The sequence below is a fragment of the Anaerococcus rubeinfantis genome (assembly GCF_001487145.1).
GTDB lineage: Bacteria > Bacillota > Clostridia > Tissierellales > Peptoniphilaceae > Anaerococcus > Anaerococcus rubeinfantis.
This window is the reverse complement of the sequence record NZ_LN913016.1, coordinates 1,267,522-1,325,192: the sequence shown is the minus strand read 5'-3', so window position 1 is coordinate 1,325,192 and position 57,671 is coordinate 1,267,522. Positions and strand designations below refer to the sequence as shown.

48 protein-coding genes (2 of these 48 only partly in view) are annotated in these 57,671 nt (G+C 30.5%); 38 read left to right on the top strand and 10 right to left on the bottom strand.

Features of this window, described 5'->3' with window-relative positions:
- The 4 genes from BN3265_RS07290 to BN3265_RS07275 form a co-directional block, all read left to right on the top strand.
- On the top strand, positions 1-145 hold the end of the coding sequence (locus BN3265_RS07290; protein WP_058990935.1) for a DUF7601 domain-containing protein. Its footprint begins 1,037 nt before the window's first position; only the last 145 of its 1,182 coding nucleotides appear in the window; its start codon lies beyond the left edge, outside the window; its stop codon occupies positions 143-145.
- Between the two features lie 19 nt (positions 146-164).
- Positions 165-1,145: a class B sortase gene (srtB, locus tag BN3265_RS07285; RefSeq protein WP_058990934.1), complete on the top strand. Its 981-nt coding sequence runs from the start codon at positions 165-167 to the stop codon at positions 1,143-1,145.
- 5 nt (positions 1,146-1,150) lie between these two features.
- Positions 1,151-1,792, top strand: coding sequence for a Spy0128 family protein (locus BN3265_RS07280; protein ID WP_058990933.1), 642 nt, complete (start codon positions 1,151-1,153; stop codon positions 1,790-1,792).
- Positions 1,793-1,915: 123 nt separating this feature from the next.
- A complete protein-coding gene (locus tag BN3265_RS07275) occupies positions 1,916-2,197 on the top strand; it encodes a DUF6506 family protein (protein WP_058990932.1) in 282 nt (93 codons plus the stop codon).
- Positions 2,198-2,593: 396 nt separating this feature from the next.
- Here the strand turns inward: BN3265_RS07275 and BN3265_RS07270 are convergent, their stop codons facing one another.
- Together BN3265_RS07270 and BN3265_RS07265 are read right to left on the bottom strand one after the other, a co-directional pair.
- The gene (locus BN3265_RS07270; RefSeq protein ID WP_058990931.1) at positions 2,594-3,922 is read right to left on the bottom strand and encodes a radical SAM/SPASM domain-containing protein; all 1,329 of its coding nucleotides are present in this window, start codon (positions 3,920-3,922) and stop codon (positions 2,594-2,596) included.
- Positions 3,923-3,954: 32 nt separating this feature from the next.
- Positions 3,955-4,533, bottom strand: a complete 579-nt coding sequence (locus tag BN3265_RS07265) for a TetR/AcrR family transcriptional regulator (RefSeq protein ID WP_058990930.1) — start codon at positions 4,531-4,533, stop codon at positions 3,955-3,957.
- A gap of 297 nt (positions 4,534-4,830) precedes the next feature.
- Here BN3265_RS07265 and BN3265_RS07260 point away from each other — a divergent pair, with 297 nt between their 5' ends.
- The 3 genes from BN3265_RS07260 to BN3265_RS07250 all read left to right on the top strand — a co-directional run bounded on the left by BN3265_RS07260 (position 4,831) and on the right by BN3265_RS07250 (position 8,963).
- On the top strand, positions 4,831-6,522 hold the full coding sequence (locus BN3265_RS07260; protein WP_058990929.1) for a Na/Pi cotransporter family protein: 1,692 nt from the start codon (positions 4,831-4,833) through the stop codon (positions 6,520-6,522).
- Between the two features lie 91 nt (positions 6,523-6,613).
- A complete protein-coding gene (locus BN3265_RS07255; protein ID WP_058990928.1) occupies positions 6,614-7,339 on the top strand; it encodes an ABC transporter ATP-binding protein in 726 nt (241 codons plus the stop codon).
- Positions 7,329-8,963, top strand: a complete 1,635-nt coding sequence (locus BN3265_RS07250) for a hypothetical protein (protein WP_058990927.1) — start codon at positions 7,329-7,331, stop codon at positions 8,961-8,963. Before BN3265_RS07255 ends, BN3265_RS07250 begins: the two co-directional genes overlap by 11 nt.
- Positions 8,964-9,554: 591 nt before the next feature.
- Here BN3265_RS07250 and BN3265_RS07245 read toward each other — a convergent pair.
- The gene (locus BN3265_RS07245; RefSeq protein WP_058990926.1) at positions 9,555-10,406 is read right to left on the bottom strand and encodes an aggregation-promoting factor C-terminal-like domain-containing protein; all 852 of its coding nucleotides are present in this window, start codon (positions 10,404-10,406) and stop codon (positions 9,555-9,557) included.
- A 251-nt stretch (positions 10,407-10,657) separates the two neighbouring features.
- Between BN3265_RS07245 and hydE the strand changes: the two genes are divergently transcribed.
- Positions 10,658-11,692: a [FeFe] hydrogenase H-cluster radical SAM maturase HydE gene (gene hydE / locus BN3265_RS07240; RefSeq protein ID WP_058990924.1), complete on the top strand. Its 1,035-nt coding sequence runs from the start codon at positions 10,658-10,660 to the stop codon at positions 11,690-11,692.
- Between the two features lie 353 nt (positions 11,693-12,045).
- Here the strand turns inward: hydE and BN3265_RS07235 are convergent, their stop codons facing one another.
- Positions 12,046-12,840 carry a histidinol-phosphatase HisJ family protein gene (locus BN3265_RS07235; RefSeq protein ID WP_058990922.1) on the bottom strand — a complete coding sequence of 265 codons (795 nt, stop codon included), beginning with the start codon at positions 12,838-12,840 and terminating at the stop codon, positions 12,046-12,048.
- A gap of 134 nt (positions 12,841-12,974) precedes the next feature.
- Between BN3265_RS07235 and BN3265_RS07230 the strand changes: the two genes are divergently transcribed.
- Positions 12,975-14,240 carry a hypothetical protein gene (locus tag BN3265_RS07230; protein WP_058990920.1) on the top strand — a complete coding sequence of 422 codons (1,266 nt, stop codon included), beginning with the start codon at positions 12,975-12,977 and terminating at the stop codon, positions 14,238-14,240.
- 230 nt (positions 14,241-14,470) lie between these two features.
- Here BN3265_RS07230 and BN3265_RS07225 read toward each other — a convergent pair whose 3' ends face one another.
- Together BN3265_RS07225 and BN3265_RS09690 are read right to left on the bottom strand one after the other, a co-directional pair.
- Positions 14,471-16,399, bottom strand: a complete 1,929-nt coding sequence (locus tag BN3265_RS07225) for a fructose-bisphosphatase class III (RefSeq protein ID WP_058990918.1) — start codon at positions 16,397-16,399, stop codon at positions 14,471-14,473.
- Positions 16,400-16,442: 43 nt separating this feature from the next.
- Positions 16,443-17,120, bottom strand: coding sequence for a hypothetical protein (locus BN3265_RS09690; RefSeq protein ID WP_058990916.1), 678 nt, complete (start codon positions 17,118-17,120; stop codon positions 16,443-16,445).
- A 113-nt stretch (positions 17,121-17,233) separates the two neighbouring features.
- Here BN3265_RS09690 and BN3265_RS07215 point away from each other — a divergent pair, with 113 nt between their 5' ends.
- The 3 genes from BN3265_RS07215 to rpoC all read left to right on the top strand — a co-directional run bounded on the left by BN3265_RS07215 (position 17,234) and on the right by rpoC (position 25,285).
- A complete protein-coding gene (locus tag BN3265_RS07215) occupies positions 17,234-17,746 on the top strand; it encodes a nitroreductase family protein (protein WP_058990914.1) in 513 nt (170 codons plus the stop codon).
- Between the two features lie 257 nt (positions 17,747-18,003).
- Positions 18,004-21,714 (top strand): DNA-directed RNA polymerase subunit beta, encoded by a 3,711-nt coding sequence (gene rpoB, locus BN3265_RS07210; protein WP_058990912.1) that lies wholly within the window; start codon positions 18,004-18,006, stop codon positions 21,712-21,714.
- A gap of 10 nt (positions 21,715-21,724) precedes the next feature.
- The gene (gene rpoC, locus BN3265_RS07205) at positions 21,725-25,285 is read left to right on the top strand and encodes a DNA-directed RNA polymerase subunit beta' (RefSeq protein WP_058990910.1); all 3,561 of its coding nucleotides are present in this window, start codon (positions 21,725-21,727) and stop codon (positions 25,283-25,285) included.
- A 374-nt stretch (positions 25,286-25,659) separates the two neighbouring features.
- Here rpoC and BN3265_RS07200 read toward each other — a convergent pair whose 3' ends face one another.
- Positions 25,660-25,941 carry a hypothetical protein gene (locus tag BN3265_RS07200; protein WP_058990908.1) on the bottom strand — a complete coding sequence of 94 codons (282 nt, stop codon included), beginning with the start codon at positions 25,939-25,941 and terminating at the stop codon, positions 25,660-25,662.
- A 339-nt stretch (positions 25,942-26,280) separates the two neighbouring features.
- On the opposite strand from BN3265_RS07200, the gene BN3265_RS07195 reads away from it, so the two are divergent.
- From BN3265_RS07195 to BN3265_RS07135, 13 genes are read left to right on the top strand one after another with little or no spacing between them, the layout of a single operon-like run.
- Positions 26,281-27,114 carry a formate/nitrite transporter family protein gene (locus tag BN3265_RS07195; RefSeq protein WP_058990906.1) on the top strand — a complete coding sequence of 278 codons (834 nt, stop codon included), beginning with the start codon at positions 26,281-26,283 and terminating at the stop codon, positions 27,112-27,114.
- A 2-nt stretch (positions 27,115-27,116) separates the two neighbouring features.
- Complete coding sequence (nuoE, locus tag BN3265_RS07190; RefSeq protein WP_058990905.1) at positions 27,117-27,617, top strand: NADH-quinone oxidoreductase subunit NuoE; 501 nt, start codon at positions 27,117-27,119, stop codon at positions 27,615-27,617.
- A 7-nt stretch (positions 27,618-27,624) separates the two neighbouring features.
- On the top strand, positions 27,625-29,163 hold the full coding sequence (locus BN3265_RS07185) for an NADH-ubiquinone oxidoreductase-F iron-sulfur binding region domain-containing protein (RefSeq protein ID WP_058990902.1): 1,539 nt from the start codon (positions 27,625-27,627) through the stop codon (positions 29,161-29,163).
- 4 nt (positions 29,164-29,167) lie between these two features.
- Positions 29,168-30,112 carry a 2Fe-2S iron-sulfur cluster-binding protein gene (locus BN3265_RS07180; protein WP_058990900.1) on the top strand — a complete coding sequence of 315 codons (945 nt, stop codon included), beginning with the start codon at positions 29,168-29,170 and terminating at the stop codon, positions 30,110-30,112.
- Between the two features lies 1 nt (position 30,113).
- Positions 30,114-32,810 (top strand): formate dehydrogenase subunit alpha, encoded by a 2,697-nt coding sequence (fdhF, locus tag BN3265_RS07175; RefSeq protein WP_058990898.1) that lies wholly within the window; start codon positions 30,114-30,116, stop codon positions 32,808-32,810.
- Positions 32,803-33,303 (top strand): ferritin family protein, encoded by a 501-nt coding sequence (locus tag BN3265_RS07170; protein WP_058990896.1) that lies wholly within the window; start codon positions 32,803-32,805, stop codon positions 33,301-33,303. The genes fdhF and BN3265_RS07170 overlap by 8 nt, the downstream gene beginning before the upstream one ends.
- Positions 33,303-33,923: a molybdenum cofactor guanylyltransferase gene (mobA, locus tag BN3265_RS07165; RefSeq protein ID WP_058990895.1), complete on the top strand. Its 621-nt coding sequence runs from the start codon at positions 33,303-33,305 to the stop codon at positions 33,921-33,923. The genes BN3265_RS07170 and mobA overlap by 1 nt, the downstream gene beginning before the upstream one ends.
- Entirely contained in the window at positions 33,910-34,608 is a 699-nt protein-coding gene (locus tag BN3265_RS07160; protein ID WP_058990893.1) for a formate dehydrogenase accessory sulfurtransferase FdhD, read from the top strand. The genes mobA and BN3265_RS07160 overlap by 14 nt, the downstream gene beginning before the upstream one ends.
- 7 nt (positions 34,609-34,615) lie before the next feature.
- On the top strand, positions 34,616-35,833 hold the full coding sequence (locus tag BN3265_RS07155) for a molybdopterin molybdotransferase MoeA (RefSeq protein ID WP_058990891.1): 1,218 nt from the start codon (positions 34,616-34,618) through the stop codon (positions 35,831-35,833).
- Positions 35,830-37,725 (top strand): molybdopterin biosynthesis protein, encoded by a 1,896-nt coding sequence (locus tag BN3265_RS07150; protein ID WP_058990889.1) that lies wholly within the window; start codon positions 35,830-35,832, stop codon positions 37,723-37,725. Before BN3265_RS07155 ends, BN3265_RS07150 begins: the two co-directional genes overlap by 4 nt.
- Positions 37,726-37,734: 9 nt before the next feature.
- Positions 37,735-38,634: an ABC transporter substrate-binding protein gene (locus tag BN3265_RS07145; protein ID WP_058990888.1), complete on the top strand. Its 900-nt coding sequence runs from the start codon at positions 37,735-37,737 to the stop codon at positions 38,632-38,634.
- 1 nt (position 38,635) lies between these two features.
- Entirely contained in the window at positions 38,636-39,322 is a 687-nt protein-coding gene (locus BN3265_RS07140) for an ABC transporter permease (RefSeq protein ID WP_058990885.1), read from the top strand.
- Positions 39,270-39,851: an ATP-binding cassette domain-containing protein gene (locus BN3265_RS07135; protein ID WP_082664112.1), complete on the top strand. Its 582-nt coding sequence runs from the start codon at positions 39,270-39,272 to the stop codon at positions 39,849-39,851. Before BN3265_RS07140 ends, BN3265_RS07135 begins: the two co-directional genes overlap by 53 nt.
- A gap of 181 nt (positions 39,852-40,032) precedes the next feature.
- On the opposite strand, the gene BN3265_RS07130 is transcribed toward BN3265_RS07135, so the two are convergent.
- Positions 40,033-41,199 carry an aldehyde ferredoxin oxidoreductase N-terminal domain-containing protein gene (locus BN3265_RS07130; RefSeq protein WP_058990881.1) on the bottom strand — a complete coding sequence of 389 codons (1,167 nt, stop codon included), beginning with the start codon at positions 41,197-41,199 and terminating at the stop codon, positions 40,033-40,035.
- 197 nt (positions 41,200-41,396) lie between these two features.
- Here BN3265_RS07130 and BN3265_RS07125 point away from each other — a divergent pair, with 197 nt between their 5' ends.
- The 13 genes from BN3265_RS07125 to BN3265_RS07065 all read left to right on the top strand — a co-directional run bounded on the left by BN3265_RS07125 (position 41,397) and on the right by BN3265_RS07065 (position 56,273).
- Positions 41,397-42,992, top strand: coding sequence for an alpha-glucoside-specific PTS transporter subunit IIBC (locus BN3265_RS07125; RefSeq protein WP_058990879.1), 1,596 nt, complete (start codon positions 41,397-41,399; stop codon positions 42,990-42,992).
- Positions 42,993-43,054: 62 nt separating this feature from the next.
- Positions 43,055-44,380: a 6-phospho-alpha-glucosidase gene (locus BN3265_RS07120; protein WP_058990878.1), complete on the top strand. Its 1,326-nt coding sequence runs from the start codon at positions 43,055-43,057 to the stop codon at positions 44,378-44,380.
- Positions 44,381-44,444: 64 nt separating this feature from the next.
- Entirely contained in the window at positions 44,445-45,137 is a 693-nt protein-coding gene (locus BN3265_RS09355) for a MurR/RpiR family transcriptional regulator (RefSeq protein ID WP_082664111.1), read from the top strand.
- Positions 45,124-45,900: a MurR/RpiR family transcriptional regulator gene (locus tag BN3265_RS07110; RefSeq protein WP_058990874.1), complete on the top strand. Its 777-nt coding sequence runs from the start codon at positions 45,124-45,126 to the stop codon at positions 45,898-45,900. Before BN3265_RS09355 ends, BN3265_RS07110 begins: the two co-directional genes overlap by 14 nt.
- A gap of 98 nt (positions 45,901-45,998) precedes the next feature.
- A complete protein-coding gene (gene rpsL, locus BN3265_RS07105; protein ID WP_058990872.1) occupies positions 45,999-46,409 on the top strand; it encodes a 30S ribosomal protein S12 in 411 nt (136 codons plus the stop codon).
- A gap of 132 nt (positions 46,410-46,541) precedes the next feature.
- Entirely contained in the window at positions 46,542-47,012 is a 471-nt protein-coding gene (rpsG, locus tag BN3265_RS07100; protein WP_058990870.1) for a 30S ribosomal protein S7, read from the top strand.
- 8 nt (positions 47,013-47,020) lie between these two features.
- Positions 47,021-49,096 (top strand): elongation factor G, encoded by a 2,076-nt coding sequence (gene fusA / locus BN3265_RS07095; protein ID WP_058990868.1) that lies wholly within the window; start codon positions 47,021-47,023, stop codon positions 49,094-49,096.
- 9 nt (positions 49,097-49,105) lie between these two features.
- Positions 49,106-50,302: an elongation factor Tu gene (gene tuf / locus BN3265_RS07090; RefSeq protein ID WP_058990866.1), complete on the top strand. Its 1,197-nt coding sequence runs from the start codon at positions 49,106-49,108 to the stop codon at positions 50,300-50,302.
- 105 nt (positions 50,303-50,407) lie between these two features.
- A complete protein-coding gene (gene mprF / locus BN3265_RS07085) occupies positions 50,408-52,912 on the top strand; it encodes a bifunctional lysylphosphatidylglycerol flippase/synthetase MprF (RefSeq protein ID WP_058990865.1) in 2,505 nt (834 codons plus the stop codon).
- Positions 52,913-52,984: 72 nt separating this feature from the next.
- Positions 52,985-53,773 carry a hypothetical protein gene (locus BN3265_RS07080; RefSeq protein ID WP_058990863.1) on the top strand — a complete coding sequence of 263 codons (789 nt, stop codon included), beginning with the start codon at positions 52,985-52,987 and terminating at the stop codon, positions 53,771-53,773.
- 12 nt (positions 53,774-53,785) lie between these two features.
- The gene (locus BN3265_RS07075) at positions 53,786-54,304 is read left to right on the top strand and encodes a peptidylprolyl isomerase (RefSeq protein WP_058990861.1); all 519 of its coding nucleotides are present in this window, start codon (positions 53,786-53,788) and stop codon (positions 54,302-54,304) included.
- Between the two features lie 362 nt (positions 54,305-54,666).
- On the top strand, positions 54,667-55,728 hold the full coding sequence (locus tag BN3265_RS07070) for a hypothetical protein (RefSeq protein WP_058990860.1): 1,062 nt from the start codon (positions 54,667-54,669) through the stop codon (positions 55,726-55,728).
- Between the two features lie 8 nt (positions 55,729-55,736).
- On the top strand, positions 55,737-56,273 hold the full coding sequence (locus BN3265_RS07065; RefSeq protein ID WP_058990858.1) for a phosphoribosyltransferase family protein: 537 nt from the start codon (positions 55,737-55,739) through the stop codon (positions 56,271-56,273).
- Between the two features lie 76 nt (positions 56,274-56,349).
- Here BN3265_RS07065 and BN3265_RS07060 read toward each other — a convergent pair whose 3' ends face one another.
- Both BN3265_RS07060 and BN3265_RS07055 read right to left on the bottom strand, forming a co-directional pair.
- Complete coding sequence (locus BN3265_RS07060) at positions 56,350-56,907, bottom strand: manganese efflux pump MntP (RefSeq protein WP_058990856.1); 558 nt, start codon at positions 56,905-56,907, stop codon at positions 56,350-56,352.
- A gap of 76 nt (positions 56,908-56,983) precedes the next feature.
- Positions 56,984-57,671 carry the 3' portion of a S41 family peptidase gene (locus BN3265_RS07055; RefSeq protein ID WP_058990854.1) on the bottom strand. It continues 638 nt past the right edge of the window, so 688 of the gene's 1,326 nt are visible here — the last part of the coding sequence; its start codon lies off the right edge, out of view; the stop codon is at positions 56,984-56,986.

Genomic DNA, 57,671 nt, shown 5'->3' with positions numbered 1-57,671 from the left:
AAACTATGCAGAATTTACAAATAAAAATACACCTATAACAGGTATTTTAATTGACAACCTACCATATATTGCTTTAGTAGTAGTTGCAGGATTTGGTATATTCTTCTTTGTAAAAAATAGAAAAGAAGAGGAAATCTACGCATAATATTATTTAGTTACTATTAATGAAAGATAAGAGAAAAAAAGAAAGTATAGATAGTTCGCAAATAAAAAGTGATAAAAAAATAATTCTAAATGATGAGCAAAAAAAGAAAATAAGAAGGATTAGAAAAGCATCCAGAACCTTGGATTATTTTATCCTAATCCTTTCTCTTCTTGCTATGTTTATAGGAATTTATGCTTTTTGGGATACTCATAAAGTTATGGAAATTGCTGATAGCGATTATTATGAAGTTTATAAACCTAATAGTGAGGACAATCTAACTTTCAATGATTTGAAAAAAAATAATCCAGATTTGATAGCTTGGATTGATATTTATGGAACAAATATTGATTATCCAGTTGTTCAAGGAAAAGATAATGATGAATATTTAAATAAAACAGTTCTTGGAAAGTTTTCTACGGCTGGATCAATTTTTTTGGATTCGTCAAATAGCAAAGATTTTTCTGATTATCAAAATATTATCTATGGACATTTTATGGCAGATAGAAAAATGTTTGGAGATTTGGAGCTTTTTGATGACAAGAAATTTTTTGAAAGTCACAAATATGGAAAACTCGACAGACTTGGCAAAAAAACTAAGGGGATAGAATTTTTTGCTTTAATAAAAACTGTTGGAGATGATCAAAAGATTTTAAATACTGCAAAAACTATAAAAGAAAATCCTGAGCTTATTGACTATATCTATAAAAATAGTAAATATTCTAGAAAAATAAATTTAAGTGAAAAAGAAAATATTGTTATTCTAGATACTTGCGATTTTTCTGTGACAAATGGTAGGTCAATTCTTGTGGGTAGGCTTACTGATAAGCTAGAAAAAAATATCTACAAGGAAAAAGAAAAAAAAGAAAATAAATTTGCTAAGCTAATTTCAAAATTTTATAAATTGAATCTTTTGATTATTTTAATTATAATATGGATTATTTTAGTTTTAATATATTTAATTTACCAAAACATTAGCCGAAAAAAAAAGAGAGGAGTCTAAGACGAATGTACAATAAAATAAGTATTAAGTTAAAAGCACTTTTTTGCTTTTCCTTAACTTTAGCTTTTCTCTCTGTGTTTTTTCTCTTTCAAACAAAAGTTTATGCTAAAGGCGTGGATTATTCTTTTGAGGTTGGACAAAATGTAAGTATAAATTCACCATATTCGAAACCTCAAGATAGTTTTGAATATATTTTAGATCCGATTTCAAAAGATGCTCCTTTGCCAGAGGCGAAAAATGGGACTTATAATTTTAGTCTAAAGGCAGATGAGAAAAAACAAATAAATATAGAATATCAAAAACCAGGTGAATACAAGTACAAATTATATCAAAATAAAACAGATATAAAAAATGTCACCCAAGATAAAGAGTTATATACTTTATTTGTAAAAATTATAGAAAAAGATGGGCAACTTGTAAAAGATGAAATCATGATTATAAACTCTTCAAACAAGAAAGTTGAAGAAATGAATTTTCACAATATTTACAAAATAAGAAGTCAAGAAAAAGCAAAAAATAAGAAAAAAATCAGTGCTGTTGTAGCAACTGGTATAAAAGAAAATTTTATTTTGTTAATCTTGATTATTCTAGTTGCAAGAAGGCTATTTATTTTAATTAATAATAGCAGAGATAAAGAAAAAGTATAAAATTAATAAGAATTTTGATGGGCTCTTGCAAAGTGTGATTTTCATACTTTTGTAAGAGTCCATTTTTTATTGATAAGCTGGTATAATATTTTAAACTTATTTAAAAAGCATTAAGGAGAAAAAATGAAATTTGTTTATATGATTATGGGGCCTTTTGATTCAAAGGTTGATAGGAAGGCTATTGGGAAAAATAATAATGCTGAAATTATTGGTGTTAAAAATCTTGAAGAGGCGAAAGAAATTTCTAAATCTTTAATTGGATATGCCGATGTGATTGAGCTTTGTGGGGCTTTTGGAAAAGAAGGGGCAAGGGAAATTATTGATGCAACTGATGGAAAAGTTCCTGTTGGTTTTGTAACTCATTTTGATTTTCAGGATGATTTGTTTGATGAATTATTTTCTTAATTTGATTTTTTTCAAATTTAATCTTTTTGTAAAATTAGAAAAGATAATATAAAAAAAGTGCCTACTGGCACTCAGAGTGTAGATAAAGTATGAATGTAGATAATATTTTATTTTAAAATAAAAATTAAGCTACGTACCATCTCGACTAGATAAATATGCCTTGATTTGGCATATTTATCCCTAAAACTAAATGCGAAAGCACGAAGAAGTTTGCGTATCAAACATGTTTTAGTGTGAGTTAAACGAACGCACGGAGAAATCTCATGAGATTTCTCGACTCACTACGTTCGCTCGAAATGGGCAAATTTTTAGTTTATCAACAGTCTGAGTGCCTTCTGGCACTTTTTTTAATTCTTATTTTTCAATAAGTCTTTGCTATCGATTTATTTTTTAGTTTTAATTATTCCACAATTCTTCTGCTACTGGTTTCCAATCTTCTGCATAGTCTTCGCATTTATCGCATAAATCGTCTACGTTTTCTTTTTCTAGTATATCTGTAGATTTTGCCATTGATTTTTTTACCATATCTCTTAATAAATTTGGATTTTCTAGCATTGGACATGGTCTTAACATATTTTCGTTAAATGGTTGTCCGTCGTGGTAGGCCATAAATAATGGTGATTGTAGACTTTCTACTAGGGTTTTTTCTTTTATATTTGAGTCTGAATAATGGATGAATACGCATGGTTCTAAATCGCCGTTTGCGTTTATGTGAAGGTAATTTCTTCCTCCTGCAATACATCCTCCGATATATTCTGCGTCATTTTGAAAATCTAGGAAAAATAGTGGTTTTGTTTTTCTAAATTTTCTTAGTTGGTGGTAGACGTGTTTTCTTTGGTCAGGTTTTGGTAAGAGTTCTTTGCCTGTACCTTTTCCTACTGGCATAAAGTGGAAGTACCAAGCAAACAAGGCTCCTCTTTCTATCATTTCGTCTACAAATTCTTCGCTAATTATTGACTCATAGTTTTGGGAAGTATAGCAACATGATATTCCAAATGGAAGTTTACTTTCTTTTAATAAATTCATTTTTTCTATAACTTTATTATAAACTCCGTCGCCTCTTCTTGCATCTGTTGTAAATTCTTCTCCTTCTACTGAGATTGCTGGAACTATATTTTTAAGTCTGAGCATTTCTTCGATAAAATCTTGGTCAATTAGGGTTGAATTTGTAAAAATTAAAAATTCGCAGTCATTGTGTTTTTCGCAAATTTTTAATATATCTTTTTTTCTTACGAGTGGTTCTCCACCTGTAAAAATGTAAAAATAGATTCCTATTTCTTTTCCTTGACGGATAATATCATCGATTTGTTCATAGGATAAATTCAAACTGTTTCCGTATTCTGCTGCCCAGCAACCCTTACATTTTAAATTGCAGGCTGTTGTAGGATCTAGAAGTATTGTCCAAGGAATATTACACTTATATTTTTCTCTACTTTCTTTTTTCAAATCTTCACTGAACAAGACTGAATTTAATAGAAAATTTATAATTGTTTTGTCGAACACTTCTGGATCTATTGTGTTTAGCATATTTAATATGTATTTATGGTAAACATCTTCTGGATCTTTTATTACTTTATCTATTGTTTCTATTTGTGTTCTATAATCATTTGGTGAAATTTTCTTTGCTAAATCTATTGCTTTTTTTAGATTTTTTTCTGGGTCCTTGTGGACATATTTTAAAGTTTTTTCTACTCCATATGTTTTGACTTTTTGGTTTAAATTCATAATTTCCTCCTTTAACTTAATAGTAAAATTTTTTAGCTTATAATCTTTTCTAATTGTGCATAGGATTTTTTTAATAATTCTATAAGCTCATCTTCTTTTTTAGGATCTGCATCGTACAATTTCACAGCTAATAAAATTGGTGAATAGAAGATGGTAGATAGAACTTTTAGGTCAGAAAATTTGCTTAGACTATAATAGTCTATAATTTCTTGCTGTTTGGTCATGGGATTTTCTATAAATTTTTCCACGTAACATTGCATGGCTTGTGGATTTTTGTACATTTCTATAGATAACATTTTCCTAACTTTTGAAACAAAGGAATCATGGAGTAGGTATTTGAAAATATCTATAGATAATTTTTCTATATTTAATGATGGATGACCATTTTTTATAATTTTGTAGCTATCTACATCATCTAATTCATTGTCAATCCTGATTACGGCATCTTTTATAATTGTGTCAAAAATAATTTTTTTTGATTTAAAATGTTTGTAAATTGAAGGGGCTTTGATTCCGACTTCTTTTGCAATATTTTCCATAGACACATCTGAATAACCGTATTTAGAAAATAAATCCAAAGATTTTGACAAAATTTTCTCTTTTGTATTCATGTTGCCTCCCAAGAAATATTTCTTAATTCTATTATAGGCTAATGGTCATTAGCTGTCAATTATTTATTGAAATTTTGGTTTTTAAAATGAAAAAAATCAAAAAATATTTCAAATTTTATTTGAAATTTCCTAAAACTTTCTTAAAATTTTTTATTAATTTTATTCATTTTATTTTCTTTTTATTGTGACTTAAATATTTGTTTTTCAATTGTTGTTTTGTATTTTTTATGATAATATTATATTTAGGTGAGATTTTTGTAAAATCTTTTTATCTTAAATAAATTATTTGGAGGAATTATGCAATTATCGAATTTATCGTCTTTGCAATGGAACCTGATTGCAGGTGGGCTTGCGATATTTCTATTTGGTATTAATTTGATGGGGGAAGCTCTTACAAATTTTGCTGGACCAAAGCTTAGGGGCTATGTTGAAAAATATACATCAAATCCTATCAAGGGAGTTTTAGTTGGAGTTGTTATTACTGGACTTATTCAATCATCATCAGCAACAACAGTTATAGCTATTTCTTTTGTTAGGGCAGGAGTAATGAGTCTTGAGCAAGCCATTGGTGTAATTTTGGGTGCCAATATTGGTACAACTGTTACTGCAGTTTTAATTGGTTTTAATTTAGATTATTTATCTTATTTTATTTGCCTTATCGGTGTTGTTGTTTTTTTATTTGCCAAAAAAAGAAAAGGAAAATATATTGGTGAAATCCTAATTGGTTTTGGACTTTTATTTATTGGTCTAAAAATGATGGGTGATAGCCTTGCTGAACTTAAAAATATTCCGGGTTTTGAAAAAGTTGTTACAGATCTTGGTCAAAATCCAATAATTGCTGTTTTGGTTGGAGCCTTGTTGACAGCTCTTATCCAATCTTCATCAGCTTTTATAGGAATTGTTCAATCCTTGTTTGCATCTGGAGCTATTGGACTTGATCTTTCTTTAGGATTTTTATTCGGAGCAAATATTGGAACTTGTATAACTGGAATTCTTGCATCTTTGGGAGGATCCTTATCTGCAAAAAGAACAAGTTTGTTCCATGTTTTATTTAATGTAATTGTTTCAGGGATTTTCTTAATTTTATTGGTGCCTTATGAAGGATTTATTTCCTTTGTTTCTGATAAATTTTCATTAAATCCAATGATGACTATAGCACTTGGACACTTTACTTTTAACTTTGTGGGTATGGTTATTTTTGTTCCAATTATAAAATATGTTTCAAATATTCTTCACAAAATCATTCCTGGAAAAGATTCAATCTTCTCCGATGTTTCAGACATTGAACTTGAAGAAAGTTTGATAAATACTTTCCCAGCTGCAGCTCTTGATCAAGCAAAAACTGCAATTATAAAAGAAAGTAAGATTGCCCTTGAAACTATAAAATCAACACAAAAATTTTTAAATACAAGAGACAAAAACGACCTATCCACAGCCAACCAAGCGGAAGCTTTGGTAAATGAAATGGATACAAAAATTCAAAAATATATACTAGATATTTCTAAATCAAATCTAGTAAGTGAGCTTGAAGAAGATATTCATAACTATTTACAAGTGCAAATAAATGTTGAAAGAGTTTCAGACCTTGCTCAAAATCTTGGAGAATATTTTGACGAGATTGATGAGGCGGGAGAATTTTATAATGAAGAAGCCTTGGCAGATTTGAATAAAATCTATGACCTAGTTATCAATAACTATGTAAATGCAATAGAGGTTTTCGAATCCGAAGATTCTTCACTTTATCGTACCTTAAAAGAAGATGAAGCAAACCTAGATTTACTAGAACAAAATCTAAGAAGGTCTCACTACAGAAGATTTACAGAAGGAGAGAAATTATCTACAGTTGCAAGTTCTGTTTTTGTTGATGTAGCATCAACAATAGAAAGAATCGGAGACCACGCCTTTAATATTGCTCGTCTTACAGTCGATCCTGTTAAAGTTCACGATGAATACGAAAAACAAATTGTAACCATTGAGGGTTCAAATTAAAATTTATAATTAATCTCATGGAATTTTCCGTGAGATTTTTTTATTTATTTTTTGGGTAAATATAAAATGAGTTTTTATACAAGGGGGTTTCATGCTAGAAGTCAAAAATTTTACAAAAAAATATAAAAACGGCAAGCTTGCTGTTGATAATATATCATTTACTGTAAATAATGGAGAAATATTTGGATTTTTGGGACCAAATGGGGCTGGAAAATCTACAACAATAAAGGCTATTGTTGGATTGATTAAAAAAAGTAAGGGGGAGATAAGTATTGATGGAATAAAACTTGAAGATGACCCACTTTTATACAAAAATAAATTCTCATATCTTGCAGACAATCCCGATTTATTTGATAAATTTACGGGAGTTGAATACATAAATTTTGTGGCAGATATTTATGGAATTGACGAAAAAACAAGGGATGAAAGGCTCAATACATATCTTGATTATTTTGATATAAGAGAGGCTATGGCTGATTTGATTTCTTCATTTTCTCATGGAATGAAGCAAAAACTTGCTATAATTTCATCCCTTATCCATGATCCAGACCTTTTGATTTTGGATGAACCAATGGTAGGTCTTGATCCAAAATCTTCTTTTAATCTTAAAAAAATAATGAGGGAGAGAAGGGATGATGGAAAAATGGTTTTCTTTTCAACCCATATTATGGAAGTTGCTGAAAATATTTGCGATAGAATTGCTATAATTTCTAAGGGAAAAATTGTAGCCCAAGGAAGGCTTGATGAGATTAGGAAAAATCTTAATGAAGATAAGTCCTTGGAAGAATTATTCTTGGAGCTTACAGATGAAAAATAAAAGACTAAAAAGACTTTTTATGAAAAATTTCAAGGAAGAAATTTCACAATATCTTCCAGGAACAAAAGTTTACGGACTTCCAAATGACTATACTCTAAGAATTTTATACTTGCTTTTAATCTATGGCTTTTATACCGCTCTTGGTCTTGGAACTTTCGCTTTTTTGGCTTTTACCTACTTGACAAAAAATGATGAATTTTCATATTTTACATCAGCATCATTAATAATAAGTGTGTTTGTGGTTATAGGCTCTGCTGTTGATTTAGTTTCAGATTATTCCAAAAGCAAGGACATAAATATTTTGATGACCATGCCAATCAAGGATGAAGAAATTTATTTATCGAAATTTTTGGCAATAATTTTATCAAAATTTGAAATTTTTTATTTTTATATTTTGATGATTGGAGTCTATTTATTTAATATGGGCTTTTCTTTTATAAGAATTTTGGGACAAATAATAAACGTTTTTCCAATTTTTGTAACATCAGTTGCAATTATTTCAATTCCTATAATGTTAATTATGAGATTTTCAAATATAAGAAATTACAAAACAACATTTAAATTTATAGGCTATGGATTTGCTTTGTTTGCTCTTGGTTTTATATATTTTTCAGCCTTTGCAAAAGATGGTAGATCAAATGGAATAATTGCAGATTTAATGAAAATATTTGTAAAACATTCAGGCAAGGCTTCGTTTTTGTTTTTTCATACAAGACTATACGGGAAAAGTTTGAGTGGAAATACACTAGATTTTTTATTGTATAGTGTTTTCCTATATTTATATACTTTAATAATTTTATTTATTCTTGCAAAGCTTGCATCAAAAATCTATCTTGATTCACTTACAGGAAATGAGCAGGTTAAAACTCACAAGAAAAATAAAAATATTTCCTACAAAAAATCATCAACCATATTGGCAATTTACAAAAAAGATTTCAAAACTATTATAAAAAGTCCAGTTTATCTTTTTCCAGTCCTATCATCAATAATAATGCTTACAATTTTGTGGGGATTTGGGTCAAGTGGACTTTTTGAACTAATAAAAGAGGTAAATCTTAAAAACAAAGAAATATATTTATTTATAATTTTGGGATCATTTGTCTTTAGATTTTTTGTATCAGCAAACGATATTGGAATAAATTCATCCCTGTCAAGAGAAGGGGAGAGCTTGTACCAAACTTTGACCCTACCAATAAGTCCAAAAGAAAATGTACTAGCAAGGGCTCTTTCTATAAATACAATAAATTTAATTATAAATTTATCACTTACAATTGTTTTAAGCCTAATTACAAAAATAAATATTTTGGCAAGTATTTCTATTTTTATAGGATTTAGCCTATCAAGTCTTATATCATCCTTACAAGGTTTATTAATGGACGCAAACACAATAAATATCCACTGGGAAAAAGAAAGAGACCTTACAAAAGGATCTTCACAAAATATTGGATACTATTTAGTAGAAGGATTTGTTCTAATAATAGTAGGAGCCATAACCTTTATAATTTACCAATTTACAAATATTTATTTTGGATTTTTATTTGTAATAGGCTTAATTATTCTTACAATAATATTTTTGTACAAAAAAGTAATAAAAAAATACCAAGAAGGATTTTTTGACCTATAAAAACAAATAAAACAAATAAACCCATCTCAAGTACAGTCAAGAGAACTCTTACTACACTAAGAGTGTAATAAATAAAATTTGAAAAATAAAAAATAATTGCTGATTAATTAAATTAAAAAAATGAAAAACCAAACCGAAGTAAAACCCATCTCGAGCAGATAAATATGCCTTGATTTGGCATATTTATCCCTAAAAATAGTGCAGATTTATAACCGTTGATTTCGGTTATAAATCCTGAAAACTAGTGCGAGAGCACGGAAGAATTTATGTAGTAAATGAGTTTTCATAAGCACGAAAAAAATTTGCGAAGCAAACGGGTTTTAGTGTCGAGAAATCTCCTTATTACACTTAGTTTGTAATAAATAAAATTAGAAAAATAAAAAAAGATTAGTTCATTTATTAAATCAAAAACATAAATCAAACCGAAGCTAAACCCATCTCGAGCGAAGTCGAGAGATCTCATTATTACACTAGCCTGTGATTTAATAAAATCTTGAAATAAATTAAAAAATATTTCTTTTAAAATTATTTTCCAACAAAAAAACTTCAAGCAATTACGCTTGAAGTTTTAAATTTATAAATTATTTAATTTTAGTACCAACCATTGTTGTTCCAAAATGCAAGTGCATTGTCCCATGAACCATATCTTTGAGCTACATATTGATCAGCAACTCTTTCTTGGTTAGCTGGTGAATAATCTCCGTTTAAGTAAGCTGATGATAATTGATATTTTCCGATATATTGACCATTTCTAGCATTGTATGATCCACCAGATTCTCTTTGAGCTATAATTTGTTTAGCTGATGAATTATTAGCTGTGTATGATTGAGCTGGAGCTTGGTAAGTTTGTGCTGGTTGTTGGTAAGTTTGAGCAGGTGCTTGATAAGTTTGAGCTGGAGCTTGTGTTTGTGTATCTTGAGCAGGTGCTTGAGCTACTTGTTGATTAGTACTTGCAACTTGACCCATAGCATTATTTACAATGTGTTGAGAAAGATCTAAAAGATTGCTGTAAACATATCCTTCTTTTCCTTCAAAAGAAACTTTAACGAATCCATTGTTAGCTATAGCTTTAACTTCAACAACATTTCCTGCTTGAAGTACTTGATAAATTTCAGAATTTAAATTGTCAGCTTTTCTAAAGTTAGCTGGACTTACAACTTTAACTTCTTCAGTTATATTAAATAAATCTCCATAAACAAAAGCTTCTTTTCCGTTAAAATTAATTTTTAACCATCCATTATTGTTTTCTATAACTTCGTAAGCTTTATTGTTGTGGATTCCCCCGATAATATTTGAATCTGTACCAGCAGTTTCCCTAACATTAACTCCCATTGCTACATTTTCATTTTTAACTGCAACAGCAGCTTCTGATTTGTTTGATGCTGTGAAAATTGTTGGTAGTACGATTGCCGCTGCTAGAGCGTATTTTTTAAAATTTGTCATAATGATTACTCCTTTTATGTAATTTTTTAATTTATTGTAACTATTAACTAGTTATTTCCTTTTAATTTATTTCTATTTCGTAACAATAGTTACAAAATATTTACAACTCGTTTTTACAAGCATTATAATATCTAATGATTATGTAGAAATTATGTAGAAATAATAAAATTAATATTTTTTTAAAATTTCTAAATTTTTCTTATATTATGTTTTTTGTTATAATGGATAAATACGAAAAGGAGTGGATTATAATGGGATTTGTAAAAGCTGAAAATTTTTCTGATAGAGAACTTTTAAAATTTTTAAAAGACGACACATATAATGAATATTTGGCGAAAAAAGCTGATTCTGTAAGGCAAGAAATTTATGGAAAAGATGTTTTTGTCAGAGGACTTATTGAATTTACAAATTATTGCAAAAATGATTGTTACTATTGTGGGATAAGAAAATCAAATTCAAATGTCAAAAGGTACAGGCTTTCTTTTGATGAAATTATTATGTGTGCAAAAATTGGTTACAAATTAGGTTACAGAACTTTTGTTCTCCAAGGCGGGGAAGATTTAACTTTTAAAGATGAAGATATTTGTAAAATTGTAAAAGAAATTAAAAGAATTCATCCGGATTGTGCCATTACCTTGTCTATTGGAGAAAGATCAAAAAAATCTTACAAGTCATTTTTTGAAGCTGGAGCCGATAGGTTTTTATTAAGAGAAGAAACTTCAAACAAAGATCATTATTATAAAATTCATCCTAAAGAAATGTCATTTGAAAATAGAAGAAAGGCTCTTTTTGATTTAAAAGAAATTGGCTTTCAAGTTGGGGGAGGCTTTATGGTGGGATCTCCTTTCCAAACAGATGAAGATTTAATTTCAGATTTAAGATTTTTACAAAAATTAAAACCTGATATGATAGGAATCGGTCCATATTTATCCCAACACGATACTCCATTTAAAAATATGGAAAATGGATCCTACAAAAAAACTTTAAGACTGGTTTCTATTTTAAGATTAATGTTTCCATATTCTTTGATACCAGCAACAACGGCTCTTGGAACAATAAATCCTTTTGGTAGGGAAGAAGGCTTAAAGGCAGGAGCAAATGTCCTAATGCCAAATTTGTCCCCAACATCTTATAGGGAGCTTTATTCTTTATATGATAATAAAATTTGCACAGGAGATGAGGCTGCTGAATGCAGAAATTGTTTGGAACTTAGAATAAAAAAAGCAGGCTACAATATAGTAACCCACAGGGGAGATGTGTCTGAGTATAAAAAAATGTATGAATAAAGGCTTTTTTGAGCACGGAGCGTATACAAATTCTCAAGCACGAATATCTAACTCCAAAAATTGGTGATTTCTAAATTTTAAAATTCTAAAATCGCAAACTCGCTAACGCGATGACAGATAAATAGCTTAAAATTGTGCCAGTGGCACGATTTTAATATTTATCCCTCGCAATAAAACGAAGAGTTACAATTTAATTGAATTTAAGTTATTTAATAAATAATTATAGATTTAAATTTTAGAGTGCGATTTTTGACGAATTTTTAAATTTGAAATCAAATCAATTTTTTCCTTATGATATTCTTAGCATGAGAATTTATATACCTTTTCTTCAATTTGAAGCTCTTTGTGAGCCTTTAAATTTCTATAATTTTTTCTTTTTTATTTTCAAAATATGAAATGTGGTCAAAGCCGATCTCTTTTAAGTGTTTTATTCCTTCATCAATTTTATAGGAAATTGTGTCTGGGAAATGGGAATCTGAGCCTAGGGTTAGAGTTTTTCCTCCCAAATTTTTATATTTTTCTAATAATTTATCTTTTGGGTTGGCATGTGTTAAATTATTTCTAAATCCTGCTGTATTATATTCAAAACCTCTTTTTGTTTTTATTAATTCTTTTAAAATTTCATCAACTAAATCTTCATAAAATGAAAAATCTGGTATTACTGATTTATCTTCAATGTACCTGTCGATATAGTCAATATGACCCAAAACTGAGAAATTTTTGCAGGATCTTACAGAATCTAGCATATATTGGTAATATTTTCTATAATAATATTTTGGATTTTTTTCTATATTTTTTCTATTTGACCAAACATCTTCAAATTCTACCGCGTGAATCGAGCCTATTACAAAATCAAAAGGATTTTCTTCAATAAATTTATTTATTTTATCTGCATTTTCATAGGCTATACCTACTTCAATTCCTGCTAAAATTTTTATTTGATCTTTATATTTTTCTCTAAGCTTATATATAGTAGAAAAATATTTTTCAAGGTCAAAGGAGATGTCTCTAGAATTTTGGCAAAAATTATCCATGTGGTCTGTAAAGGCCATTATTTTTATACCATTTTTTATGGCTGATTTTATATTTTCTTCTGGATTTGTGCTTGAATCAAAAGAAAAATCTGAGTGTAAATGTAAGTCTTGCATATTATTCCTTTCTTTTTTATTCTTTCTTCATATATGATAACATATATTTTCTTTAAGATAAATTTGATAAAAACTACAATTTTTTTAAAAATTTTGATATAATAATTATTGAAGTTAAACAGGAGAGAGAAATTATGAAAAAAAATAGTAAAATTTTAATTTTGGGACTTGGTTTATCTTTGGCGTTTGCCCCAATTAATAGCCTAGTTTCAAGTAATATTAATATAGCATATGCTGAACCAGCTGTAGATGAAAATGAAGATAAAGAATTAAGTCCAGAGGAAGTTATAAAAAAAGCTAATGACTTTTTGGAATCTGATGCTTTCAAAGCATTATCAGAAGATGATAAAAAAAGTTATAAAAAATTAATTAAGGATTTAAATACTGAATATTCAGAAGATAGAAAAGATGATATTTTAAATTCTATTAAAAATATTGAATTATCTCATATAAAAAAACAATATGAAGATTTAAAAGAAGAAGTTTTAAACTTAAAGGCAGATTCTTTGTCTGATGATTTAAAAAAAGAACTTGAAGATTACAAAGATTCAGATGAATCTTATAAAACTTATGAAGATTATAAAGAACAAATAGATAATCTTGAAAATACTAAATTAAATATTGAAAATTATAACAAAAAACTAGAAGAATTTAAAAAGGTTTTAAAAGAAGGTCTAGATAAAAATAAAAACTCTGGTCTTGATTTAAAAGCTGAAAAAGAAGTTTTAGATAATGAAAAATCAAATCTTAATGATATAGAAAATGCAATTAAAAGTTTGAATGAAAAAGTTGAAGCTCATAATGCAAAAGTAGAAGAGGAAAATAGACAAGCTAATCTTAAAACTTTAGAAGAAATTATTGATCAAGAAAAAGAAATAAAAAAAGCTATTTATTATAAAAAATCTAGTGAAAATTTAAAAGATAAATTTAACCAAAGTCTTGAGTCTATAAAATCAGCTTACAATAAACTTAATAATAAGGAAAAAGTTAATAATGTAGATGCTTTGGTTAATGCTTATAATTTAGCTTATAAGAATTTAGATGGAAATGAATTTGAAAATAAATACAATGAACTTAAACAATACTTTGAAAAAAATAAAAATAAGTTATCAAAGGAAAATCAAGAAAAATTTGCAGAATCTATAAATGAATTGCCTGATAAGGAAGATTCTAATTTAGAAAGTATTAAAAAATTAAAAGCTGAAATTAATAATGCATTTAAAAGCAATCCAACACCACCGACTCCAAGTCGAATTGCAGTTAAAAAACAACCTGCCACAAAGAAAAGCCGTTCCTTTGTAAGAACAGGAGTAAAATCTGTAGGAATTGTTCTTGTAGTTTTAATCCTTTCAGGAATTGCATATTTCTTTGCAACAAAGAAAAGTAAAAATAATAAATAATAAAGAAAAATCTTCAAGCAAAACTTGAAGATTAGACTGTTGAAAAACTAAAAAAATTCCCATTTCGACCGAGTGCAACGAGCGGAGAAATCTCATGAGATCTCTCCATGCGTTCGTTTTACTCACTTAGTCGAGATGGGTTTTAGCGTAATTTTATTTTTAAAGCATTAATGAATTATTAAACTGACTTTGTCTAAAGTCTGATCTTCAAGCAAAACTTGAAGATTTTTTTATTTGTTTGAAATATTTTTACCATTATCAATGAGATTAAGAGTTTCTTTTAAAACTTCTATTCTCGTTCTAATTGTTTCTCCCTCGTCTGTATCTTTTATTAGCATTCTTGGAATGAGTTTTTCGGTTTCATAAATTTTTGGGGTGTAGGCACCCATATTATCTCTGATATGAGAATAAGAAACGTGCTCGGCAAGGGCAACGTGGTGGGAATTATACATCAAAGTGTAGCCTGCAATGCCTGTCTTTTTTTGGTAGGGTTTAGAAATTCCGCCGTCAATTACATACAATTTTCCGTTTGCTCTTACGGGTTTTTTGCCCTCTTTGACCCTAACTGGGACATGACCGTTTATGATTCTTCTTCTTTCGCATTTTAAATCAAATTCATCTAAAATTTTATCGCAAATTTCTTCTTTTTTGTTTAAATCATAATAAGCATTCATTTTTTCATATTTTAAATTTTTATCGTCTACTAATAAATTTTCAAAATACGAATATTGACTTTTGCCAAAAATTGGAGATTTTTTGCCACAAACTAAATACCAACATATATCTTGGGCAAATTCTTTTTTCTTTGGATCTTTTGAAAAATAAGCATCTCTTGCAAGTTTATCAAAAATATCTAGCATGGCACGACCCTTGTAGGATTTGCCATTTATTTTCACTTCTTGGAAATTTCCATCCTCATCCATTGGAATACAACCGTGAAATAGGAGAGACCCGTTAGATTTTTTGTACATTGAACCATTTGTATACATGAATTTAATGTGCTTATTTAAAAGAAGATTTTTTGAAAATTCCTTTTGGAGGGTATCGATAATAAATTCTTCTTCGTAGGTTAATTTGCTAGGATCTTTTGGGTCTATAGTTGGGAAATTTGTGTCAAGGAGTTTGGCATTTTTGTAAGTCATATCATCAAAGTTAATATGTTTTAATGAATTCCTATCATCCATATTAAATTCTGGATTTCTTTCAAGAAGCAAGCTATCTAATTTAAACCTAATTACACTCATTGCCTTAAACATTTTTGCAGCAACATCCTTATTGACCTTATCGTAAATATTTTCTTCAAAAATTTTTGGCATAAATCTCTCACAAGGATCATCCCTATAAGTTTTCATAGAAAATTCATAAAGAGGTCTTAAATTTATCCCGTAACCTTCTTCAAGAAAGTCAAAATTATTGTAGGAAAAAGCATTACAAAGGCAAGCTGCAATCAAAGCCTTATTTCCACTGACAGCTCCCATCCAGGCAAGATCGTGATTTCCCCATTGAATATCAACATTTGGAAAAGCAATCAACTCATCCATAATAACATGAGGTTCAGGACCTCTGTCGTAAATATCCCCAACTATGTGGAGGCTATCAACAGAAATTCTTTGAATTAGAGAAGATAAAACTATAATAAAATCATCGGCAGCCTTATATCTAATGATATTTTCGATTATTTTTTCATAATAAAGTTTTTTATTAAATTCAGAATCATTGGTATACAAAAGTTCATCGATAATTTCCTTGTAATTTGTAGGAAATTTTTCTTTTACCGTATCTTTTGGATATTTGGTTGAAACAAATCTAAACAAGTTTACAAGTCTGTGAATGTTGATTGTATACCAATCATCATCAATAATATTTTCTTCCTTTAATCTTACAAGCTCCATTTCAGGATTATAAATCAAACTTGCAAGATCATCTTGGTCTTTTTTAATAAGAGTATCGCCAAAATATTGGCTGGTTTTATCCCTAATGTTTCCAGCAGCTGATCTTAATAAATGAATAAAAGCCTTAGCCTCACCGTGAAGGTCAGAAAAAAAGTACTCGGTTCCTTTTGGAAGATATAATTTTGCGTTTAAACCAATTAATTCATCAACCAAATGAGTCCTACTTGGATAATTTTCTCTAAGAAGATTTAAATATTTTTCGTTCATAAAAACCCTTTCATAATAATTTCAAAAAAAAGTAAGGCTAGGCTTACTTTTCTCTCGTATCTTTTTCATTAAATTTTACTTGTTCTTTTTCACTATCTTGATCTAAATTTGATTTATCTGTATCTTTAGACTCATCGCTATTATTAACTTCTATAATTTCAATATCATCATTAGATTTATCATCTTCCATATTTTCATTAATGGTAGCTTCATCATCAATTACTTTTTCATTTTCGTCTTCAATATTTTTTTGATTTTCTAAATCATGAAAAGAAACAATATTTTCAGAAGAGTTTTCTTCTTCATAATACACTTTACTTTTTTCCTTTAGTGCGAGCATTGAGCCAATGATTAAAATTGCATTAAAAACATAAGCAAGTATAAAAATCTTATCTCTCAAAAAAACATGCCCTATAATAGAAAGAAAAATAAAGAAAAATCCTGTAAAAATATTAAATAAAAAATATTCTCCGTTTTTAATTGATTTAAAAATCTTTCTGTCTATTGATGCAATTAATATAAAAAGTAAAAATAGCATCACAAATAAAATAGGCTTAATTATAGAAAGAGATATATTGGAAAAACCCAACAAATCAAAAATAGCAAAAACATACTTCCCATCAACGAACATGGAAAATAAACTTGCCAAAAAAAGAGCCAAGCTTAAAAATAAATAATAAATTGCTCCCAAACTTAAAAAAAACTTACTGATTTTTTTCATCAAATCCTCCTATTTAAATTAATTATACCACAAGGGTATGAAATATAGTCAATTATAAAAAATATTTTTGATAAAATTATTTATAGTATAATAAAGAAAAGAAGGGAGATATTATGGAATTTGATAAAGTGATAGACAAAAGAGTATCGACAAGAAAATTTTTAGATAAAAAAATTGAAAGAGAAAATTTGGAAAAAATTGTAAAAGCAGGAACAAAGGCACCAGTTGGAAGAAGCTTATATGAAAATATGGCTATAACTGTGATTACAAACAAGGATTTTATAAAAGAAATTTTAGAAGAAGCAAGAGAAATTGTAAATGATCCAAAAGCAAATCCAATTTATTCAGCTCCATATTTAATAATAATTTCAGCCAAAGATGGACATGTTACAAGACTTGAAGATACAGCTTGTATAATTGAAAATATGTCCCTAAAAGCAACTGACCTTGAAATAGGATCTTGCTATATAAGAGGAATGTTCGAAAGATTTGATAAAAATGCGAAATTTATAAAAAAATTAAATCTTGAAGAAAATTTCTACCCAGTTCATGGTCTTATCTTAGGATATGCTATAGAAGAATTAAAAGGAAAAAATCACCAAATAAAAACAAATTATATAGACTAAGATTATTTGACAAAGTCATAAAAAAATATATAGTAAGTAAAAAATTCTATAGAGATAAAAATAATTTTTAAAAATCTCCTAAATTATTTGACACTTACTAGCATGGAGTGATATAATAAACAATTGCTAGAATTCTAATTTAGCGAGATTTTTTATTTATGTAAAAAAGGCTTATTTTAATTAAAAAAAGCCCCAAAATACATAAAAGGTCATAAGCAAAGTTTTAGGCTTAAAGCAAGATAAAGGAGTAATTTATAGTGCAATATCATAAAGAGTTATTTGGTAAAACTGAACGTGTTAGCTTTTCTAAATTTCCTCAAGTTCTTGACTTGCCAAACCTATTAAAAGTTCAAAAAGATTCTTATAGGTGGTTTGTCGAAGAAGGCTTGGGAGAAATCTTGGAAGATATTTCCCCAATTGAAGATTATAATGGCAATTTAATACTTGAATTTGTCGGATATGATTTTGATGATCAAACAAAATATACAATAGAAGAAGCAAAATACAAAGATACAACATATTCTAGAGACCTTAAAGTTAAGGCTAGACTTATTAACAAGGAAACTGAAGAAGTAAAAGAACAAGAAGTATTTATGGGAGATTTCCCAATGATGACAGATTCAGCAACCTTTGTAATAAACGGTGCAGAAAGAGTTATTGTAAGTCAGCTTGTAAGAAGTCCTGGAGTTTATTACGCATCAGAGCTTGATAAATCAGGAAACAAAATGTATTCTTCAACAGTTATACCTAACAGAGGAGCATGGATAGAATTTGATACGGATGCATCTCATACAGTAAATGTTAGACTTGATCGTACAAGAAAACTTCCAGCTACAACTCTTGTAAGAGCTTTACTTTTTGAAAACGACGAAGAAATAATAGAAGCCTTAGGTGATACAGAACATTTAAGAAATACCCTAGAAAAAGAAAATTCAGAAACAAGCGAAGAAGCTTTAATAGAAATTTATAAAAAATTAAAGCCGGGTGATCCTGCCAGTCTTGAATCTGCACAAAATTTAATAAATAATCTTTTATTCGACGATAGAAGATATGACCTTGCTAAAGTAGGAAGATACAAATACAACAAAAAATTAGCCTTACACAACAGAATTATAGATCAAATTTCTGCAAAAGACGTAGTAAGTGATGAAACAGGCGAGCTTTTTGTAAAAGCTGGAGAAATGATAGATAGATCTACTGCTATTAATATAGAAAACAGTGGAATTAATGTTGTAGATATAATTGTAAAACAAGAAGACGGTGAAGACAAAGAATTAAGAATTTGTGGAAACCACTTTGTGTATCTTGATGCTTTTGAAGAATTAGAAGAATTTGATCTTGGAGATCTTGAATTATCAGAAAAAGTATATTATCCAGTAATGAGAGAAATACTAGATGAAAATGAAGATAAAGAATCAATTTTAAATGAAATTGAAAGAAGAAAGAAAGAACTTTGTCCAAAAAATATAGTAAAATCTGATATTCTTGCTGCAGTAAATTATCAATTTAACCTTTTCGAAGGAATTGGAGATGTTGACGACATCGACCACTTAGGAAATAGAAGAGTTAGGGGCGTTGGAGAATTATTACAAAATCAATTTAGAATTGGTCTTGCAAGAATGGAAAGAGTTGTAAGAGAAAGAATGACAACTCAAGATCCTGACCTTGCAACTCCTCAAGGACTTATAAATATAAAACCAGTTACAGCAGTAATAAAAGAATTTTTCGGATCCAGTCAGCTTTCACAATTTATGGATCAAACAAATCCAATGAGTGAGCTAACTCACAAAAGAAGATTATCAGCACTAGGACCAGGTGGACTTTCAAGAGATAGGGCAGGAGTAGAAGTAAGGGACGTTCATGATTCCCACTATGGAAGAATTTGTCCAATAGAAACTCCAGAAGGACCAAACATTGGTCTAATCACATCTCTTACAACTTATGCAAGAATAAATAAATATGGATTTATAGAAACACCTTACAGAAAAGTTGGAAAAGATGGCCACGTAACAGACGAAATAGATTATTTAACAGCAGATGTTGAAGATAATTTCATAATTGCCCAAGCCAACGAACCACTTGATGAGAACAATAGATTTATAAATGATCGTGTATCAGGTCGTGGTATTAATGGTGAGAATGATATTTATCCAAGAGAAACTGTAGAATATATGGACGTTTCTCCTCAACAAATCGTATCAGTTGGAGCAAGTTTAATTCCTTTCCTAGAAAACGACGATTCAACTCGTGCTCTAATGGGTGCCAACATGCAAAGACAAGCAGTTCCACTTTTAAAATCCCAAGCACCAATAATTGCTACGGGAATTGAACACAGGGCTGCAAAAGATTCAGGAGTCTGTGTAATAAGCAAAAACGCTGGAGAAGTTGTTTATGTTGGAGATGAAAAAATCAGAATTAAAAGAGATTCTGATGGAGAAATTGATTATTATAGGCTTCTTAAATTTAGACGTGCAAACCAAGGAACAACAATTAACCAAAGACCAATTGTAAAACTTGGAGAACATGTTGAGGCAAACGAAATAATCGCAGATGGTCCTTCAACAGAACAAGGTGAGCTTGCCCTTGGTAAAAATATCCTTATAGCCTTTACAACATGGGAAGGATACAACTACGAAGATGCTATGCTTTTAAATGAGCAATTAGTTATGGATGATGTTTTAACATCAGTTCATATAGAAGAACATGAATGCGAAGCTCGTGAGACAAAACTTGGCGCTGAAGAAATAACAAAAGATATTCCAAATGTTGGTGACGACATGAAGAAAAATCTTGACGAAAATGGAGTTATAAGAATCGGTGCTGAAGTTAAAAGTGGCGATATCTTGGTAGGAAAAGTTTCACCAAAAGGAGAAACTGAATTATCTCCAGAAGAAAGATTATTAAGAGCAATCTTTGGAGAAAAAGCTCGTGAAGTTCGTGATACATCACTTACAGTTCCACACGGAGAAAGTGGTATTGTAGTTGATGTTAAAGAATACAACAAAAAAGATGGAGACGAATTATCTCCAGGTGTAAATAAAGTTATTAGAGTTTTTGTAGCAACCAAAAGAAAAATTATGGTTGGAGATAAAATGTGTGGTAGACACGGTAACAAGGGTGTCGTTTCAAGAATTATGCCAAGAGAAGATATGCCTTTCTTACCAGACGGAACTCCAATTCAAATTTGCTTGAACCCATTAGGTATTCCTTCACGTATGAATATCGGACAAGTTTTGGAAGTTCACATGGGTCTTGCTGCAAGAACTATGGGATGGAAGATTGCTACACCAGTATTTGATGGTGCTTTGGATACAGAAATAGAAGAAGCTCTTGAACAAGCTCAAAAAACAGCTCCATATGTAAATAAAACAGGAAAAATCAGACTTCGTGATGGTAGAACCGGAGAAGAATTTGATAACCCAGTTACAGTTGGAGTAATGTATATGCTAAAACTTCACCACATGGTTGAAGAAAAAATTCACGCTAGAAGTATTGGACCTTACTCACTTGTAACCCAACAACCTTTAGGTGGAAAGGCACAATTCGGTGGACAAAGATTTGGAGAAATGGAAGTTTGGGCCCTAGAAGCATACGGTGCAAGTCATACTCTTCAAGAAATGCTAACTGTAAAATCTGATGATGTTACAGGTAGAGTTAAGACTTACGAATCTATTGTTAAGGGAGAAAATGTTCCAGAACCAGGTACACCAGAATCTTTCAAAGTATTGGTAAAAGAATTACAATCTCTAGCCCTAGATGTTGAACTTCTAGATGAAGATGGAAATGTAATTGAAATTAAAGAAAATATAGATGAACAAGATAAGTTCTCAGAAGTTGAAAAGATTGATGCATCAAAAATCAGAAGTCAATCCAAAAAACTTAGTGGAGCAAATCTATCAAAAAAAGAAGATGAAAAAGTAGAATCTACAGAATCTACAAGTAAAGAAATAGAAGAGCTAGAAGATTAAGGGGGATTTTTTGTCAGAATTACAAGAATTTGGTGCTATGAGGATGAAAATAGCATCTCCTGAAAAAATCAGATCATGGTCCCATGGTGAGGTTAAAAAACCAGAAACTATCAATTACAGAACACTTAAACCTGAAAAAGATGGTTTATTCTGTGAGAAAATTTTTGGACCAACCAAGGACTATGAATGCTCTTGTGGTAAATACAAGAGAATTAGGTATAAGGGTGTTGTTTGCGAAAAATGTGGTGTTGAAGTAACAAAATCTAAAGTAAGACGTGAAAGAATGGGACATATTGAACTTGCAGCTCCTGTAAGTCATATATGGTATTTCAAAGGAATCCCTTCAAAAATGGGTTTACTATTAGATATGAGTCCAAGAGTTTTGGAAAAAATATTATACTTCGCATCCTATGTAGTAATAAATCCAGGAGAAACTGAATATTACGAAAAACAAGAATTATCTGAAAGCGAGTATTCAGAGGCTCTAGATAATTATCCAGATGATACAGAATTTCAAGCTGAAATGGGAGCAGAAGCTGTTAAAAAGCTTCTTGCTAACATGGATCTTAAAAAAGAATATGAATCTTTAATGAAAGAACTTGAAGATGCAAAAGGACAAAAGAAAGTTAGAATTTCTAGAAGACTTGAAGTTGTCGACGCATTTTTAACAAGTGGCAATAAACCAGAATGGATGATACTTGATGTTCTTCCAGTTATGCCTCCAGAACTTAGACCAATGGTTCAACTTGAGGGTGGAAGATTTGCAACAAGTGATTTAAACGATTTATACAGAAGAGTTATAAATAGAAACAACAGATTAAAAAGACTTCTAGATATTGGAGCTCCAGAAATCATTGTAAGAAATGAAAAAAGAATGCTTCAAGAAGCTGTAGATGCTCTTATAGATAATGGTAGACGTGGTCGTGCTGTAACAGGTGCATCAAACAGAAATATGAAATCTCTATCAGATTTATTAAAGGGTAAAAGTGGTAGATTTAGACAAAACTTACTTGGAAAAAGGGTAGATTATTCAGGACGTTCTGTAATAGTTGTAGGTCCAAATCTTAAATTTAACCAATGTGGTTTGCCACAAGAGATGGCTCTAGAATTATTTAAACCTTTTATTATGAATAAGGTTGTAGAAAAAGACCTTGCCCACAATTTAAAATCTGCTAAAAAAATGGTTGAGAAAAAAGATCCAAGAGTATATGAAATACTTGAAGATGTAATAAAAGACCATCCAGTTTTATTAAACCGTGCCCCTACACTTCACAGACTTGGAATCCAAGCTTTTGAACCAGTTTTGGTTGAAGGTAAGGCTATGAAACTTCATCCACTTGCTTGTCCTGCTTTTAATGCGGACTTTGACGGGGACCAAATGGCAATCCATTTACCTTTATCAAATGAAGCTCAAATTGAAGCAAGACTTTTAATGATGTCAACAAACAATATTCTTGGTTTAAAAGATGGTAAGGCAATAACAACCCCATCTCAAGATATGGTTCTTGGTGCATATTATCTAACAACTATAAAAGAAGGTGCAAAGGGCGAAGGAATGATTTTTGAAGATATTTCAGAAATGAAAAAAGCTCTTTTAAATCATGATGTTACCCTTCAAACAAAAGTTGGAGTAAGAATTAAAAAAGATGAAAAAGATCCTGGAAAAATTGTAAATTCTTCTGTTGGTAGATTTATATACAATGAAGGAATTCCACAAGATTTAGGATATGTAAATAGAAAAGAAGACCCATATTCTCTAGAAGTTGATCAAGTTACATCATCTGGTGTATTAAAAGAAATTGTTGATCGTTGCTTTAGAAAACATGGAAATATTAAAACAGCTTCAGTTCTAGATTATATAAAATCAACTGGCTACAAATTCTCAACTCTTTCAGGACTAACAGTTTCAATGTCAGACGTTACTATTCCACACCAAAAATGGGATATAGTTTCAAAGGCTGATGAAGAAGTTGATAAGTATGAAAAACTTTATAGACGTGGATTTATAACAGATAATGAAAGATACGAAAAAGTTATAGATATTTGGAGAGAAGCTACTGATGAAGTAACAGCTGCCCTACTTGATGAATTAAAATCTGATAATAATATTAAAATATTTGCAGATTCTGGAGCCCGTGGTTCTACAAACCAAATCAGACAATTAGGTGGAATGCGTGGACTTATGTCAAGAGCAGATGGAAAAATCATAGAAATTCCTATAAAGGCAAACTTCCGTGAAGGACTTTCTGTACAAGAATACTTTATTTCAACTCACGGTTCTCGTAAAGGACTTACAGATACAGCTTTAAGAACTGCCGATTCAGGATATCTAACAAGAAGAATGGTAGATATTTCTCAAGATGTTATTGTAACAGAAGATGATTGTGGTACAGATGGATATGTAATTGCCCATGAGTTTAAAGATGGAAATGAATTAATTGAAAATTTATTTACAAGAATTGTAGGCCGTACATCATTTGAAGATATTTATGATAATGATGGAGAACTTATAGTTGGTAAAAACCAAATTATCGATGAAGATAAGGCAGATAACATTGTAGCAAATGGAATTAAAGAAGTTAAACTTCGTTCAGTTCTTGAATGTAAATCTAAACATGGTGTTTGTGAAAAATGTTATGGTAGAAACCTTGCTACAGGTAAAAAGGTAAATATTGGAGAGGCTGTAGGAATTATAGCTGCTCAATCAATTGGTGAGCCGGGTACTCAGCTTACAATGAGAACCTTCCACTCAGGAGGAATCGCAGGAGTTGGAATCACTCAAGGTCTTCCAAGGGTTGAAGAGTTGTTTGAAGCAAGAAAACCAAAAGGACTTGCCTTTATTGCAGAAAATTCTGGTACAGTTTCACTAATTCAAAACGATAAGAAAACTGACGTTGAAATTTTATCTGAAGATGGATATTCTAAAAAATACAATATTCCATTTGGAGCAAGACTTTTAGTTTCAGAAGGAGATGTGGTTGAAAAGGGACAACAACTTACAGAAGGTTCTCTTGATCCACATGATGTTTTAAAAGTTTTGGGAAAAATTGGAGTTCAAGATTATATAACCAAAGAAGTTCAAAAAGTTTATAGACTTCAAGGTGTAGAAATTGATGATAGACACATCGAAGTTATTACAAAGCAAATGCTTAAAAAAGTAAAAATAGAAGATGCTGGAGATACAGAATTTTTACCAGGTTCATTACAAGAAATTAGAGAAGTAAGAATTGTAAACGAACAAATGGAAAAAGAAGGCAAAAAACCATGTGAATATTCTCAACAACTTCTAGGAATTACAAAAGCATCACTTGCTACAGAATCTTGGCTATCAGCAGCATCTTTCCAAGAAACAACAAGAGTTTTAACAGATGCATCAATAAAAGGTAAAGTTGATGATCTAAAAGGATTAAAAGAAAACATAATCATAGGAAAACTAATACCAGCAGGTACAGGTATGAAAGTTTATAATGACTTTGATATAGACTATGAAAATAAAGATCTTGAAGATGCACAAATACAAATGAATATTGAAGAAATTGAAAATAGAGAAAAAGAAGCTCTAAATGAATAAAAAATAAGAGTCGGCATAAAGCCGACTCTTAAAGCATATACAAATCCTCAAGCACGAATATCTGACTCCAAAAATTGTTGATTTCTAAATTTCAAAATTCTAAAATCGCAAACTCGCTAGTGCGAGGACAGATAAATAGCTTAAAATTGTGCCAGTGGCACGATTTTAATATTTATCCCTCGGAATAAAACGAAGAATTAAAATTTAATTGAAGTAAATTTATTTAATAAAATATCATTGCTTTAAATTTTAGAGGGCGATTTTTTAACGAATTTTTAAATTTGAAATCAAATCAATTTTTTCCGTATGATATTCTTAGCATGAGGATTTGTATAATTTGTCAACAGTCTGAGAGTCGGCGTATGCCGACTCTTTTATATTGAGTTTATAATATTTAAAATTATAAAAGTAAGTAAAGATATGATGGTTAATTTTTTGTATTTTATGTTTTTTAAATTTAAATTAACTTTTTGAACTTTTGCAAGAAATAGGGAAAAAATTAAAAATCCTATTGAAAAAACTAGGGATCTTTTTAAAGAATCAACTTGATTGTTTTTATAAATATAAAAATAAGCTAAATATTGAATAAGTAAAACTAGGCTTGCTGAACAAGGAAGAGCTTGTATATATTGTTTGTAATTTTCTTTAGAATTCATTTAAATCTCCTTTCTTAAATATTATAGGGGATTTTTTTATTATTACAAATATTTTGCTTAAAGAGAATAGCTTGTGTAATCAATTATTTTATTTCATTGTAATATTATTAGTTTATATTTAATAATTATAATTAAAAAAAGAGAATAAAAACAAAAAAGAAAAAGATTTCTTGATAAAAATATAACGAGAATTGTTAAAAAATAATCATTGAAAATATCACAATGAAATCGATTGACAGAAAGTGAAAAAAGCTTTAAAATTAATCTAAGAATACATAGAAAATAAATATATAAAATTATGTAAATTTATGTATTTTTTTAAATAAATAAGGAGGTATTATGCAAAATATTTTAAGTCCAGATCAAATATTGGATAAGGTTAGTAATGCTTATGTTAATAAGGCTAGGGCAAAGGCAAAAAGACTTTTTATCCTTTCATTCTTGGCAGGAGCTTTCATCGCTTTTGCAGCAGCAGGATCAAGTTATGCATCTTTTAATTTGCTAGCAAATAAAGATACTTTGGGTCTTGGAAAATTAGTTCAAGGTTTGTGCTTTACTCCAGGTTTAATTTTTGTTCTTATTGCAGGAGCTGAGCTTTTTACTGGAAATAATTTGATGCTTATTTCTGTATATGACAAAAAAATCAACATAAAAGAGCTTTTAAGAGCTTGGGGAATTGTTTATTTGGGCAATTTTATTGGATCAGTTTTTGTAGCATTTTTAATGATGAAATCAGGTCAATGGAACGCATCTGACTCTATGCTTGGGGCAAGAACAATTTTGATTGCAAATTCTAAGGTAAATCTAGGATTTTCTGAGGCTTTTATTCTTGGTATTTTTTGTAACTGGCTAGTTTGTTTGGCTGTTTGGATGTCTTTTGGATCTGATAGTCAAGTTGGCAAAATGCTTTGTGCATTTTTCCCAGTAATGTTATTTGTTCTTTCTGGTTTTGAACATAGTATTGCAAATATGTATTATATTCCAGCAGGAATTTTTGCAAAATCAGTTCCAGCTTATGCGGCTGCAAGTGGACTTGGTGATGGACTTAGCACACTAACTTGGTCAGGATTTTTCATCAATAATTTACTCCCAGTAACTTTAGGAAATATTGTTGGTGGAGGAATTTTTGTTGGTTTAGCTTATTGGTTATCATTGAGAAAAAAAGAGGATTAAATATGAAAACTATAAAAGGAAATTTTGTTTTTGATAAAGAAGAAAATAGAGAAAAAATTAATGAATTTAAAAGATTTATTGAAAAAAACAAGGATAGAAAGGGTCCTTTAATGCCAGTTTTACAAGAGGCACAAAGTATTTTTGGATATTTACCAGATGAAATGATGGAACTTATTTCAAATAAACTAAATATTCCCCTTGCAGAAGTTTATGGGGTTGCAACTTTTTATTCACAATTTACCTTTATACCAAAGGGAAAAACTGATATACATATATGTCTTGGAACAGCTTGCTATGTAAAAGGGGCTGCTGACATTTTAAATGAATTTGAACAAAGACTTGGTATCAAAAAGGGCGAGACTACTCCTGATGGAAAATTTTCTATTTCAGAGACAAGGTGTCTTGGAAATTGTGGGGCAGCTCCTGTTGTTGAAATAAATGGTGAGCAAGTAGAACATTTTACAAAAGATGATGTTTCTAAAGTTTTGGAAGAAAATAAGTAGGTGAATTATGTTAAATTTGGAATATCTTGAAAAAATAAAAGAAAATACACAAGTTTCTCACCCAGAAAAACTTGAAAAAACTGATGATATTCAGGTGAAAATTGCCCTTAGAAATTGTGGGGTTATTGATCCAAAAAATATCGATGAGTACATAGCAAGGGGTGGATATTTTGCCCTACATAAGGCCCTATCAAAAATGGATAGGAAAGAAATTATTGATACTATTTCAAATTCAATGCTTCGTGGAAGAGGTGGAGCTGGTTTTCCTACTGGAAAAAAATGGCAAACTGCTTATGATTATGATGTAGATAAAAAATATATAATTTGTAACGCCGATGAGGGAGACCCAGGTGCTTATATGGATAGGTCAATTCTTGAAAATGACCCACATTCAGTTCTTGAGGCAATGGCTATTGCAGGTTATGCAATTGGAAGTGATGAAGGATTTATTTATGTAAGAGCTGAATATCCAAAAGCTGTTGAAAGTTTAAAATATGCTATAAAAGATGCTGAAGAAAAAGGTTTTCTAGGCAAAAATATTATGGATTCTGGTTTTAATTTTACAATTGAATTAAGACTAGGTTCAGGTGCTTTTGTTTGTGGAGAATCTACAGCCTTGATGGAATCTATCGAGGGCAAAAGAGGAATGCCAAGAGTTAAAATCCACCGTACAGCCTTCAGGGGCTTGTGGCAAAAACCTACAGTTATAAATAACGTAGAAACTTTGGCAAATGTTGCTCAAATTATTATAAATGGTGCTGATTGGTACAGAAGTATTGGTACAGAAAAATCTCCTGGAACCAAAGTTTTCTCCTTGGTTGGAGATGTAAAAAATAGTGGATTGATTGAAGTTCCTATGGGAACAACTTTAAGAGAAATTATTTATGATTTGGGTGGAGGAATAGAAGGCGACAAAGAATTAAAAGCTGTTCAAACTGGTGGCCCATCTGGTGGATGTATTCCTGCAAAATATTTGGATTCATCTGTAGATTATGAAACCCTAAAAGAATTAAATTCAATTATGGGTTCAGGTGGAATGGTAGTTATGGATGAAAATACTTGTATGGTTGACATAGCAAGATTTTTCCTCGACTTTACTTGTGATGAATCCTGTGGAAAATGCGTTCCTTGTAGGGAAGGTACAAAGAGAATTTTGGAAATTCTTGAAAGAATCGTAGCTGGAAAAGGAAAAATGGAAGATATAGATAGGCTTGAAGAGTTAAGCGAATTGGTAACAGAGGCTTCTCTTTGTGGTTTGGGAAAATCAGCAGCCTTTCCAGTAATTTCTACCTTAAAATATTATAAGGATGAATACATAAACCATATTGAAAATAAACACTGTCCAGCTGGATCTTGTAAGGCCTTATTATCTTATAAAATCGAAGATAATTGTATAGGATGTGGAACTTGTAAGAGAAATTGTCCTGTTGGATGTATTAGTGGAAAAGTTAAAGAAAAACATACAATTGATCAAGAAAAATGTATCAAGTGTGGAACTTGCTATAATGTTTGTCCAATAAAACCAAAAGCTGTAGTAAAGGGATGATCTTATGACAGATATTACAATAAAAATTGATGGAAAAGAAATAAAAACTCAAAAAGATAGGTTTGTTTTGGATATAGCAAGGGAGAATGGAATAGAAATTCCTGCGATTTGCTATGATCCAAGTTTGAAGGCCTTTGGTGGATGTAGACTTTGTATAGTTGAAATTACAAAAAACGGTAGAAGTAAAATCGAAACATCTTGTTCAGCAAGGGCAAGTGATGGGATGGAAGTAAAAACTCAAACAGAAGAATTAAGAGAAAAAAGAAGAAATATTTTGCAACTTTTACTAGATTCTCATCCAAATGATTGCCTAACCTGCCAAAAAGCTGGAACTTGTCTTTTGCAAAAATACGCCTACGAATATGATGTAAAATTTAGAGACCACGATGGGGCAAAAAGAGAAGAAAAATATGACTTATCAAGTCCATATATTTATAAAGACAATTCAAAATGCATTCTTTGTGGAAAATGCGTACAAATTTGTAAACAAGTAGAAGAAAGAGCGATTTTATCTTTTGCCGACAGGGGATACGATTCTTATATAGCTTGCGATTTGGGAGAAGATTTTGCTCATTCCTATTGTGTTTCATGTAACAGGTGTGTTTCAATTTGTCCTGTAGGAGCCTTGGTCGATAGAAGACTTATGGGAAAAATTAGAAACTTTGAAGGAGAAACCAAAGAAGTTAAGTGCAAGGTTTGCGATTATGGATGTGATTTTAATCTTCATTCAAAAGATGGCAAAAATATTGCAGTAAGTGCAAAAAAACCTGGAAATGGAAGACCACTTTGCTTAAAGGGAAGAATGATGACAGAGTTGATGTTTTTGGATAATCCAGATAAACCTTACATGAAAGGGGCTGGAGAGTTTAAAGAAACTAATTGGATGACTGTCACAGGTTTAAATAATGTTTATAAAAAAATTGAAAAAATAGAAGATAAAGGAGAATAATATGAAAGTCATAATTAATGATTTTGAATATAATCTTGATACTCCTAAGACTATTCTTGAATTTTGTAAGGAAATTGGCATAGAAATTCCAACCCTTTGTAAGGATGAAAGACTTTTGCCAAATGGAGCTTGTAGACTTTGTATTGTTGAAATCGAAGGATACAAAACTCCAGTTACAGCTTGTTCACAAAAAATAAAAGATGGGATGAAAATTTATACTCACAGTGAAAAAATAATGAAAATGAGAAGAGAAATTTTGGATTTATTATTCTCAAACCATCCAAATGATTGCCTATCTTGTGATAAGTCTGGAAAATGTAAATTACAAAATTATTGCTATGAGTATGGAATAAGTGAGGGATCTTTTAAAAGAGAGATAAAAGATTTACCAATTGATTTTTCAAATAAATTTTATTCTTACGATCCTAATAAGTGTATAAAATGTGGGATTTGTGTAAGTGTGTGCAATAATCTCCAAAATAGCCATGCCATAAGTTTTGTTGATAGGGGATTTGATACATATATTGGAACCCCTATGGATAAGGGACTTGGTTTTTCAGATTGTGTTTCTTGTGGAAATTGTGTTTCAGCTTGTCCGGTTGGGGCCTTAAATCCTAAGAAAAAATACGAAGAAGATAAGTTTAGGTATTGGGAAACTCGAAAAGTTCAAACAACTTGCTCATATTGTGGAGTAGGTTGCCAAATAAATTTACTTATTAAGGGGAATAGGATTGTTGAAGTTGAACCAATTAATACAATTCCAAATGATGGGCTCTTGTGTGTAAAGGGAAAATTTGCCCACAAATTTGTAAACCATCCTGATAGGCTTACAAAACCACTTATTAGAAAAAATGGAAAATTAGTTGAAGCATCTTGGCAAGAAGCCTACAGAGTCATAAAAGAAAAATATGACCAAACAATGGAGAAAAAAGGTCCGGATGGATTTGGAGGATTTTCTTCAGCAAGATGTACAAACGAGGAAAATTATCTTTTCCAAAAATTTGTAAGGACAGTTTTTAAAACAAATAATGTAGACCACTGTGCTCGTCTTTGTCACGCATCAACCGTAGCAGGCCTTGCAAACACTCTTGGAAGTGGAGCAATGACCAATAGTATTGCAGAAATTGAAGGAACTGATGCCTTTATAATAATTGGAACAAATACGACGGAAAACCATCCTGTTATTGGAACCAAAATCAAAAAGAGAGTAAAAGAAGGGGCTAAACTTATAGTTATAGATCCTAGGGAAATTGAACTTGCAGATTATGCTGATATTTATTTACAGATAAAACCTGGAACAAATATTGCAGTTTTAAATGGCCTAATGCATATTATTTTAAAAGAAAATCTTCACGATATGGATTATATAAATGAAAGATGCGAAGGCTTTGAAGAGTTTAGAAAAACTGTAGAAAAATATACACCAGACCTAGTTGCAAAAATTTGCCATATAAACAAAGATGATCTTATAAAAGCTGCAAGAATGTATGCAAAAGCAAACAAGGGTGCTTTATATTATTCAATGGGAATCACCCAACATTCTTCAGGAACAAACGGAGTAAGATCAACTTCAAATTTACAAATGCTTACAGGTAATGTTGGTTTTGAATCTACAGGAATAAATCCTTTGAGAGGACAAAATAACGTTCAAGGAGCTTGTGATATGGGAGCTCTTCCAACAGACTATACAGGATATCAAAAAGTATTTATCGATCCTGTAAGAGAGAGAATGGGACAATTTTGGAAAAGAGATCTTCCTGATAAAAAAGGTTTGACAATTACAGAGATGATGGATTCAGCAGACAGAGGAGAGCTTTCATTTTTATATATAATGGGAGAAAATCCTATGATTTCAGATCCTGACCAAAATCACATCAAAGAAGCATTGAAAAAATTAGATTTTTTACTTGTTCAAGATATTTTTCTTACTGAAACAGCAGAATTTGCTGATGTAGTTTTACCAGCAGCATCTTTTGCAGAAAAAGACGGAACTTTTACAAATACAGAAAGAAGAATTCAAAGAATAAATAAGGCGATTGATCCAATTGGAGAAGCCAAAGCTGATTGGCAAATTTTGATGGAAATTTCAACTATTTTGGGATATGAAGAATATTATGAGAATCCTAGCGAAATTATGGATGAAATTGCAGCTTGTACTCCTTCATACGGTGGAATTTCTTACAAAAGACTTAAAAAAGAAAGTCTCCAATGGCCATGTACAAACAAAGACCACCCTGGAACAAAATATTTACACAAAAATACAATGGCTAGGGGCAAGGGACTTTTTGTACCAATAGATTATGAAGAAAGCAAGGAATTGCCAGATGAAAAATATCCATTGATTCTTACAACTGGAAGAATGCTTTACCAATATCACACAAGAACTATGACAGGAAAAATTGAAGGATTAAGTGAGATTGCAGGAAAATCTTATATAGAAATTTCCCCACAAACTGCAAAACTTTATAATATAAAAAACGGTGAAAAAATTAAAGTTTCATCAAGACGTGGAAGTGTAGAATCTTATGCGAAAGTAACGGAAAAAATAAATCCAGGAGTTGTATTTATGCCTTTCCATTATGTTGATGGACCAGCAAATAGGCTTACAAATCCAACCCTTGATCCAATTGCAAAAATTCCTGAGCTTAAAGTTGCAAGTGTTATGATTGAAAAAATAGAAAGGAGTTCTTATGTATGATCCAATAAAAATAATTAGCCTTGCCATGGAAATGGAACTGTATGGGCACAATTTTTATAAAGATAATGCAGAAAAAAGTCAAAATCTACAAACTCAAGCAGTTTTTAAAAAATTATCAAAAATTGAGTGGGGTCATTATGAATATCTAAAAAATCTTCTTTCCAAATACAAGGGAGAAGATGTAGATGAAAAAGATTTGACTTTGCCAAAAGATAATGCGGAAGAATTTTTTGACCAAAGAAAAGAAAGCGAAAATTTGGACCAAAATTTGGAGCAATCAATGATTCCTGATATGAATGTTTTGAGAATGGCATATCTTATCGAAGAAGATTTTAGAGATTATTATAAATCTATGGCAAAAAAAGTTGATGATGGCGAATTGAAAGAAATTTTGGAAAATTTTTCTACTTGGGAAGATGAACACGCAAATATTTTCAAAAAAGAATATGATAAGTTGATGGACCAATACATGAACATTAGCTGGGGTGGCTGATGGGAAATAAAAAAATGACGGCTCTCGTTCTTTCTGGAGGAAAAAGTACAAGGATGGGAGTTGATAAACAAAAGTTATCCTATAATGGTGTCTATTTAATTGACACCATTATAGAAAACTTGGCAAAAAATTTTGATCAAATCATAATTTTGTCAAATGAAAAAAATTTTTTTGAAAATAGGTATAAAAATTATAAAAATGATATACTTATAAAAGAAGATATAATAAAAAATATTGGCCCCTGTGCAGGATTGTATAGTGGCCTTATTTATGCAAAAAATGAGGATAATTTTTTAATTGCCTGCGATATGCCTTATTTTAATCAGGCTTACATTGATTTTTTGAAGGAAAAATCTTATGAAAAAATTTTAGCCTACAAAAATGAAAAATATTTTGAGCCTTTTTTTGCCCTTTACAAAAAAGAATTGGCAAATGATTTAAAAGAATATATAAAAAATGGCGGTCGCAGCTTGAATGGATTTTTAAGAGAAATTTCTCCTACTGTGATAAAAAAAGAAGAAATAAAAGATATAAAAAATTTCGAGAAGATTTTTAGAAATTTAAACTATCCTGATGATTGGAAGAAATTTATAGAAGAGAGTAAAAATGAATTCAGTTAAAAAATACCAGATTGAAAAAATTGAAAAAGATGTGGATTTGAACTTGATGGATGAGGTCATTGTTGAATATCCTTTAGAAATTTTTGTAAATGGGGAAAAATTTACAAGATTAACCTTAACTCCAGTTGAAATAGAAAATCTTGTCATAGGCCATCTTTATAGCGAAAATCTCATTAATTCAATAAACGATATTAAAAATTTAAAAATAAAAGAAAATAAAGTTTATCTTGATTTAAAGAAGGAAAAATCTCAAAAAAAGATAAGAGAGATTAAAAATCAAACAATTGATAGGAAAAAACTTTTCGATTTTTCAAAAAGATTTCAAAATGAGTCCGAAATTTTTAAAAGAACTGGAGGGGCTCATTCTTGTGCCCTTGTAAAAAATTACCAAATTATAAAATTTGAGGAAGATGTTTCAAGAAGTAATGCCGTTGATAAATTGATTGGCTATATTTTAAAAAATGAAATCGACCTATCTGATAAATTTATTTTTACATCTTGTAGGATAAGTGAAGTTATTATGGAAAAAATTTTAAATATTGGTTTTAACCTTCTTATTTCCCAGTCATGCCCAACAAGTTTTGCAGTTGATTTGGCAAGGGAGAAAAATATAAATTTAATAGGTTTTGCAAGAGGGGAAAGATTTAATGTTTATAAAAAAAATGAAAATCTTTCTATAAAATGAGGTTTATATGGATTTATTAGATGTTGTAAAAATAGATAAGGCTATTGATTTACAGGTTTCTTTGATGGAAAAAATTGGATATAAGAAAAAAATCCAAATAAAAACTTGCAATTCTTTGGGCTATATTTTGGCTAATGATTTGATTTCAAAAGATAATCTGCCATGTTTTAGAAAAAGTACTATGGACGGCTACGCCATAAATTATAAGGATAGCCTTGGTGCGACAGATTCGATTCCTTCAATGTTAAAAGTTATTGAAGAAATCCAAATGGGCCAGGTTCCTCAAAAAAAATTAAAAAGAGGCGAGGCCTCAAAAATTTATACTGGCGGCATGGTTCCAGAAGGGGCAGATGCAGTTTTACCCATAGAATATACAGAAATTTTATCAAAAAAATTAATTTCAATCAGTAAGCCTGTGGTTTTTATGGAAAATATTATAGATATTGGTGATGATTCAAAAATTGGAGATATTTACGAAAAAGAAGGAAAAATCATAGATCCTGAAACAATAGCCATGGCAGCGAGTCTTGGCTATGAAAAAATTGAGGTTTATGACAAATTAAAATGTAAAATTTTATCTACTGGGGATGAAATTATTCCGGTAAATTCAAATCTAGTACCAGGAAAATCAAGGGATATTAATTCCTATATGCTTTATTCTTTGCTAAAAAATATGGGAATTGATGTTATTTCTATGAAACACTTGGAAGATGAAAGAAATTTAATAAAAAAAGAGCTTGAAGAGGATTTGGATTTGATAATAATTTCTGGTTCATCATCAAAGGGAAATAAAGATTTTGTTCCAAGCATTTCAAAAGAATTAAATCCTGGAATGATTTATCATGGAATTTCTATAAAACCTGGAAAGCCTACAAGTTTGAGTCAAAACAATAAAACAATGATTTTGGGACTTCCTGGAAATCCTATTAGTGCCTATGCAGTTTTTAGGACGATTTTCCAAAAAGCCTATGAAAAATATTTTAAAATTGATGAAAATTTAAAAATAAAATGCAAAATCAAGAGAAATATTGCTAATACTTCAGCAAAAACAATGATTTGTCTTGTGGAAATAAAAAAAGAAGGAAATGACCTTGTGGCAAGTCCTATTTTTGGATTTTCCAACAATATTTCTTTACTGAAAAAAGCCAAGGGCTATATTGTTATTGATGAGTACGTTGAAGGAATAAAAGAAAATGAAAAAGTGTGGGTGAATCTTATTAGATGAGAAATATTTATTTGGATACAAAAGAGTTAGAAGAGGCAATAGAGATTTTTCACGAAAATATTGGGGAATTTTTTGTAGATGAAAAAAGTGAAATTATTGATTCCAAGGATGCTTTTGGAAGAGTTTCAAAAAATGCAGTTTTTGCAAAATATTCATCACCAGCCTACCATTCATCAGCCATGGATGGGGTTATGGTTAAAAGTGAGATGACAAAACTTGCAAGAGAAAATAAGCCTTTGTTTATAAAAAATGAAGATTTTATTTATTGTAATACGGGTTCTGCCTTAATAAAACCTTATGATGCAGTAATAATGATAGAAGATGTGGAAATTAAAGAAGATGGAATTGTAATTTTAAAACCTGTAAATGCCTGGGAGAATATAAGAATCCAAGGAGAAGATGTAATCGAAAAAGATTTGATTTTTACATCTTATCACAAATTTAGGTCGGTTGATCTTTCGGTTTTAATTTCTGCAGGAATAAATGAAATTGAGGTCTTAAAAAAACCAATTATTGGAATTATTCCATCTGGAAATGAAATAATTGATAACAAAGAAGACTTGGTGAAGGGAAAAATTATTGAATCAAATTCTTCTATGTTAAAATCTATGGCAAAAGAGTGTGGTTTTGAAACAATAATTTATCCCATTGTAAAAGATGAAAAAAAACAAATTAAAAAGGCTCTTGAAAAGGCCGAGAAAGAATGTGATTTTGTAACCTTAATTGCAGGAACTTCTGCAGGAAGCAAGGATTATACGAGAGAAATTGTAGAGGAAATTGGAGAAGTTTTTGTTCATGGTCTTTCAATAAAACCCGGAAAGCCTGCAATTCTTGGAAAAATTTCCCAAACTCCCTTTGTTGGACTTCCAGGTTATCCCGTTTCAACCCATATAGTTTTTGATAAAATTGTCCTTCCTACTCTTCTTAAAAAAATGAGAATTATTTCTGATGATAAAATAAAAATTAAGGCAAAACTTACTAAACCTCTTATTTCTTCATTAAAAAACAGGGAATACATTAGGGTTAAAATTGGTTTGGTTGATGGAGAAATTATTGTAACTCCTCTTGATAGGAAGGCTGGATCCTTGTTTTCTTTATCAGAATCAGACGGTTATTTAATTATTGATAGAAATATTGAAGGTTATAATAGGGGAGATTTGGTAGAGGTCACCTTGCACAGACCAATTCCAAAAAAAGTTTTTGAAAACAGGATGGTTTCAATTGGATCTCACGATATAGTTTTGGATATTTTAAATGATTTGTTTGCAAAAGATAAAAAGCTTACAAGAATTTCATCATCACACGTTGGCTCTTTGGCAGGACTCAAGGCCCTAAGCCAAGGAGATTGTATGCTTGCTCCATCACATTTACTAGATGAAAACGGGACCTATAACAACGAGGCAATTGATTTATTTTTTGAAAAAGAGGAAGTTTCAAAAATAAATGTAGTTGGGCGTAGGCAGGGGATTTTTGTTCAAAAAAATAATCCATTAAAAATTAAAACCATAGAAGACCTTCTTGATAAAAAAATGGTAAACAGGCAAAGAGGAGCAGGGACTCGTTTGTTGTTTGATTATTTGTTAAAAAAGAAAAATATTGATCCAGAAAAAATAAATGGCTATGACAACGAAGTGACTACTCACTTGTCTGCTGCCCTTGCAGTAAAAAACGGAGATTGTGATTTTTCAATTGGAGTTGAATCAGCTGCCATAAAAATGGACATAGATTTTATTTACCTAAAAGATGAAGAATATCAATTTATAATAAAAAAAGAAAATTTGAAACTCGAATCTATTAAGGACTTAATCGAAGTTTTAAAATCAGATGAATTTAAAAATAAAATGAAAGACTTAGGTGGGTATAATACTAAGGAAAGTGGAAATATTTTATAGGAGGAAAAAATGAAAATTAAAAAACTAAATTTGTTGGCACTTGCACTTGTATTTGCTTTTACAGGATGCGCAAAAAATGACAAGGATGCGAAAGTTGCATCTAATTCGAATTCTTCAAGTAATGAGGCTGTAGTAACTTCTAACGAAGATAATAAGGAAGATAAAATCGTTAGACTTACAACAACAACTTCTGTTAATGATTCAGGTTTGATGGATTATTTGAGAGATGATTTCAAAAAAGACACAGGACTTGATATGGAAATTGTTTCAAAGGGAACAGGAGCTGCAATCGAAGATGCAAAGGCAGGAAATGCTGATGTAATTTTGGTTCACTCAAAAGATGCAGAAGAAAAATTCATCGAAGAAGGATATGGACTTGAAAGAAAATCTTTCATGCACAATTTCTTTGTAATAGTTGGACCAAAAGATGACCCAGCAGGAATTAAAGGAAAAGATGCAGAAGAAGCCTTCAAATTAATAAATGAAAAGGATGAAAAATTTGTATCAAGAGGAGATGAGTCAGGAACTCACAACAAAGAATTAAAAATTTGGGAAAAAGCAGGCGTTGATGTTGACGAATTATCCAAAAAAGAAAATTACAATTCACTTGGAGATGGCATGGGAGCAACCCTAACATTTGCATCAGAAAATAATGCATATACTTTAACAGATTTATCAACATTTTTAACCATGGAAAATGATTTGGATTTGGAAGTTTTAGTTGACCAATCAGATGCTCTTAAAAATGTTTATTCAATTATTATAGTAAATCCTGACAAAGTAAAGGGAACAAACCAAGAAAATGCTAAGAAATTCCAAGATTGGATGCTATCAGACAAGGCCTCAAAATTAATTAGCGAATATGGAAAAGAGGATTATGGTCAACAACTTTTCTTCTTAGGAGAATAGGATGAATGAAATTTATTCCATTGTTTTATTGACCTTAAAAATTTGTATAATTTCAAGCTTAATTTCTGGAATTTTTGCAATTTTTTTGGCCTTTTACCTTGGATTAAATGACAATAAATTTATAAAAATTTTAAAAATTCTTATCAATGCCTTTACATCCTTGCCACCGGTTATAGCGGGAGTATTTGTCTATTTAATATTTTCAAAAAATGGAATTTTGGGAAGTCTTTCTTGGCTTTATACAGAAAAAGTCATAATAATTGCCCAAATTCTAATTGTAACACCCATAATTTGTGCAAATATTTATCCAGCAGTAGAAAGTATAAAATCTTCATTTATGGAAACTTGCCTAGGCCTTGGCTTAAAAAAATCGAAAATTTTCAAGCAACTTTTGCTAGAAATTGAAAATTCTATTATTTCTGCCCTTATAACAGGTTTTGGAAGAGCTATTTCAGAAGTTGGAGCAGTTATGATAGTTGGAGGAAACATAAGATATAAAACTAGGGTTTTGACATCAGCCATAGTCCTAGAAAATAATAAGGGAAATTATTCCATGAGTATAAGACTTGGAATAATTTTGATGCTAATATCTTTTGGAGTCTCCTTTTTGGCAATGATTTTTTCAAGGAGAGATGATGATAAAGTTAAAAAACTTACAAGCCAAAATAGAAGGGGAAATTTTATTTGATATAGAAAATTTTTCTTTTATTGATGGAAAAAAATATATACTTACAGGAGAAAATGGGGCTGGTAAATCTACACTATTAAAATCTTTTCTAGGTCTTAATAATTTGGTAAAAGGAGAAATTATTAGTGATAAAAATATAATTTATCAGGCTCAAGATCCCTATATTTTTAAAAAAACTCCAAGAGATAATTTTAAAATAATAGGAAAAAATCCTGAAAATTTTAAAGAAGATTTGAAATATTTTGGCATAGAAAAGTTCCTTGACCAAAATGTAGAGAGTCTTTCAGGTGGAGAAAAAGAAAAGGTCGTATTTTTAAGGTCGATTTTAAAGGCAAAAGAAACTTTGCTTTTGGATGAGCCTTTTTCACAAATGGACAAAATTTCAAGGAAAAGGGCAAATGATTATTTGGATAAGTGGCTAAAAGAAAAAAATGACAGAATGGTAATTTTAATAAGCCACGAAAATATTAAAAATTACACATATGATTTCCACGTAGAAATAAAAGAAAAGCAGCTTAAATTAATTTAGTTTCAGACTGATGACAAAATAGGAACTTGCTCATTTCGACCGAGTGCAACGAGCGGAGAAATCTCATGGGATCTCTCCATGCGTTCGTTTCACTCACTTAGTCGAGATGGGTAGTATCATAATTTTATTATTTAATTATTTATGAATTACTAAAATACTCTGTCTACGCTCTGAACTTAAATTACTTTAGGCTGCTTTCTAATTTTTCTATTTTTTCACTCAAATCTTCCAAATCTTTTTCACTATAAGAAGAATTTGAAATTTTATTTATAGTATCTTTAATATTGGATAAGTCTCTAGGATCTACTGAAAATAAACAAAGTCCTGCTGAATCTATTATTTTGGCATTTTCCTTAAATTTATTTTTGCTCTTTTTCTTTTTTTCAATCTCTATACAATATTTTTTTTCTAAATATTTTTCGCCTTTTGCAAGGTCAGAATAAATATCTTTTCTATTTTCATCCACAAGATCTTTGGAAATTTTTTCCAACTCATAAATGTCTAGATTTTTAAAATTATAAATATGGTTTAAATTTTTGTAGGAAAATTCTATTGCATTTGATAGGCCAAATTCGTCAATTCCATATTCATCAAGCCTATTTTTTATCCTTTTTAATTTATAAATTTCATTATCATTATAAATCTCTTTTGCAGAAAAGATACTTTCTCTTTTGGATATTCTTTTAGAATGACACCCCAAAAGACAAGCTTTACAAATCCTATTTTCATTTTTTTCGAATATATTAGGGGTATTGATCTCTCTTAAATTATTATTTTTTACAGTTATTGAAAAAACATTTTTTTCTAATAAAAAATTTCCAATATTTTTTGAACACCCGCGATACTCATCTTCAATCAATCTTGATAAATAATCTCCCCTAAAAGCAGATTCAGTGATATAAAGTGAAGAAGTATCCTCTCCGTACTTTTCTTTTAAATATTTATTTTTCAAACTATTGGAATTTTCATTTATTTCTATTTCATTAAATAAAATTTTATCCCCATCAATAAAAATTTCGCAAGGATTTTCGCTTTTTTTGTATAAAACAAGCCCATCATAAGAAGATTTTTTTAAATAATAAGAAAAATTCCCTCCCATGCTAGCACTTTTTATTTTGTTTTCCTTATTTTTTGTAAGAATAATAAATTTATTTATGGGATTTTTAAAATCTATCAAAGATGAAGAAAAAACAAGCCAGGGATTTTCTATATCTTTATTTTCAGAAAGCCACCAAAGAGATAGGCCAAATCCTCCCATATAAAAATCACTGATTTTTTTGTCAACATATTGGACTTTTGTTGTCTTTTCATAAAGATCTATTAATAAAATTTTATAATTATCTTTCATACTAACCTCGTTTTTTTATTTTTAAAGCTTTTAACCATAGTACTAGAATTTTTTAAAAAATATATGTGAAAATTCACAAAAGAAAAATTTACAAAGAAATTTGTTAAGAAACCCTATATTTCAAGCTTTATTGACATTTGACTAGACTTCTAATACTATATAGGTAAAGATACCGTTTACCTAAGGAGGGTTAAAAAATGATGGAGAAAATTCAAAAGTTCGGAGGTGCAATGTTTACTCCAGTAATGCTTTTTGCTGTTTCAGCAGTGCTTATTGGATTTGGAATATTGTTTACTAACGAACAAATACTTGGTGCAATCGCTGCAGAAGGAACCTTCTGGAGAGGATTCTGGGATATGGTTTTATCTGGCGGTTGGACAGTATTTAATCAATTGCCACTTTTATTTGCAGTTTCGCTACCAATCGGTCTTGCAAATAAACAAAATGCTAGAGCTTGTATGGAATCATTGGTTATATATTTAATATTCAATTATTATGTAGCTTCCATACTAGGAACTTGGGGATCAGTTTTTGGTGTTGATTACGCACTTGAAGCTGGTGCAGAATCTGGACTTGCAAATATAGCAAACATTAAAACCCTCGATATGGGTATGATGGGAGCCTTATTAATTTCAGGACTTGCAATATTTTTACACAATAAATATTTTGATACAAGACTTCCTGAATGGCTTGGAGTTTTTAGAGGTTCAGCCTTTGTTGTAGGACTTGGATTTATTGTAATGATTCCAGCCGCAGTACTTGCTTGTTTAATTTGGCCAAAAATTCAAATGGTAATTTCTAGCTTCCAAGGATTTGTAACAAGTTCTGGAGGACTTGGTGTTTGGGTATTTATCTTACTTGAAAGACTTTTAATACCTTTTGGTCTACACCACTTGTTGTACGCACCTATTTATTATGATTCAGTTTTGGTTTCTGGTGGAATTTATGCAGCTTGGGCTAAACAATTACCAGAACTTGCAGCAAGCACAAAACCACTATTAGACCTTGCACCATATGCAGCTTTTACAGCTACTGGTTGGTCAAAAATATTTGGTTGTGTAGGAATTGGACTTGCCTTTTATAAAACTGCTAAGCCTGAAAATAAAAAGAAGGTTGCTGGTCTTTTAATTCCAATTGTAATTTCAGCTGTAATGTGTGGAGTTACTGAACCAATAGAATATACATTCTTGTTTATAGCACCACCACTATTTGTAGTTCACGCTGTTCTTGCAGCATGTCTTTCAACAGTAATGTATTATTTGGGAGTTGTAGGAGTATTTTCAGGAGGAGCTATAGAGATGGCTTCACTTAACTGGATACCACTTATGGCAAATCACTGGTCAACTTATTTAAAAATGTTGATAGTTGGAATTGTTGCTATTGCAGTTTGGTATTTTGTCTTTACCTTCTTAATTGAAAAATTTGACTTTAAAACACCAGGTAGAGAAGTTAAAAGTGATGTAAAACTTTATTCTAAAAAAGAATATAGGGCTAAAAAAGGTGGAGCTAAGGCAGAAGATGCTACAAAAGTTGATGCTAAAGATGAGTTCGAAGTTATGGCTGATGAAATCTTAATTGGACTAGGTGGATCTGAAAATATAAAAGATTTCACAAACTGTGTAACAAGACTTAGGGTAAATGTAAAAGATCCTGAAAAAGTTATGGAAAATGAATACTTTAAGCAAATTGGAACTTATGGAACAAGTAGAAATGGTAACTCTGTCCATGTAATTGTCGGAACAAATATCCAATATGTTGCTGACGAATTTGGACAAATTTTAGAAAACGAATAAGAAAATAAATTTTAGAAAAAGAATAAGAAAAATAAGAAAAAAATAAAACAAGGAGAAAAACAATGAAAAAATACGCTATAACAATCGCAGGTGGTGGATCAACATTTACACCAGGAATGATCTTAATGCTTATGGACAATCTTGATAGATTTCCAATTAGATCAATCAAATTATATGATAACGATGAGGACAGACAAAATATAATCGGAAATGCATTTGACATTTTCATGAAAGAAAGACATCCTGATATAGAATTTATTCACACACTTGATCCTGAAACTGCATTTTCAGACACAGACTTTGTAATGGCACAAATCAGAGTTGGTAAATATGAAATGAGATCAAAAGATGAAAAAATTCCACCAAAATATGGAGTAATTGGACAAGAAACTTGTGGACCAGGTGGAATTGCTTATGGACTAAGATCAATTGGTGGAGTAATTGAAATTTTAGATTATATGGAAAAATACTCACCAGATGCTTGGATGCTAAACTATTCAAACCCAGCAGCTATAGTTGCAGAAGCAACCAGAAGATTAAGACCAGACTCAAAAATTATAAATATTTGTGATATGCCAATTGACTTAATGTACAAGATGGCAGATATGGTTGGACTAAAACACTGGAAAGATTTAGATTTCTCATACTATGGACTTAACCACTTTGGTTGGTTTACAGAAATCAAAGATAAAGATGGAAATGATTTGATGCCACAAATCAAAGATCACGTATCAGTAAACGGATTTGCTGATGGAATCGGAACAGCACAACACCTTGATGAATCTTGGGTTGAAACATTTACAAAGGCAAAAGATGTTTATGCCCTAGATCCTGAAACAATTCCAAACACATATTTAAAATACTATCTCTACCCAGATTTCGTAATGGAACACACAGATATCAACCACACAAGAGTTGATGAAGTAAAAGAAGGAAGAGAAAAAGAAGTATTTGGTTTATGTAATACAATCACAGATAGGGGAACAGCAGAAGGAATCGACTTTGAAATTGACGCTCACGCATCATATATAGTTGACCTTGCAATAGCTCTTGCTGAAAATACAAAAGAAGTATTCTTATTAATAGTAGAAAACGACGGAGCAGTATCAAACTTTGATCCAACAGCAATGGTAGAAGTACCATGTATAGTTGATAAATCAGGATACAAGAAAATTTGCCAAGGAAAAATTCCACAATTCCAAAAAGGAATGATGGAAGAGCAAGTTTCTGTAGAAAAACTTGCAGTAGAAGCATGGATTGAAGGATCTTACCAAAAATTATGGCAAGCACTCACACTTTCAAAAACAGTACCAAGTGCAAAAGTTGCAAAATTAATCTTAGATGATTTAATCGAAGCAAACAAAGACTTCTGGCCAGAACTTCATTAAAAATAAAAATAAATCCTAGTAGCAGTATAATGTTACTAGGATTTTTTTATTTAATGGAGGAGATATGAAGTTTGAAGATTTAATAAAAGAAAACAAGGAAAAATTTACCCAAACAGACCTTTTAATAATAGATTTTATTATGAATAATAAGGATAAAAAATTAGACTTATCCATAAACGATCTTGCAAAAAAATGCCTTACATCAAGGACAAGCATACTAAGATTTAGCAAGAAATTGGGATTTGATGGCTATAGCGAATTCAAATATTTTTTAAACAAAAAAGAAGAAGTAGAAAAGCCGGAAAAAACCTACCAAGAAGACGAAAAACTTGACTACTTATTTGAAAAAATTAAAAATTCAAAAAATATATTTATATACGGAAATGGGGATTATGAAGATATAATTAAAAATATTATAAAATCATATTTAAAAGATCTTGGACAACTTTCTGAAAATTATCAAGGTAGAGATGAAATAACAACCTTCAATAAAAATTCTCTAAAAGATTCAACCATATTTGTAATAGACCTATCAAACGATCCAGATTGTCTGGAATTATTAAGCCAGATATCAAATGAAAATATAAAAAAAATCCTTATAACAGATAGCTTTTCCAAAGACTTTTTGGGAGAGTACACAATTCATATAAAAAAATTAGAAAAAAACAAGCTAAATTTGTTATCAGAAAATTTAAAAGAAATAGAGAAATTTTTTATAAAATATGAAAATTATAGGATGAAAAATGAAAATAAATGATTTAATAAAAGAAAATTATAAATTTTTAGACAAAAATGACATAAAATTATATTCCTACATAATCCAAGAAAAAACAGATTTTGTAGAAAAAAATCTCAAAGAATTTTCAAAAAAATCAAAATTTAGCGAATCAGCAATAGTAAGTTTTGCAAAAAAAATCGGACTTGAAGGATATTCAGAACTAAAATACCTAATAAAATGGGAGAGAGAAAAAATAGTAGATTTTGATGAAAAAGAAATAGACTATACCTACAACGATATTACTTTATCAATGAATATGATAAAAGCCTTAAATTTAGATGATTTATTTAAAAGCCTAGAAAATTCCCATAAGGTTTATGTAATTTATACAGGCTATATCCAAAAAAATCTCGCAGAAGAGCTAAAAAGAAATTTACTAAATATAGGTTTAATTGCCTACACTTTAGATATAAAAAAAGATCTAGAATTGTTAAATAATAATATAGAAAAAAATGATATAGTATTTGCCCTATCATTTTCAGGAGAAAACAAAAGTTTAATAGACTTCATAAAAAAAATAAAAAAAGAAATTATACTAGTATCAATTACAAAACTCTCCAACAATAAACTATCCCAAATGTCAAATTATAACTTAGCCTTTCAATCACACGAAGTATATAGGTATGAAGAAAACACATCAATAAGACCAGTAAGTCAATATTATTTGATAGTAGATTTTTTAGTTTTAAAATTTTTAAATTATAGGTCAAAAAATAAAAGAAAAACTGATAAAAGCCTTTAAATTACTTGACATATATAAACCAAGAGTGTAAAATTAATAAGGATTGGCGTAAAGCCAATTTTTAAGATGATTAAAATTTAGAAAAAAGGAGGTGCATTATGCCTACAATTAATCAACTTGTTAGAAAAGGTAGAAAAACTACTAAGGAAAAATCAGATACACCAGCTTTAGGTTATAACTTCAATACACTTAAAAGAAGACAAACTAAATCTCAATCACCACAAAAACGTGGAGTTTGTACTTCAGTAAGAACAGTTACACCTAAAAAGCCTAACTCAGCTTTAAGAAAAATTGCCAGAGTAAGACTTACAAATGGTGCAGAAGTTCTTTCTTATATACCAGGAATCGGACACAATCTTCAAGAACACTCTGTTGTATTAATAAGAGGAGGAAGAGTAAAAGACCTTCCAGGTGTTAGATACCATATCGTAAGAGGTACTCTTGATACAGCAGGAGTAGAAGGAAGAAAACAAGGTAGATCTAAATACGGAGCTAAAAAAGAAAATTAGTAGTATTTAGATGTAGTGCATAATGTACTAGTTTATATAAAGTATATGTGCACACGAACGGCTTTAAGGTCGTTTTAGGCCTTATGGTCGAGTACTAAAGATATTACTAAATTTGTAAAGGAGGGAAGCAAAGTGTCAAGAAAAGGACATATACCAAAAAGAGAGGTAATGCCTGATGCTAAGTATAACGATAGAGTTGTAACAAAACTTATCAACAATGTTATGCTAGATGGTAAAAAAGGTGTTGCTACAAAAATAGTTTATGATGCTTTCGATATAGTTGGAGAAACTTCTGGAAATGATCCATTAGAAGTATTCTACCAAGCTTTAGAGAATATTATGCCAACACTAGAAGTTAAAGCTAGAAGAATCGGTGGAGCTAACTACCAAGTACCTATGGAAGTTAGACCAGAAAGAAGACAAACTTTAGGTTTAAGATGGTTAGTTAACTTCTCAAGAGCACGTGGTGAAAAAACTATGGTAGAAAGATTATCTAAAGAAATTTTAGACGCATCAAATAATGCTGGTGCCAGTGTTAAACGTAAAGAAGAAATGCACAGAGCTGCAGAAGCTAACAAAGCTTTCGCACACTATAGATATTAGGGGGATCAATGTCAAGAGATGTCTCATTAAAAGAAACCAGAAATATTGGTATCATGGCACATATCGATGCTGGTAAAACAACAGTTACAGAAAGAATGTTGTATTATACCGGTAAGATTTATAAAATAGGTGATACCCATGATGGTACAGCAGTAATGGATTCCATGGACCAAGAAAAAGAACGTGGAATCACAATCGGTTCTGCTGCTACAACATGTTACTGGGATGGTCACAGAATTAACATCATAGATACACCGGGCCACGTAGACTTTACAGTAGAAGTTGAAAGATCTCTAAGAGTTCTTGATGGTGCGGTAGCACTTTTTGATGCTAAAAGTGGTGTAGAACCACAATCTGAAACAGTTTGGAGACAAGCTGACAAATATGACATTCCAAGATTTTGTTTTATAAATAAAATGGATGCTACAGGCGCAGATTTTTATATGGCTGTAGATACCATCAAAGAAAAATTAAAAGCAAATGCAGTACCTATAGAAATTCCTATAGGAGCTGAATCTGAATTTGAAGGTGTAGTTGACCTAGTAACAATGGAATCTGTAACATACAAAACAGAAGACTTAGGAGCTCACCCAATCAAAGGCGAAATTCCAGAAAATTTAAAAGAAAAAGCTGAAGAATTTAGAGCAAATCTTTTAGAAGAATTATCAGAAATTGACGACACTATCATGATGAAATATCTTGAAGGTGAAGAAGTTACTGAAGAAGAGATGAAAAATGCAATAAGAAAGGGAACAATTGATAAGAAAATTTTCCCATGTCTTTGTGGATCAGCTTACAAAAACAAGGGTGTACAAGCATTACTTGATGCTATAGTTGACTACATGCCAAGTCCAATAGATGTACCAGATATTCAAGGAACAGATCCAAAAGATGACGAAAAAGTTCTTGAAAGACACCCTGGAGATAAAGAACCTCTATCAGCTTTAGCCTTTAAAGTAGTAACAGACCCATATGTAGGTAAGTTAATATATGCAAGAATCTATTCAGGAACAATTGAATCAGGTTCATATATTTACAATGCAACAAAAGGTAAAAGAGAAAGAGTTGGAAGAATTCTACAAATGCACTCAAACAAACAAGAGGAAATCGAAACAGGTTACTGTGGAGATATTGTAGCTCTTCTAGGACTTAAAAACACAACAACAGGAGATTCACTCTGTGTTCAAGATGATCCAATCATTCTTGAAAATATGGAATTCCCAGACCCAGTTATCTCTGTAGCAATTGAACCAAAAACAAGAGCTAGTCAAGATAAAATGGCTATAGGACTTCAAAAACTTGCAGAAGAAGATCCAACATTTGTTACAAAAACAGATGAAGAAACAGGACAAACAATAATTTCAGGAATGGGAGAATTACACCTTGAAATTATCGTTGATAGATTGCTTCGTGAATTTAAAGTAGAAGCTAATATAGGTAATCCACAAGTAGCTTACAGAGAATCTATAACAAGACCTGCAGAAGCACAAGGTAAGTTCGTAAGACAATCCGGTGGTTCTGGTCAATATGGTGATGTTGTTCTAAGAATTATGCCAGGCGAAGAAGGATCAGGAATTACATTCGAATCTAAAATCGTTGGAGGAGCAATACCAAAAGAATACATCAAACCAGTTGAAGAAGGTGTTAGAGAAGCAGCTACACAAGGTATACTTGGTGGATACCCAATGGTTGATATGCACGTTGAAGTATTCGATGGTTCATACCACGAAGTAGACTCATCAGAAGTTGCCTTCCACGTGGCAGGATCTATGGCTCTTAAAAATGCAGTAGCAAAAGCTAAACCAGTTTTACTTGAGCCAATGGAAAAAGTAGAAATTACAACTCCAGATGAATATCTAGGAGATGTAATGGGAGATGTTTCATCAAGAAGAGGAAAAATTGATGGAATGAACCCAAAAGACGGAATTCACGTATTAGATGCTTTCATTCCACTTTCAGAAATGTTTGGATATGCAACAGATCTAAGAAGTAAGACTCAAGGTAGAGCAACATATGCAATGCAATTTGATCATTATGCTCAAGTACCTGAAAGTGTAAAAGAAGAAGTTTTAAACAAGAATTAGGAGGATAAAATGAGTAAAGAAACATTTGAAAGAAGTAAACCACATATTAATATTGGTACAATTGGACACGTAGACCACGGTAAAACAACAACAACAGCAGCAATCACCCAAGCATTAAACAAAAAATATGGAACAGGTGAATACGTAGACTACGAACACATCGATAAAGCACCAGAAGAAAGAGAACGTGGAATCACAATCAACACATCAGTAGTAGAATACGAAACAGAAAACAGACACTACGCACACATAGATGCTCCAGGCCACGCTGACTACGTTAAAAACATGATCACAGGAGCAGCACAAATGGACGGAGCAATCCTAGTAGTATCAGCTGCAGACGGTCCAATGCCACAAACAAGAGAACACATCCTATTAGCAAGACAAGTAGGAGTTCCAAAAATCGCAGTATTCCTAAACAAAGAAGACCAAGTAGACGATCCAGAACTAATCGAATTAGTAGAAATGGAAGTAAGAGATTTACTATCAGAATACGAATTCGACGGAGATGATGCACCAGTAATAGTAGGATCTGCATTAAAATCATTACAAGAAGGCGGAGAAGGCGAATGGTCAGATAAAATTCTTCAACTAATGGATGAAGTAGACGAATACTTCGACATCCCAGAAAGAGATAACGACCAACCATTCCTAATGCCAGTAGAAGACGTAATGACAATCTCAGGAAGAGGAACAGTAGCAACAGGAAGAGTAGAAAGAGGAACCCTAAAACTAGGATCAACAGTAGAAATCGTAGGATTAACAGACAAAACAAGAGAAGTAGTAGTAACAGGAATCGAAATGTTCCACAAATCACTAGACGTAACAGAATCAGGAGATAACTGTGCATTACTACTAAGAGGAGTACAAAGAAACGAAATCCAAAGAGGACAAGTAATAGCAGCACCAGGCTCAGTACACCCACACACAGAATTCGAAGGTCAAGTATACGTACTAACAAAAGAAGAAGGAGGAAGACATACCCCATTCTTCTCAGGCTATAGACCACAATTCTTCTTCAGAACAACAGACGTAACAGGAGACATCCAACTAGAAGAAGGAACAGAAATGGTAATGCCAGGAGACAACGCAACATTCAAAATCAAATTACAAAAACCAATCGCTCTTGAAGAAGGATTAAGATTCGCAGTAAGAGAAGGTGGAAGAACAGTTGCTTCAGGAGTTGTTTCTAAAGTAATAGCTTAATTAGCTTAGAATTTGAAATAAAATAAATATTTAAAAGACGGGGCAATCCCGTCTTTTTTTAAAATTATATTTTAAAATATCTCAAATTTTAATTCGAGGAAAGAAATGAAAGAAAAATTAAGTAAATTTAAAGAAATTTTTAAAAGCATTTTTTTTATATCTGTCTTAATTCTTGTAATTATACAATTTAGAAAAATATCAAAGGAAATAAAAGTTGAAGATGTAAAATATATTTTTTCAAATTTATCGATTATTACTTTACTTCTAATGGGAATTTATGGAATTTTTGCAAATATTCCTGCCTCTTTGTATGATTTTATTTTTAATGATGAGATTGGAAATGATTATGATAAAAAATATATAGGTGAAACTGGCTTTTGTATTAATAATTTCAATGATGTCTTGGGACTTGGTGGATTTATTTCAATTGGTCTTAGGTCAGCTTTTTATGGCAAGGGTCATGAGCCTACAAAACTTGTGAAAAAAATTATTGAACTTTTGGTATTTTTACCTTGTGGTCTATCATTTTTTTCTATTATTTCTTTAATTTCTATAAGTTTTAACTCAAATCCTAATTTGGAAAAGTATGTAGTTTTGCTTATAGGAGCAAGCTTGTATCTTCCTGTAGTAATTGGTCTATCTTTTTTTGGAAAAATCAAATTTTCTAAAAAAAATCAAATGAAATTATTTTTTATCTCAATTGCTGAATGGTTCGGAGTAATGAGTACTTTTGTAGTAATAGGAATCTTGATGGGTGTAAAGTTTGATATTTTTACTTTATCTACTCTTGTAGTTGTAGCTAATATTGTTGGATATATTTCTATGATTCCTGGTGCTATTGGATCTTTTGATCTTATAATTTTGTTTGCTTTGAAAAGTCAAGGAATTGATCAAGAATTGGCACTTACTTGGATACTTCTTTATAGGATGTTTTATTATATTGTGCCATTTTGCCTTGCCTTTGTATTTTTTACAAAGAACTTTTCAAATGCTTTTGAGTTTAAGGAATTGGATTTTGTTAAAAGACTTGTAAAAAACATTCTTCTTGTCACAGATACATTTTTGATGTATATCTTTGGGCTTTTTATGATTTTGGCAGCGACTTTACCTGATAAGGCCTATGGGGGAGGAATTTTAACTAAGTTAAATCCTATAAGAGCTTCGGCAATTTATCAATTTCCATCTTTGCTTTTTGGCTTTATTTTTATAATTATGGCAAGGGCTTATATTTCTAGGCAAAAAAAATCCTTTGTTTTAAATAATATAATAATGATTCTTGTTTTTTTGTATGCTTTCTTTACAGGCTACAGTCTCTCAACATTAATTTATATTATTTTTATGTTTGTGATTAATCTTTTTACAAAAGATGAACTTTGTACCAAACAATTTATTTATGCAAGTGAGGACAGGTTTGTTGATTTATTTTTGGCAAATTTCATGCTTATAGTTTATGTCTGGAAGATTTTAAAGCATGGATCTATTATTGATGTAAATATAAGTGAGGCTGATGATTTTATTTTAATTCCTTTTGAATATAGCTTTATTTCTATAATTGTGACTATCTCTATAATTTATTTTATTTCTTATCTTTTGGTTAGATTTTTGCAAGGGAAAAAGATAAAAGTTGGAGAGAAATATGATTATGATAGGTATATAAATTTATTGAAAAATCAAGGTGGATCAAAGGAAGCTTTTTTATCATTTTTGGATGACAAGGATCTTTATTGGTTAAACAAGGATTCTAAGGACTTGGCATGCCTTCAAATTAGGACTGTAGCAGATAAGGTCATTGTCATGGGAGATCCTATTGGTAATGAAGAATATTTTAATGAACTTTTGGATGAATTTATTAATGAAGCGGATAATTTGGGTTATAATATTGTTTTTTATGAAATAAACAAGGACATAACCATGAAGGTTCATGAATATGGTTTTAATTTTATGAAATTTGGTGAAAATGCCAATGTTGATCTTGAAGAGTTTAATCTTGAGGGTAAGAAAAAGAAAAATCTTAGAAAAACTATAAATAAAATTTCTAGAGATGGGTATACTTTTGAGGTTTTGAATGGACCTTTTGATGGAAAAACTATAAAAAGACTCCAAGAAATTTCAAATTCTTGGCTTGGTGATAGCAAGGAAAAAGGATTTTCTTTGGGATTTTTTGATAGGGATTATTTGAATATTGGTGATATTGCTCTTGTTAAAAATCCTAATGGAAAAATAATAGCCTTTGCTAATCTTTGTCCAATTTATTATAAAAATTGGGCGACAATTGATCTTATGCGCTATGAAGAAAATGTTGATGGCTTGATGGATTATTTGTTTATAAACATTTTTTCATACCTAAAAGAAAACAATATTAAATATTTTGACTTGGGCATGGCTCCTCTTTCTAATGTTGGAGTGATGAGACATTCATTTTTGCAAGAAAGAATGGTTTATACGATTTTTAAATTGGGTGATCACTATTATTCTTTTGAAGGACTTAAGGCTTACAAAGATAAGTACGCAAGTTTTTGGGAAGAGAGATATCTTTCTTATTCTAAAGGAGCATCTTTGATATTTTCAGCTCTTAGTTTATTTTATGCCATAAATAAAAAGGTAAAATAAATTTTACAATTGCCACCAAAATTTAGGGTAATATTAATAATAGGCTAAAGTTTTAGAAAAATAGGAGGCTATATGAATAAGGCTAAGGAATTTAAGGACAAATTAAGGGAGATTTGTGATAAAAATCAAATAAAAACTCTATTTAAGGATAAAAAAACTTCTGTAGATATTTTGATTGATTTTAAGTCAGGAAATTACACAGGAATTAGGTTATCTAAGGATATTGATGGAGAAAATATTGAAATTGATAGCAAATATTCTTGGATAATAAATAAGGATAGGACATCTGAGTGGGTTGAGCTTGATCCTAAAGTTAAAAATGCCTTGGATTATTATGCCATTTCTCATTTTGATTATGATGATATCGACGAGGATGATTTCAAAGATTTAAATAAAAATTTGGAGAAAAATCTTGTAAAAGAATATCAAGAAAAGTGCAAAAATGCCCTAGCTTTGGTTGCTGATCAGATGCAAGAAATCAAAGAGAAAGATTATGAGAGAAGTTTGATTAAAAATTTTGTAAATAAATTTGATCAAATAAGAAAAAAAGATTATTATACCTTAAAATACAAGGATAATTCTGTTAATATTAAAATCAATACAAAAAAAGAAAGTATAAAAATTAAAAATAATTATTCTTACGATAAAAAATTAAAAATAAAAGAATTGGTCAAAGATTTTGATATAGGAAAAGTGGAATCTTTTCTTGACGAAAAAAGAAAAAGAGAAGAGTATAATAATAAAATGATGGCAATAGAAGATTCTTATGAAAGGTCTTCTGTCCATACAAGTGTCGAATCCTTACCAGATGATAAAAAGGATATTGATAATGATAGAAATGAAAGAGAAAATAAAAAATAAAGGGAGATGTAAATGGAAAATCCAATAGTTACATTTGAAATGGAAGATGGAAAAGTTTTTAAAGCTGAATTATATCCAGAAATTGCCCCAAACACTGTAAGCAATTTTATTTATTTAATAAAAAATAATTTTTATGATGGGCTAATCTTTCACAGGATTATAAAAGATTTTATGATTCAAGGAGGAGATCCACAAGGAAGTGGAATGGGAGGACCTGGATATTCAATCAAAGGAGAATTTTCATCAAATGGTTTTGAAAATAATTTAGCTCATGATAAGGGAGTTTTATCTATGGCAAGATCATTTATGCCAGATTCTGCTGGAAGTCAATTTTTTATAATGCACAAAAAAAGTCCACATCTTGATGGAGATTATGCAGGATTTGGAAAAATAATTGAAGGTATGGATGAGATTGACAAAATTGCAAATGTAAAAACGGATTATAATGACAAGCCTCTTGAAGATGTAAAAATTAAAAAAGTTACAGTCGATACAAAGGGAATTGACTATCCAGAAGTTGAAAAATTATAAAGTTAAGGCAGATTTTTATCTGTCTCAGACCATTGACAAACTAAAAAATTTTCCATTTCGACCGAGTGCAACGAGCGGAGAAATCTCATGAGATCTCTCCATGCGTTCGCTTCACTCACACTAAAACACGTTTGCTTCGCAAACTTTTTCGTGTTATCACACTTGTTTTAGGGATAAATATGCCAAATCAAGGCATATTTATCTAGTCGAGATGGGTTTTAGCGTGATTTTATTTTTAAATCATTAATGAATTATTAAACTGACTTTGTCTACGCTCTGAGGCAGATTTTTATCTGTCTTTTTTTATTTTTTTATTAGGGTATAATTGTGACGTATTTTGAAATAAATTTATAGGAGGATTTATGACTTTTAATGACATTATGGCGGCCTTGGGAGTGGTAATTAACGGAATTCCCCAAGCACTTTTGGCTCTTTCTGTAGGATTTTCTGCCTTTCCTACTTCACTTGGTTTTGCTGTTGGAGTAATTGCTTGTGTGCTTTTACAATCACCAATACCAATTTCCATGCAAGCTGAAACAATTGCTCTTGCAGGATCTTATGGGGATGATATCAGGGAGAGATTGTCCGTTGTATTTTGGGCAGGAATTATTATGTCCATTCTTGGCATTACAGGAAGCCTAAATTTTATTGTAGATTTGGCAGGAGTTTATGTATTAAATGGAATGATGGCAGGAGTTGGACTTATTCTTTCAAAAATTGCAATTGATGGTCTAAAACTTAAAACTAGGATGGTAAGCTTGATTTCTATAATTTCAGCACTTATAACTTATTTTCTTTCAGGAAGAAATCTTGTTTATACTATTATAATTTCTGTTGTAATTTCATCTATTTATGCAAATATTATGAAAATGGAAATTGGAAAAGATATCAAAAAAGAAGAGAGAAAACTTTCAGTTAAAAAACCTATTTTAAATAAAAAGGTAATCAGAGGGTCTTTATCCCTTGCTTGTCTTACAATCGGTGCAAATATTGCTTTTGGAAACATTACAGCTTCTCTTGGAGATGGAAATTTGACTGCAAATATTGACCATTTGACAATTTATTCAGGTCTTGCAGATTCTGTTTCTTCACTTTTTGGGGGAGCGCCAGTTGAGGCTATAATTTCTGCTACAGGAGCAAGCGATAATCCAGTAAATTCTGGAGTTTTGATGATGGCAATTCTTGGTGTAATTATGTTTATGGGATTTTTGCCAAAACTTGGAAAATATGTTCCAGGAGAATCAATCCACGGATTTTTATTTGTACTTGGAGCTCTTGTAACTGTTCCAACAAATGCTAATCTTGCTTTTGCAGCTGGTGGTGATACAATATTAGTTGCAGGTATAGCTATGGCAACAACTGCAGCAAGCGATCCTTTTATTGGACTTGTTGCTGGAGTAATTCTTAAATTTATAATTTTATAGGAGATTTTATGGATTATTACAAATTAAAAGTGTGTGGACTAGAAAGAAATTTACCAATTATACAAATATCAGATAATTTGAAAATTGCATCATTTGTTTTGTTGGGAGATGCTGAGCTTGTAGAAAAAGCAGGTTTAGAACTTAGCAAAAAAGTTGATGCCGATATAATTCTTACAGCAGAAGCTAAGGGAATTTCCCTTGCCCATGAAATTGCAAAAAATGTAGGAGAAAAATCATTTGTAGTAGCAAGAAAATCTGAAAAAGCCTATATGAATGATCCAATATATGTAGAAGTAAATTCAATTACAACAAAAAATATCCAAAAATTATTTTTGGACTTTAAAGATGTTGAAAAAATAAAAGGAAAAAAAATAGCCCTAGTAGATGATGTAATATCAACAGGCGAATCAATGAATGCCCTAGAAAGTTTGGTAGAAAAAGCCGGCGGAAAAGTCGTGCAAAAACTTGCCATCCTTGCAGAAGGAGATGCAGCTAATAGGGATGATATAATATATTTAGAAAAATTACCAATATTTGAAATTTAAATAAAAATAAGATTAAAAACTTCCAATTAATTGCTTCCAAGTAATTGGAAGTTTTTAAATTGCAAATAAAAAGCACTTATTGTAAAAATAAGTGCTCGATTAATATTTTTGTTCCTAGTAAAATCAAAATTATTCCACCAATAAGCTCAGAAATTTGCTTGCTTCTCATTCCTAATTTATTTCCTATTTTAAAGGCTACTGATGAGAGAATAAAAGTTGTAAATCCTATTATTAAACTTGAAGAAAAAATATTTACATCCAAAAATGCAAAGGAAACTCCAACTGCCATTGCATCAATACTGGTTGCAATTCCAAGAGAAAATAAGGATTTAAAACTTAGGCCGTGGCTTATTTCACAGCTTGCATCTTTTGATTCTTTTATCATTTGAAAACCAATTATAAATAATAAAATAAAGGCAACCCAATGATCGATCGCTTTGATTGAATTTGCAAAGCTTGATGCTAGAAAATATCCGAGTACGGGCATAAGACCTTGGAAAATTCCAAAACAAAGACCTATGCTAAGGGTATTTTTTATGCTAGTTTCTTTTATTTGAAGTCCCTGGCAAATGCTTGCTGCAAAAGCATCCATGCTAAGACCGATTGCTAGTATTAAAATTGAAAAAAGACTCATTATTACTCCTTTTTTTATGAAAAGTTATCAACTAAAAAATTATACTTTATATTTTTATATAAGCAAATAGAAGGCCTTAGCCTTCTATTTCTATTATTTTTTGTATTATGGGTTGATCTTTTAAATCATCATACCTGTTTGAATCTATGCTTATATCTGGATTTGTTTTTTCTATTTCATTTATATAACCTGATTCAGTTAGGCCTATTTCTTTTGGAAATCTTAATACATAGCCTGAATTTGGTAAATCAATTTGCAAAGGATCGGTTCCGATTCCTCCACCGTTACTTTGACTTCCTACAAGACTTGCAAGTTTTGTTTCCTTGCAAAAACTTGCAAGCATTTCTGCTGATGAATATACTGTTGAATCAATTAGTAAATAAATATTTCCATTAAAATTGATAGAATCTTCACTTGGATTTATTTGCATTGGGTAGGTTGTGTAATAGTCAAACTTTGAAAGAATTTCCTTGGTATCATTTGAAAAATTACTTGAATTTAAAAATTCACTCACACCTTCCTTATATTTTTCTTGGCTTATAACTCTTTTGTTTAATTCACCGTCTTTAATAAATGAGTAGTAATTTGTTGAGTAAGGTTTTTCAATTATTAGAGGAAGAATAAAATCTTGCCAATATCTGGAATCTCCACCTGAATTTCCTCTTATATCAATAATCAAGGCTTTTTTGTTTTTTGCTTTTTTGAGATAAGATTTTAAGATTTTTTGATCTTTTGTGGAATAATCATAATTTGTCATAGAATTT

Bases quoted from the DNA above. Each gene is read 5' to 3' on its own strand.
- srtB (WP_058990934.1), top strand. From the start codon at position 165: ATGAAAGATAAGAGAAAAAAAGAAAGTATAGATAGTTCGCAAATAAAA.
- BN3265_RS07280 (WP_058990933.1), top strand. From the start codon at position 1,151: ATGTACAATAAAATAAGTATTAAGTTAAAAGCACTTTTTTGCTTTTCC.
- BN3265_RS07275 (WP_058990932.1), top strand. From the start codon at position 1,916: ATGAAATTTGTTTATATGATTATGGGGCCTTTTGATTCAAAGGTTGAT.
- BN3265_RS07270 (WP_058990931.1), bottom strand. From the start codon at position 3,922: ATGAATTTAAACCAAAAAGTCAAAACATATGGAGTAGAAAAAACTTTA.
- BN3265_RS07265 (WP_058990930.1), bottom strand. From the start codon at position 4,533: ATGAATACAAAAGAGAAAATTTTGTCAAAATCTTTGGATTTATTTTCT.
- BN3265_RS07260 (WP_058990929.1), top strand. From the start codon at position 4,831: ATGCAATTATCGAATTTATCGTCTTTGCAATGGAACCTGATTGCAGGT.
- BN3265_RS07255 (WP_058990928.1), top strand. From the start codon at position 6,614: ATGCTAGAAGTCAAAAATTTTACAAAAAAATATAAAAACGGCAAGCTT.
- BN3265_RS07250 (WP_058990927.1), top strand. From the start codon at position 7,329: ATGAAAAATAAAAGACTAAAAAGACTTTTTATGAAAAATTTCAAGGAA.
- BN3265_RS07245 (WP_058990926.1), bottom strand. From the start codon at position 10,406: ATGACAAATTTTAAAAAATACGCTCTAGCAGCGGCAATCGTACTACCA.
- hydE (WP_058990924.1), top strand. From the start codon at position 10,658: ATGGGATTTGTAAAAGCTGAAAATTTTTCTGATAGAGAACTTTTAAAA.
- BN3265_RS07235 (WP_058990922.1), bottom strand. From the start codon at position 12,840: ATGCAAGACTTACATTTACACTCAGATTTTTCTTTTGATTCAAGCACA.
- BN3265_RS07230 (WP_058990920.1), top strand. From the start codon at position 12,975: ATGAAAAAAAATAGTAAAATTTTAATTTTGGGACTTGGTTTATCTTTG.
- BN3265_RS07225 (WP_058990918.1), bottom strand. From the start codon at position 16,399: ATGAACGAAAAATATTTAAATCTTCTTAGAGAAAATTATCCAAGTAGG.
- BN3265_RS09690 (WP_058990916.1), bottom strand. From the start codon at position 17,120: ATGAAAAAAATCAGTAAGTTTTTTTTAAGTTTGGGAGCAATTTATTAT.
- BN3265_RS07215 (WP_058990914.1), top strand. From the start codon at position 17,234: ATGGAATTTGATAAAGTGATAGACAAAAGAGTATCGACAAGAAAATTT.
- BN3265_RS07200 (WP_058990908.1), bottom strand. From the start codon at position 25,941: ATGAATTCTAAAGAAAATTACAAACAATATATACAAGCTCTTCCTTGT.
- BN3265_RS07195 (WP_058990906.1), top strand. From the start codon at position 26,281: ATGCAAAATATTTTAAGTCCAGATCAAATATTGGATAAGGTTAGTAAT.
- nuoE (WP_058990905.1), top strand. From the start codon at position 27,117: ATGAAAACTATAAAAGGAAATTTTGTTTTTGATAAAGAAGAAAATAGA.
- BN3265_RS07185 (WP_058990902.1), top strand. From the start codon at position 27,625: ATGTTAAATTTGGAATATCTTGAAAAAATAAAAGAAAATACACAAGTT.
- BN3265_RS07180 (WP_058990900.1), top strand. From the start codon at position 29,168: ATGACAGATATTACAATAAAAATTGATGGAAAAGAAATAAAAACTCAA.
- fdhF (WP_058990898.1), top strand. From the start codon at position 30,114: ATGAAAGTCATAATTAATGATTTTGAATATAATCTTGATACTCCTAAG.
- BN3265_RS07170 (WP_058990896.1), top strand. From the start codon at position 32,803: ATGTATGATCCAATAAAAATAATTAGCCTTGCCATGGAAATGGAACTG.
- mobA (WP_058990895.1), top strand. From the start codon at position 33,303: ATGGGAAATAAAAAAATGACGGCTCTCGTTCTTTCTGGAGGAAAAAGT.
- BN3265_RS07160 (WP_058990893.1), top strand. From the start codon at position 33,910: ATGAATTCAGTTAAAAAATACCAGATTGAAAAAATTGAAAAAGATGTG.
- BN3265_RS07155 (WP_058990891.1), top strand. From the start codon at position 34,616: ATGGATTTATTAGATGTTGTAAAAATAGATAAGGCTATTGATTTACAG.
- BN3265_RS07150 (WP_058990889.1), top strand. From the start codon at position 35,830: ATGAGAAATATTTATTTGGATACAAAAGAGTTAGAAGAGGCAATAGAG.
- BN3265_RS07145 (WP_058990888.1), top strand. From the start codon at position 37,735: ATGAAAATTAAAAAACTAAATTTGTTGGCACTTGCACTTGTATTTGCT.
- BN3265_RS07140 (WP_058990885.1), top strand. From the start codon at position 38,636: ATGAATGAAATTTATTCCATTGTTTTATTGACCTTAAAAATTTGTATA.
- BN3265_RS07135 (WP_082664112.1), top strand. From the start codon at position 39,270: ATGATAAAGTTAAAAAACTTACAAGCCAAAATAGAAGGGGAAATTTTA.
- BN3265_RS07130 (WP_058990881.1), bottom strand. From the start codon at position 41,199: ATGAAAGATAATTATAAAATTTTATTAATAGATCTTTATGAAAAGACA.
- BN3265_RS07125 (WP_058990879.1), top strand. From the start codon at position 41,397: ATGATGGAGAAAATTCAAAAGTTCGGAGGTGCAATGTTTACTCCAGTA.
- BN3265_RS07120 (WP_058990878.1), top strand. From the start codon at position 43,055: ATGAAAAAATACGCTATAACAATCGCAGGTGGTGGATCAACATTTACA.
- BN3265_RS09355 (WP_082664111.1), top strand. From the start codon at position 44,445: ATGAAGTTTGAAGATTTAATAAAAGAAAACAAGGAAAAATTTACCCAA.
- BN3265_RS07110 (WP_058990874.1), top strand. From the start codon at position 45,124: ATGAAAATAAATGATTTAATAAAAGAAAATTATAAATTTTTAGACAAA.
- rpsL (WP_058990872.1), top strand. From the start codon at position 45,999: ATGCCTACAATTAATCAACTTGTTAGAAAAGGTAGAAAAACTACTAAG.
- fusA (WP_058990868.1), top strand. From the start codon at position 47,021: ATGTCAAGAGATGTCTCATTAAAAGAAACCAGAAATATTGGTATCATG.
- tuf (WP_058990866.1), top strand. From the start codon at position 49,106: ATGAGTAAAGAAACATTTGAAAGAAGTAAACCACATATTAATATTGGT.
- mprF (WP_058990865.1), top strand. From the start codon at position 50,408: ATGAAAGAAAAATTAAGTAAATTTAAAGAAATTTTTAAAAGCATTTTT.
- BN3265_RS07080 (WP_058990863.1), top strand. From the start codon at position 52,985: ATGAATAAGGCTAAGGAATTTAAGGACAAATTAAGGGAGATTTGTGAT.
- BN3265_RS07075 (WP_058990861.1), top strand. From the start codon at position 53,786: ATGGAAAATCCAATAGTTACATTTGAAATGGAAGATGGAAAAGTTTTT.
- BN3265_RS07070 (WP_058990860.1), top strand. From the start codon at position 54,667: ATGACTTTTAATGACATTATGGCGGCCTTGGGAGTGGTAATTAACGGA.
- BN3265_RS07065 (WP_058990858.1), top strand. From the start codon at position 55,737: ATGGATTATTACAAATTAAAAGTGTGTGGACTAGAAAGAAATTTACCA.
- BN3265_RS07060 (WP_058990856.1), bottom strand. From the start codon at position 56,907: ATGAGTCTTTTTTCAATTTTAATACTAGCAATCGGTCTTAGCATGGAT.